Here is a 57,671-nt window from a genome sequence, read left to right as displayed (position 1 = left end):
TCGAGATAAAAGATTATTTTATCAGTGAAAAACTCGATGGTGTTCGTGCCTACTGGGACGGTCATCGCCTGATATCACGACAGGGTAACGTCTTTGTTGCGCCGAGCTGGTTTGTTAATAACTTTCCAAACCAACCGCTCGATGGTGAACTTTGGATTGCCAGACGACAGTTTGAGAAAGTATCAGGCATTGTACGCCAGCGTCGCCTCAACAATTCCAACTGGCGGCAAGTAAAGTTTATGGTGTTTGACTTGCCCCAATCGTCTGCGATATTTTCCAAGCGACTAAATAAAATTAATAAGCTTATTAAGCAAGCTGACTCGCCCTATTTAATGATGATAAAACAAATTCGGCTCAGTAATGAATCGCAGCTATTGCAACAGCTAGACCAAGTAATAGTTCAAGGCGGTGAAGGGTTGATGTTACATCGCGCGACATCCTTATATCAGGCCAAGCGTAGTAACGACTTAATGAAACTTAAACGCTTTGACGACGCAGAAGCGACCGTTTTAGCGCATTTTGCTGGCAAAGGTAAATATCGCAATATGTTAGGATCTTTATTGGTTGAAAATGAGCAAGGAATAACCTTTAAACTTGGCAGTGGTTTTAGCGATAGCCAACGTTCAGTTCCCCCCCCAATTGGCAGTATTATTACCTATAAATATTATGGGAAAACCAAAAATAATGTGCCAAGGTTTGCCAGTTTCATGCGAATAAGAGTAATTAAATAATCAATATACGATAACCAACAAACAACTGACAATAGAGTGGTTTTTAATCAGCGTAAAGCTTGCTTATTTACAAATCCAAACATAGAATAGCCGGCCTTTTGCTTAAAGCGAGCAACAGGTAACCAAGCTGTTTCACGGAATGAGAATCGCTCACCCCAAGGATAGGGCCAGCAAATCAGAGCGATATAAGTTTGGAGTTTCAAATGATACAAATAATAATCGACATCATTGGCATGTCAGGTACCGCCCTAGTAGTGGGTTCTTTCTTTTTGTTGCAGCTAGGCAAACTAGCCCCGACCGATCTCGGTTACAACATCATGAATTTAAGCGGTGCTATCCTATTATTAGTCAGCCTTTACTTTAATTTTAATCTTGCCAGTGTGGTGATTGAAATATTTTGGATTGGTGCCTCTTGCATTGGTTTATATAAATACCTCAAGCAACCTAAAACAGTGACAGCTTCTTAATAATCGCTACTTCATTGTCGGCAATTTATTTTTACTGCCTATCGTCGCTCTTTGCCATTGCCGCCATGGATGGCGGTACTTAGGAAATGTCTGGAACTAATTTCCTGCCATGGCACCGCGACATACCGTTCATCCTGAACATAAAAAAAGGTGCCATTGGCACCTTTCTTAAATTAAGTTAGCGATGATTACTCAATCAAACTAATTTTTATTTGTTCCGCTGCCATGCGTTTTTGACGTTTGTCACATGGGTTATCACAATCACAAGCTTTCTCGATACCGACGGCACCTAAGCCACCGCAACTGCCCGCAATAGTTTTATTTTGAAAAATATAACCGACCGACATTGCCACGATAACAATAAAAAAAGCCGCAAATGTAATAAAAAAGGTCATCATAATGAAATTACCTATGGTTTTAGCCGCTATGGTTTAGCCGCAGCTGAAACAAGAAATGGTTTAAAGGCGTCAGTATACACCTCCTTAAATCCGTTGTCCGTTTTGATAATCATAAAAACCGCCAAATTTTGATCTTGAGCAAAGCTCAATCCCGCTTGCGGTCCCATGATCATTATCGAAGTAGACAAGCCATCCGCCAACATACTTGAGGCTGCAATAACAGTTACCGAGACTAACTTGTGGTTAATTGGTTGACCACTATTGGGATCGATAATATGCGAAAAGCGTCGGCCATTCTCCTCATAATAATTACGATAATCGCCAGAGGTCGCCAAGCCATTATCTAGCGGCGAAATCAGTTGCTGCACCGCACGTTGCTCGGATACCGGCTTTTCAATCGCAATAATCCAGTCACGCTGTGAATTAGGCTGCCCTTTGGCTTTGATTTCACCACCAATTTCAACTAAGTAATTGGTAACGCCTTGAGCCTCGAGAAACTGCGCTATTTTATCAACCCCAAAACCTTTGGCTATGGTTGATAGATCAACGTATAAACCCGGTATATCCTTAATTAAGGCTGTGCCTTCGACCTTAAGATGGTCGATACCAACACGTTGCTTAATGCCAGCTATCATCTCAGATGAAGGAACAGTTTCAGGTTTCATTTGCGGACCAAAGCCCCACAAGTTAACCAAAGGGCCAACGGTAACATCGAGCAGCTTACCCGTTAAATAACTTAAACGAATAGCCTCAGCGACCACCAGTGCCGTATCAGGTGATACTGCAAAGGGCTCAGTTGAAGTTGATTGGTTAAATCGAGATAACTCGGAATCAGCACGGTAAGTCGACATTTGATTGTTGACTTGCTCAAGTAACTTATCAATTGCTTGCTGATAATCTGTTGCTGTCTGTTCGCTAGCTGCGGCCTTAGACAGATAACTAATGTGATAAGTTGTGCCCATAGTGCGGCCTTGTAACTTAACCATTGTTGAGTCTAGACCAGAGCTTGAACTTGGCGCTGTATTTGGATTACAGCCAGATAAAAAAATGGCCAGCGCACCAAGCGCCAGCCATTTAACATGTTTGATAAACATCAGGGATTAACCACCGAAATCATCAAGCAAGATATTTTCATCTTCAACACCAAGATCTTTCAACATGTTGATTACAGCCGATGTCATCATCGGAGGACCACACATGTAGTATTCACAATCTTCAGGTGCTTCATGATCTTTAAGGTAGTTTTCATACAATACGTTATGAATGAAACCGGTCATGCCAGTCCAGTTATCTTCTGGCTGAGGATCACTTAACGCGATATGCCATTGGAAGTTAGGATTGGCAGCAGCCAGACCATCGAAATCTTCTTGATAGAACATTTCGCGCATTGAACGAGAACCATACCAATAGCTGATCTTACGCTTAGACTTTAGACGCTTAAGCTGATCGAAAATATGTGAACGTAATGGCGCCATTCCAGCACCACCGCCAACAAATATCATTTCGGCATCTGTTTCTTTGGCAAAGAATTCACCAAATGGACCAGAAATCGTTACTTTGTCGCCTGCTTTAAGGCTCCAGATGTACGATGACATTATCCCCGCAGGCAGGCTCAAGTTATTTGGTGGTGGTGTCGCAATACGCACGTTAAGCATGATGATACCTTCCTCGTCAGGATAGTTCGCCATTGAGTATGCACGTAGCGTTTCGTCATCAACTTTTGATTCAACTTCAAAAAACTTAAAGCGTTCCCAGTCAGCACGGTATTCCGCTGGAATATCAAAATCGCTGTATTTAATATGATGCGCAGGCGCTTCAATTTGAATATAACCACCGGCTTTAAACGGTACTGACTCACCGTCAGGAATATTCAAAACTAGCTCTTTGATGAAGGTTGCTTTGTTGTCGTTAGAACGAACTTCACATTCCCACTTTTGAACCCCAAAGATTTCATCTTCAAGTACAATGTCCATGTCTTGCTTAACAGCAACCTGACAGGCCAAACGCTCACCCTGACGGGCTTGCTTCTTGTTAATATGACCTTCTTCTGTTGGTAGTAATTCACCACCGCCAGATTTAACATGAACTTTACACTGACCACAAGTACCGCCGCCGCCACAGGCTGAAGGAATAAAAATCCCTTTGGCCGCTAGCGTACCTAATAACTTATCGCCAGGCTTAGTAATAACGCCCTTAGCAGGATCGCCATTGATTGCTATGGTAACGTCACCGTCTGAAATCAGCTTAGATTTAGCGAATAAAATCACTAATACTAATGCCATAACAATCGCGGTGAACATCGTTACGCCAAGAATAATCTCTTGCATAAACTTTTCCTTTAAATTTGGTTAGGCAGTGAATTAAACCGCTGCCCAACCGAACTAATTATAATGAGATACCGCCAAATGACTGGAAACCCAACGCCATCAGACCAGCAGTGATAAAGGTAATACCTAAACCTTTAAGACCATCAGGAATATCTGCATATTTTAGTTTTTCGCGAACAGCAGCCATCAATACAATCGCCAATGTCCAACCCACACCAGAACCGATACCAAATACCACAGACTCACCGAAGTTATAGTTACGTTGCACCATAAATGCTACGCCACCAAAGATCGCACAGTTTACTGTGATAAGTGGTAGGAAAATCCCTAATGCGTTGTAAAGAACCGGCATATACTTATCTAGAATCATTTCAACAACTTGTACCAGTGCAGCAATAACACCAATGTAAGTGATGAAGCTCAAGAAGCTAAGATCAATGCCTTCGCCTAATGCGTTAGGCGCAAGTACTGCATGGTAAATAAGTTGGTTAGCAGGTACCGCAATCGCTAATACGAACGTTACCGCAACACCAAGACCAATCGCTGTGCTGATTTTTTTAGAAACAGCAAGGAAGGTACACATACCAAGGAAAAAGCTTAAAGCCATGTTTTCAACGAAAACGACTTTAATAAACAAACTAATATAATGTTCCATAATATTTCCTAGTCCTTCTCAACCTGTTCAGGCTTGTACTGGCGAATTGCCCAGATAATCAAACCGATAACAAAGAATGAACTAAATGGTAGAACTAACAAACCATTCGCCTGATACCAACCACCATCACGAAGCAATGGCATTATTTGAACATCAAATAATGAACCTTTACTTAGTAGCTCACGGAAAAAAGCAACAGCCATTAACATCGCGCCGTAACCAATACCGTTACCGATACCGTCAAGGAAGCTCATTAGTGGTGGCTCTTTCATTGCATAGGCTTCAGCACGACCCATCACGATACAGTTGGTAATGATTAATCCAACAAATACCGAGAGTTCTTTTGACATCTGATAAGCAAAGGCTTTTAAACATTGGTCAACTAGGATTACTAAACTAGCAATTACCGCCATTTGCACAATGATTCGAACCGCATTTGGAATTTGGTTACGGATCATTGAAATGAACAGACTAGAGAATGCGGTAACTAAGGTTACTGCAATCGTCATAATCAAGGCTTTTTGCATTGAACCTGTAACGGCTAGTGCAGAACAAATACCCAGTACTTGCAAACCAATTGGATTATTATCCAATATTGGTCCAAACAGTACCTTCTTCATTTCTTTCGTGTCAGCCATTATAGACCTCCATTTTTATGCTTAGCAATGAAAGGACCGAAGCCTTCTTCACCAAGCCAGAAGTTAAAGGTATTCTCTACGCCTTTACCCGTTAGGGTTGCGCCAGAAAGCGCGTCAACACCGTGGATATCGCCAGCTTTAGCGCCGCCTTTAACAATTTTAATTGCGATGTCACCATTGCTATTAAATAACTGTTTACCAGCCCATTGTTGTTTCCACTTAGGGTTTTCAACTTCACCACCTAAACCAGGAGTTTCACCTTGGTCATAGTAGATAACACTTTTAACAGTGTTTAGATCAGTTTCTAAGCCAACAAATGCATACATCATTGACCACAAACCACTGCCGCGCATTTCTAAAATAACGGTATCGGTTTGGCCAGCGTCATCTTTTACAAGATAAACAATAGTCTGGTTAGCACGACGGTTAATTTTAGCAACGTCATTTACAGGAGAGATGCTAGTATCGCTGCTTAAAGCATAGATACGCTGATCAAAAGTTTCAGTATTACCTTCAACAAATTCGCCAGTAGCAAAGTCTAATAACTTCGCTTCAACGAATTTAGTATAAGTAGCAACAATCTCTGTCTTACTCATTGAAGATTCAAGTAGACCCGATGCTTCTAATATTCTAGTTTGCTTATCCAGTGCTTTATTCTCGAGTTGCATTGGTCTAAGACCAACCGCAGCGCCAGCAACAATCACCGAACAAACCAGACAGGTCACTAATACAAAGATTAGCGTTCTGCCAAAAGAGTCTTTATTACCCATGACGAGCAGCCCTCCGCTTGATGTTTGACTGAACAACAAAGTAGTCAAATAACGGTGCAAATAAATTAGCAAATAAGATTGCTAGCATCATACCTTCTGGGAATGCCGGGTTAACGACACGGATCATCACAACCATCGCACCAATTAGTGCGCCAAAAGCCCAGCGGCCAGGGTTAGTGAATGAAGCAGATACAGGGTCAGTTGCCATGAAGATCATGCCAAAGGCAAAACCACCAGTCACTAAGTGCCAAGTCCAATCCATGTGCATCATTGGAGTAGACGTATCAGAAGCTATTGCGTTAAACAACAAGCTTGTTACAACCATACCAAAGAATACACCGAGGATAATGCGCCACGAAGCTATGCGTTGGTAGACGATAAACGCACCACCAATTAAGATTGCTAGGGTAGAAACTTCACCCATTGAACCTTGCATTTTGCCCATGAATGCGTCCATCCAAGTCATAGTACCTTCTAGTGCAACCATGCCTTCGTTAGCAACTAGGCTAAGTGCCGTTGCGCCAGAGAAACCATCGATTGCAGTCCAAACAGCATCACCAGAAATATCCGGTGCATAAGCGAAGAATAAGAACGCACGACCTGCTAATGCTGGGTTTAGGAAGTTCTTACCGGTACCACCAAATACTTCTTTGGCAATAACAACACCAAATGAAATACCGATAGCCACTTGCCATAAAGGAATAGTTGCAGGCAGGATTAATGCGAACAGCACTGAAGTAACGAAGAAACCTTCGTTAATTTCGTGACCACGCACCATCGCAAACAATACTTCCCAGAAACCACCAACGATAAATGCCGTTGCATAGATAGGCAGGAAGAACATTGCGCCATATAGGAACAAGGTGCCACAACCCGCGTCAGCGCCTAAAACACCGCCAAGCAGTGTAAACAAGCCTTCTTGCCAACCTTCGCCCATCGCCATACCAGCGATAACCGCGTCGTTAGCTTGCAGGCCAATGTTGTACATGCCCCAGAACATAGCTGGGAAAGTAGCAAGCCATACCATGATCATGATACGTTTTAGTTCTACCGCATCACGAACGTGAGTTTTACCGTGATTGACAAAACCAGTTGAGTAGAAAATAGTTGCTGCTGCTTCGTAAAGCGCATACCATTTTTCGTACTTACCGCCTTTCTCAAAGTTCGGCTCGATACTCTCGAGATAATTCTTTAAGCCCATCTGCTTAACCTTCCTTCTCAATAGTAGTCAGACTGTCACGCAGAATTTGACCGAAGTCATATTTGCCCGGACAGACGAAGGTACATAGTGCTAAATCTTCTTCATCTAGCTCTAAACAACCCAATGTTTGCGCACCGTCTAAATCACCGGCACATAGATCGCGCAACAACATTGTTGGTAGTAGATCTAAAGGCATAACGCGCTCATAACTGCCGATTGGCACCATCGCACGATCACTACCATTAGTCGCAGTGTTTAGATTAAGCAAACGATTCGGCGTTAAGTGAGAAATGTATGAACGGGTTACCGACACGACATCACGTCCTGCTTTCATCCAGCCCATGAATTCTTTTTCACGGCCTTCGCTTAGGACACTAACTTGGTTAGCATAACGACCAATAAAGGCAACATCACCAGCGGCAGTAGTCCCTTGCAGAACTGAACCAGAGATAACCCGGTTTTCACCGTCGATTAGCTCACCGTTAGTCAACTCATTAGTGTTGGCACCTAACAAGGTACGTACTAAACGTGGTTTAACAACGCCTGGACCTGCCAATGAAATTATCCGATCTGAGTAAATTTCACCGGTGGTGAATAATTTACCAAAGCCAATAACATCTTGATAACCTAACGACCACACTGTACGGCTTGCGCTGACAGGGTGTAGATAGTGAATATGAGTACCAACTAGGCCAGCCGGGTGAATACCTGCAAATTCATGCTGTTCAACCGAACTAACATTACTACTAGGAATATCAGCACCAGGCTTTTTACCGACAAAAACTTTACCTTCGGTTAAACGAGATAAGATCGTTAAACCATTGATAAAATCTTGCGACTGCTCTTTGATAATTACTGCAGGATCAGCTGCTAATGGATTGGTATCCATTGCTGAAACGAAAATCGCCGCAGGAGTACTATCAATCGCAGGTACTTTTGAGAAAGGACGCGTACGTAGGGCTGTCCATTGTCCTGATTGCACTAGAGTATCAACGACTGTACTGCGCTCTAATTGAGCCAATTCAGTTGCAGGATAGCTAGTAAAGGTTTCTTGCTGGGAACCTTCAACATCAATCACTAGAGACAAAAACGCTCTTTTTGCGCCACGGTTTATTTGGGATACAACACCACTAGCTGAAGCAGTAAACAAAACGCCAGGATTTTTCTTATCTTCGAAAATTACCTGACCTTTTTTGACAGTATCACCCACACGAACTTTCATCGTAGGGCGCATGCCAAAGAACTCTTCACCAAGGGTAGCGATCTGTTTGATGGACGGACCATCATGGATTACTTGCTGGGGAACTCCTGCAATAGGAAGGTCCAGACCTTTTTTTATTGTAATCATATTCACTTGCACTGGTTAGCGGAAAAGGGAATTAGCCGTTAGGCTCGACAGTTGCTTGCTATTTTATTAGTAACAAAATTAAAAATAAGCCAAACTTCCAAATAGGAAAATTTAAAACTTAATTACCATAGCGCTCAAAATTTTAGAATAAGCACGACTCTAAGGCTTGAAAAACCAAACCCAAGAAAAACACTTACTCTAACTAGCGCGAAAGTCTACCACTAACTCGCGCCAGACTAAACTGCAAATTAACAATTTCTAATGCAACTTTAGTGATATAAAACTGTTTTGAGTCGTTATTTTATAACTAACAGCTCGCTAGGCCGCTATTATTGGTGGAATTTATTTTTGTTATTATTTTAAAGAATTTGTTACGGATAACAAAACAAACCCCACCAAACAATAACGAGTCTTATTCACTTAATAAATCACCCTCGAACATTGAACATCTGATAATAATTATCAATAATGCACACAGTTTATTAATCTTGCCATTCCTAGCCAAAGAAACAACAATCATGAAAAATATTGCAATAGTAACAGGTGGCAGCAAAGGCATCGGCCTTGCCATTATTAAAAAATTTATCCGCCAAGGTTATGAAGTTTACAACCTAGATTTAACGATTGGCCCAGCCGGCTACTTCGTCCAGTGTGATGTCAGTAAAACTGAACAGGTAGTTACCGCAATTGAAACAATTGCGCAACAAGAAGGCCAAATAGATTGCTTAGTTTGCAATGCTGGCGTGCACTTTTCCGGTTCAATTGAACAAACGAGCGAAGCCGAACTTGACCGAATATTTTCAATCAATGTTAAAGGGGCTTATGCCGCGATAAAGGCAACTTTACCTAGCATGAAAGCCCAGCAACAAGGCGCTATTGTGATTGTAGCCTCAGATCAAGCGCTGGTCGCTAAAAGTAATTCTTTTGCTTACAACCTCAGTAAACACGCGCTCGCATCAATCGCAAAAACTACCGCGATTGATTACGCTAGTTTTAATATTCGCGCTAACGCAGTGTGTCCTGGCACCATAGAAACCCCGCTTTATCATCAAGCCATCAACAATTACTGCGAAAGATCAGGTGCTGATCATGCCCAAGTTCACCTTGAAGAAGCGGCATTACAGCCGTTAGGCCGCTTAGGTCAGCCTGAAGACGTCGCCCAGCTGGTGTATTTTTTAGCGAGTGATCAAGCAAGCTTTATTACCGGCAGTTTGCAGGTAATTGATGGTGGCTATACGGCGCAATAACGTTAATGAAAATAATCGACCCACATTTGCATTTTTTTGACCTAACCAAGGGCCAGTACCAGTGGTTAAAACCTGATGCTGCTCCATTTTGGCCTGACAAAGCCAAGATTGCGCGTAATTTTTCACTGGGAGACCTTCAGTTGCCGCCCGCTATCGAACTTGTCGGTTTTGTCCACATTGAAGCAGGCTTTAATAACCAGCAACCCTGGCAAGAAATTGCTTGGTTAGAGCACAGCAACGACTTGCCATTTAAAAGCATCGCTAGCGTTGATTTAACGGTTAGTCAGGATGATTTTAATCAAACCTTAAACCAACTTTGCCAATATTCATCAGTGGTTGGCGTGCGCCATATCCTCGACGATGAGGCCAGCGTTTTGCTAACTAACCAGCGGGTGTTAGCTAATTTAGCACAGCTTCTCTCATTCAATTTCTTATTTGAAGCCCAGCTGCAAGGCAGTGATAGCTCAGGCATGCTCGCGCTAACACAACTAGCTCGGCACTTGCCCAACTTGGCTATCGTGCTTAATCATGGCGGATTTTGTCCGAATGTTGGCCAACTGCGGCGGCAATGGCAACATAATATTAGTGAGCTGGCAGCTTGCCCTAATGTCTATGTAAAAGCGTCGGGCTGGGAAATGGTCAACCGGCAATATAATCAGCAAGATTTAATTAAGACAATAGCTTGGTTGCTAAATTGCTTTGACCAAACAAAAGTGATGTTAGCAAGCAACTTCCCATTGTGTTTATTAAGCGATAGTTACGCTAATTTATGGCAAAGTTACGCCGAACTTGAACTATCTGCGGCGATATTAGAACGCTTAATGCTGACTAATAGCTTGGCGGTTTATAGTTTTGAACTCGACTAATTGATTGATATAAGTCCTGGGCGTTACGATAAAATAAGCTTCCAACAAGAAACGGCAGATAAACCAGTTTATCTGCCGTTTGGGTAATTACTTAATTACAATCCGCGGTGAGCGCATCACAATTTCGTCATTCAATTCAATGCCGATGCCGGGAGCTTCAGACACTTCGAAAAAGCCATTTTTAGGCTGTGGATCTTGCAAACATAACTCACGGTTCCATGACTTGATCGCATAAGTATGGTGCTCGTGAATTAAAAAGTTCGGAATAGCTGTTTCTAAATGTAATGAAGCGGCTGTTGCCACGGGGCCACCACAAACGTGTGCTTGAATTTTAATATCGAAAATATCTGCATAATCACAGACTTTTTTGGTTTCAGTAAAACCGCCACACAAGCCAATATCTGGCTGTAGTACATCAATACTTTGATCTTCAAGGTATGGACGCACGCCCCAACGGTTATATAAACGCTCGCCACCGGCAATCGGTACTTTGACTTTGTCAGCGACTTTACGGTGCAACGAGTGGTTAAGGTAATTTACTGGTTCTTCATAATACATACAGTCGAATTCTTCGGCTATTTCACCCAATTGAATTGCCGTTGTCACGCCCGGTAAACTATGACATTCAAAGATGATATCCACTTCATCACCAACCGCTTCACGAATTGCTTGCATCCGGGCACGATAAAGCTTCATTTCACGACGAGAAATTATCTTGGTTCGATCGTAATAAGTATTACCGTCTTTGTCATACATGATCGGATCAACCTTAACCGCATCATAACCCTCTGCTACTGCTTTTAATGCGGCTTCCGCATATTGCTCGGGTTGCGACAATGCTTTGAACTCGCTGTCCCAGTCAAACTGTAATTGCGAAGCATAGGTGCGTAGTTTCGCGTTAACTTTACCACCAAGCAGTTGGTAAACAGGCACATTAAGCGCCTTGCCTTTGATATCCCACAACGCGGTATCAATTGCACTCATTGCAGCATAAACGACCGGTCCACCACCTAAGCCCCAAAAGCTTTCACGCAACATCCGCGCCCACAACATTTCCGTTTGAAATGGGTCATGACCAATCAAAAATGCTTCAGCCATTTCTTTAACCATATGGGCTGCCGCGCTATGACCTAAATCATAAGCAAGCCCCGCTTCGCCAACACCGCTAATGCCTTCATCGGTGTGAATACGAACAAACACCGGATTCCAGCCAGCGCGATCTGGACATTCGATATCAAAAACTTCTATCGAGGTGACTTTCATTGTAATTTCTCCATGTTTCCCCTAATTAATAAAACTAGGGTCTAATTTATATACTTTACGTAACATTGCTGGCCAAGCCAATTGGCCACCGGTTGAGCCGGTATGCACTACTTTGGCCTGAGCATAAATATTGTCTAAGATCGGTTGCGGCACCAATTTGGCTGCTTGCCCCGCTCCTTGAATCAAAAGTTGAATTTCGCAGGCGCGCTGCAAATCATACATCCGCATAAATGCATCGCCCACGGTTGGCCCAACGGTTAAACCGCCGTGATTAACCAATAACAAATGGTTATTGGTGCCTAAATCTGCCTGCAGTCGGGCGCGTTCTTCATCATTAACCGCCAAGCCTTCATATTCGTGATAACCCAATGAGGATAATGAAAACATTGAATACTGGCTATAAGGTAACAAACCTTGCGTTTGCGTTGCGACCGCAATGGTTTCTTTGGTATGCAGATGAATGACACAATGAGCATCATTACGTGCCTGATGTACCGCGCTATGGATCGTAAAACCAGCCGGGTTTATCTTAAAAGGCGTGTCGTCTAAAATGTTGCCCATTAAATCGACTTTAACCAGATTAGAGGCTGTTATTTCATCGAATGCCAGACCGAACGCATTAACCAAGTAATGATCGGTGCCCGGAACGCGGGCCGACAAATGGGTATAAATAAGATCATCCCACCCAAAGTAGCACACTAAACGATAACACGCCGCCAAGTCGATTCGGATCTGCCACTCGGACTCGCTGACCTTAGTTTTAAGGTCTAATTGTGGTAGCTGATGCACAGCAACCCCCTTATAAATAATAAAATGATATTGGCTTTTTCAGGTTAACTACAAAAATATCACAAACGGCTTGATTTTAAAGCGTAACAAAGCAGCAATCACTAAATAAATCGCTATATCACATAGCTAAACAGCGCAAGCAGCGACAGTTTGTTTTAAATTTATCCTGATTAAAAAAAGTAAATTGCTGTTGTAACAGTATAAAACTGATTTAGATCATTGAATGTCGGCTTTGTGAAATGCCTAACAACTGTCATTGATCAACATCAATATCCTAATGGTCAATGCCATTATGCTGGGGCTAACTCAAGTCAATTACCAAAGCAATTAACCAAGGACATCCGATGCGTTTCAATAAATCAATCGCCCCAATAGCGGCATCAGTATTATTAGCGACTGTTGCTAGTGCACCCGTTTTAGCCAACCAAGCCGGTGATATTATCGTTCGTGCTGGTATTACCAGCGTGGCACCAGACAATAATGATTCAACTATTTATGCCACCGCCGACAACCTCACAGTCCATTTAGATACCCAAGCCAATGGCGCGTCTGCAATCACAGCGTCGGTTGAAAACGATAGCCAACTTGGTTTGAACTTAGTTTATTTTTTCAGTGAAAAAATAGCCGTAGAATTACTTGCTGCAACACCATTTAGTCACGACATTAGTGTTAACACAGGTACTAGTCTAGGCACTATCAACTTAGGTAGCACCAAGCACCTTCCACCAACGGTTAGTGTGCTTTATTACCCAAATGAACCAACATCTAAATGGCAACCATATCTTGGTTTAGGGGTTAACTACACCGTATTTTTTGAGGAAGAATTTAATCCCGCACTGACCAGCGCGACATCTCCAGCCATTGCCGGATTAAACGGAGCTGATGCTACTGTTGGTGCTATCGAGCTAAGTGACTTAAAACTTAAAAATTCATGGGGTTTAAGTGCCCAAGTTGGCCTTGATTACCACCTTGATAATAACTGGTTAGTTAACGCCTCAGCGCGCTACATTGATATCGATACCACTGGCACATTTAGCGCTGTCGGCGGCGCGGTATCTGGCAAGGTTGATGTTGATATTGACCCGTGGGTTTACACCCTAAGCATTGGTTATATTTTCTAAACAAGGCACTAAAAATATTATTCGTGATAAAGCGCCTAATCGGCGCTTTTTTATTTCTGTTACGGCCATTAGGGCGTTACAATAGCGCTAACTTTTTTTAGGCCAGCAATTAGTCACCCAATGAATACATTATTTGAAGTTAATAGACTTGAGTTAACCCTTGAGCGCTTTCCATGCTCTAACGATGAAAACCTGCAAGCATGGGATAGTGCAGATCAATATATTCTCGAACATATTGAACAGCTTGAGTCGGCACCGACTAATATTCTTATTATCAATGATAGCTTTGGTGCGTTAGTCTGTGGCTTGGCTCAATACCAAATCACGGCTCAGTCCGACTCTTATATAGCCAAAGAGGCCTATCACTTTAACCTTGAGCGAAATAATCTCAGCCCGCAATATTCACATATTAGCGAATTAAATCAGGTTGATAGTGCCCCAGATGTCGTAGTGATAAAATTGCCGAAAAGCAATACCATGTTAACGGAGCAATTACGCCAACTGGCCAATATCATCGGCCCATCGACAGTTGTTATTGCCGCGGCTAAAGCCAAGGACATTCATAGTTCAACGCTAAATTTGTTTGAAAAACATCTTGGTGCAACAACGACCTCGTTAGCAAAAAAGAAAGCGCGTCTGATATTTTGTCAGCCTGATGCTACCAAGCTTAATCAAGGTCAAACGACTGAAGTAAAAACATGGTCTATTAGCGATCCTGAATTAACCATCAGTAACTTACCTGGGGTATTCGCGAATTCAGCGCTGGATATCGGCGCACGTTTACTACTCGATAATATCCCTCAAAATATCGGCACAGCAACGGTCATTGATCTCGGTTGTGGCAACGGTGTGTTAGGTTTAGCGGCAGCGGCGCTCAATCCACAAGCTGAGGTCATCTTTAGCGATGAGTCATTTATGGCTGTTGAAAGCTCACGTTTAAATGTTGAGCACAATATCGACAACCCACAGCGTTGTGATTTTATGTGGAATGATTGCTTAAGTGATGTCGAATTTGACTCAGCGGATTGGATTATTTGTAACCCACCGTTTCATCAGCAACAAACCATTACCGATCATATCGCTTGGCAAATGTTTAATGATGCCTACCGGGTCTTAAAGCGTGGTGGAAAATTAAGAATTGTAGGTAATCGACACCTTGGTTATCATATTAAATTACAGCGAATTTTCGATAATTGCACCACAGTTGCAGCCAACGGTAAATTCGTTATCTTAGAAGCGACCCGACTTTAACCTGACAAGGAAATAAATATGCAACGGCTGATTGTTCTTTCTCTAATACTTTTAGTGAGCGCTTGTGCGAAACCACCAACAACAATGGTGATAGCGCCAAGTTTCGCACCAACACAACAGCCGAGCAAAGACCGTGGACCGCTTGATTTGCAAGTTATCGATAACCGCGGCTATCGGCATGTATTGCATTTAACGGGCAGTAAAGAGCCACAAAACTTAATTAACGCCAGTCAACAGCCTCAAGCTTTGGTCAATGAGTCTTTTGAGCAACAGCTCAAACAGCAAGGCTTTTGGTTCTCGCCAACGGCGAATAACAATATCACCGTTAATATTGAACAGATGCTAATTTCTTTAACCCAGCATACTTTTAAATATACCAGCACCAGTAACATCGTACTCAATGTCGATATTAGCAATGGCCAGCAAACGTTAAATAAACAGTATAAAGCGTCAGGGCAATCTCACGGCCCTCTTACTGCAGATATAGCGGTACTGGAACGAATATTTAATCAACAACTTAGTAAGTTGATCCTTGAAATAACCAGTGATCCACAGGTACAGCAATATTTAACCAACTAATTTAGACTTAATATCAGCAGCGGATCAAACAGATCACGCTCTGGTGTTAATGACTTGCTTGGTAACAAAATATAGCCCTGTCTCCGACTCGCCTCGCCGTAACATTCGATGGCTGCGGTCATAAAATTAGAACTAAATCAAATTACTAATAAGCCATGACTTAACGAATGAATAACCGTGATTACGATCCTCTTATAGCTGCTGCTTTGTGTTACTTTTACGCCAATAAACAGCGAAATAATAATTTAAACCACAACTCTCGTGGCTAGGGCTATACTGTACACAATAGCGTCGTTGCTAGGATTGTTCAGATGGAAAAATACCAAAAAGTTGACTCAATGAAAATTAGCACTTAGGCGCTCGCAGCCAGCTATAACAATAGTCGACTTGAAAATGGTATCAATCATGCTCTAGTATTAATAGGAAAAGATAGGAGATATACCACCTTGAGTATTTATATCATGACGGCAGAGACTTTTATTCAACAAAAGGCAAAACCCTTGGTGTTTTATGTCAACCAATTATTGGCCCATGCGATCCCCTTTAGCGAAGTCAGACTAATGGTCTGGGATATCCTTGAAGAGTGGAATAAACTTGATATTGATGATTCAACGCCAAGTGATTATGAACTGGTATTTTGGAATGTGCTGTACTTATTACAGTGCTGGCCAGAAGAAGAAGAATACAGCCACGGTAATACTTTTATTGCTACCTTAAATAAATGCTGTAGTTTTTTAACTAATCCAAGCCAAGAGGTGCCTGCCGGCTGTTTCGGTGTCAGACCTTAGCTGTCACCTATATAAAACGAGATCGCCGACATCACAGTCTATATAGAATAATTATTCTCAGATCTTATAGACTATTAATCGGTGACTCGCTCACTTTTGTTTAGCTTCGTGCCATGGTGCGACTCGTATTAACATCAACATGCCAGGCACCGCCAACGCAACACACAAAAAGAAAAATCCAGTCCAGCCGATTTGTTCAACAATAAAGCCCGTAGTCGCATTAGCAAAAGTTCGTGGCAGCGCCGCCAAGGCGGTAAATAATGCAAACTGCGTAGCGGCAAATGTCGGATTTGTTTCTTTGGCGATAAAAGCAATAAATGCCGCGGTGCCCAGCCCAACGCCTAAATACTCAAAACCCATAGCAAAGGCGAGTGCATAAGTATTATGGCCAATTTCGGCTAAAGCGGCAAAGCCCAAAATACTGACAATCTGGACCACGCCAAATAACCACAACGCCCGATTAATACTGAGCTTTAACATAACTAAGCCACCGACAGCCAAGCCAATTGTCATCGCTATCAACGAGGCCGTTTTGGCGACAACCCCAATTTCGGTATTGGAAAAGCCCAAATCAATAAAAAATGGTGTTTGCAGCGCCGTCGCCATGCTATCACCGAGTTTATACAAGAACAGAAAGACTAAAATCTCTATTGCGCGGCGTTTACCACGCCGATTGATAAAATCTTGAAAGGGTAAAACAACGGCTTCGCGCATCGTTTTAGGCGCATTGTTCTCGCAACGGGCTTCGTCAATGTTCAAGGTCAACATTATGCCAACGAGCATAAAGGCTGCAACGATAATAAACACGCTTTGCCACTGCATGTAATCTGATAATACAAAAGCTAAAGAGCCCGGCACTAAACCAGATAAGCGATAAGCTTGGACATGTAACGAATTGCCCAAACCTAGTTCTTGCTCAGGTAATAGCTCACGCCGATAGGCGTCAAGCACCACATCTTGGCTGGCACTAAAAAATGCGACAGCGGCGGCTAAATAGGCCACGGACCAAATTGATATAACGGGATCAATAAAACCAAAACCAGCAACAGCAATTAATAAGGCTACCTGAGTTAGCAACATCCAACCGCGTCGTCGTCCTAAAAATGGTAACGAATAACGATCAATAAAAGGCGACCACAAGAACTTCCACACGTAAGGAATGCCAATTAAGGAGAACAGCCCTATCTCGGCTAAGCTCACCCCTTCAGAGCGCAACCAGCCCGGTACTAATTGGTATAAAATAAACAGCGGTAAGCCTGAAGTGAACCCGGTAAAAATACAGATTAACATCCGGCGGTTAAGGATCGCCTCTTTGACTGAAAGTGTGGCCATAAAATTACCTGAGATAAACTCAATCGAAAGTCGGGCTGCCAACGAGAACAGCCCCAAAAGACATTTAGCTGCTATTCGCTAAGTACTAGACAATAAGGCAGCGGCTAATACAGTGCGGCTTAATCTCTGAAGTTATCGAACTGAAACGGTTGCTCATGATCACTTGCACGGACCAAAGCCATTACGGCTTGTAAATCATCGCGTTTTTTACCGGTGATCCGAATTTTGTCACCTTGAATTGCCGCTTGAACTTTAATCTTGCTGCTTTTAATTTCTTTAACCAGCTTTTTAGCGATTAAGTCATCAAGCCCTTCCTTGAACTTAACGTTAGTTGTAAAGGTTTTACCCGTATGTTGCGGCTTTTCATCGACGTCCATTGCTTTGGTATCAACTTTTCGTTTCACCAGGTTGCTACGAAGAATGTCGAGCATTTGATTAATTTGAAAGTCATCTTCTGCTTTGAGTACGACTTGCTCGCCATTTAAGGCAAAGCTTGCTTCTTTACCTCTAAAGTCAAAACGGGTTGCTAATTCACGGGTTGAATTTTCAACCGCATTACGAACTTCAGTCAGTTCAATTTCAGAGACAATATCAAAAGAAGGCATATCTATAATTCCAAATAAAATTTGTTCGATATTAGCAAATTTTACCCTTGATACCAACGCCACCCTCTTAAATAACCTCAATTGACTGCTCACAAAGGCTATTACGTTAATTAATAATAACTTAAATCTTTAACAATTAAGTGGTCATGTTAAAGTTAAGCACAAAGTCCCTAACTTGTGATCCATTGGCGTATCCCGTCAAACTCTTGTTTATTCACCAGCGCTAAAATTGCGCGCACTTAGTTTCGAGAATGTAATCATGGCAACAAATTTTCCAGTTTCACGGCTAAAAAAAATCTTTAGTGTAATGTTTTTACTTGCATTAGTGTTTTGCAGTTATTTGTTTTTTAGTCAACAAGATGTGCCTACAGGTATCGCCCATAGCGATAAATATGGCCATATTTTGGTGTTTTTTGGCTTATCATTATTATTGTATAACTGCTCTGCTTTGAGTCGATGGTCTCAAATTGCGATATTAACCAGCTACGGAGTCGCGGTTGAAGTGATCCAAAGCTATATTCCTTATCGCTCTGGCGGTATCGATGACGTCGTTGCCGATGTCATTGGTATTTTACTCTTTCATGTGGGCGCATACTTAGTACAGCATAAGCTTCGGGGCACAAACAAGCATGATTAAGCATGTGACCATCATCGGCCATGGAGCTATCGGTTCGTTATGGGCTTACTATTTGAATAAGTCAGGGTTACAGGTCTCTGTGGTCGGGCGCTCAGCAAGCAGTGCAAAGATTTGTCTGAAGGTCGAATTGCCAAATTCAACACACGATGTAGTGACACTTGATTATTACCAACAACAATTGCCGCCACGCTATGACTTGGTGTTAGTGACAACCAAAGCTTATCAAGTGCCAGCAGCCCTCTCGCCGTTTTTAGCCCAACTGGCGACAACGCCAATCGTGTTATTACATAACGGCATGGGCAGTGTCGAACGCCTAGCTTTACCGCCAAGCCAGCCGATAATGTTAGCAACGACTAGTCATGGTGCCTTTAAGGCTGATCCAACCACATTATGTCATACCGGGTTAGGGGCAACCTTTATCGGCCGCTATCAAGGGATATCGACCGCGCAAACGCAAGCCATTGCAACATTGCTCGACCGGGCTTTGCCACATGTTAGCTATTGTCATGATATTAAGCGGGCGTTGTGGCAAAAATTAGCGATAAACTGCGCGATTAATCCGTTAACCGCGATTGAACAATGTCGCAATGGCAAACTAAGTGACGTGCGTTTTCAAGCAAGCATTGATCAGGTTTGTCATGAAGTTAGCCTGTTAACTGCCAAGCTAAATATTGACTTGGGCTATCAAGAAATTCGTCAATCGGTCAATGAAGTGATCGCCAAAACCGCGAACAACTTTTCGTCGATGCAGCAAGATATTGAGCATAATAGAGTCAGTGAGAACGATTACATTTCTGGCTATGTCGTAAGCCAAGGAAAAAGTTTAGGTATTGAAACACCTAAAAATAAAGCATTGTGGCAGGCGGTAAAACAATTAGAATTAAGCTCAGGATAGAGTTTATAGTTGGTTTTTATAGATAGTATTTATAGTTAGCTTTTATAATTAGTGTTTTTAGTTAGCGCTCACTTTCTCGTTGAGCGCTAACTAGAACGATGAAAATCTTATTTACGATAAACTTTAATGTTGCTAAAACCTTGATCGATTAAGAATAAAGCTTGTAGTTTGCTCATTACGCCGCGATCACAGTAAAACAGGTATTGCTTAGTTTGATCTAAATCGCCAAATTTAGTCGCAAGCTTATAAAACGGCAGGTGAATCACTTCAACACCATCAACCTGAAGCGGATTCATGTCTTCTTCGTCTGGCGAACGAATATCGAGTAAAATATCGTCGCTTGAAAAACCATTGACGGTTTCGACTTCAGCAACCGTTTCTTGGGTCTCGGTCGCAATATCTCGAATATCGATCATCACCGAATCTTCCAGTGCTTTTTCTAACACCGCGAAGTCAAACTTTTCTTCTTCCGCTTCGATTTTAGACATTACCGCTTTAACCGTCGGTTTATTAGAAATAACCCCACAGTATTCAGGCATCACTTCAGCAAATTGCTTAGTGCCAATTTTTGCCGAGATATCGATAATATCTTGCTTATCAAAAGCAACCAACGGACGCATAATTAACATATCAACCGTTTTGTCGATAATGCTTAAATTGGTCAGAGTTTGGCTCGATACCTGCCCTAAAGCCTCGCCAGTAACCAGTGCTTGTACTTTCATCCGCTTAGCGACACGTTCAGCAGCACGCATCATCATACGTTTAAGCACCACACCCATTTGGCTATTATCAACTTTCTCTAAAATTTCACCGACTACCCCTTCAAAAGGTACCGTGATAAATTTAACTTTGTGTGATGCACTAAAACGATCCCATAAGTAATATGAAACTTGTTTAACGCCAATTTCATGTGCCGCGCCGCCAAGATTAAAGAAACAGTAATGCGTTCGCGCGCCCTTTTTAATCATCATGTAGCTCGATACACCCGAGTCAAAACCACCAGACATCAGAGATAAAACATCTTCTTGGGCCGGCAGAGGGAAGCCGCCAAGGCCAGGAAAACGATTGGCAATGATATAAAGTTTATCGTTACGAATTTCAAGGTGAACCGTGTGGCCAGGTTTCGTTAATTTTACCCCGTTTGATGGGTAATTCTGATTTAAACCGCCACCAACATAACGCTCAACGTCACTAGAGGAAAAATCATGATTGCCAGCACGCTTAACTCGGACACAGAAAGTTTTCCCTTCAATGGCAGACGCTACAACAGGGGCAACGGTTTCATAGATATTGTGAACATCGGTGAATTCATGTTCAGTCACTTCGAGGATATGACCGATACCAGGAATACACTCCATCGCGTCAATTAATCGTGCGCGATTCTCAAACGAGTCATTTTTAGTGGTTACTTCAATTTTATCCCAATCTAAATAAACCGTTGCTGTCTCATCAAAACGACGTAATACATTACGCATATTCTGCTGCAACAACTTACAAAATCGCTTGCGGACCGATTTACTCTTAATCGTAATTTCAGGATAATATTTAATGATAAACTTCATGGTAACTCGCTCGAAAATAATTAAGCGCGTAGTATACCCAAAGCGATAAAGGATAAGAAGAGTCCGAGCTCAATTTGTGAACTCGGACACCCGTTGTAGTCTCTGGCAACCATTAGAGTTAATTACTCTGTGGGTTCGATTAAATCAAATGGTTTGGCCTCTTTGGCCTTGCCTTGCATGATTGAAATTTCTACCCGGCGATTACGACGTTGCGATTGCTTGTCCTTACCAGATCCTAATGGCACGGTATCAGCAAGTCCAACCACTTTAAGCCTGAGTGGGTTAAAGTTTTTAACTTTGACCAATTCATGCGCAACTGATACCGCACGCTGACTCGATAAATCCCAATTCGACTTATAAAGTTCAGAATAGATTTTTTCACTGTCGGTATGGCCAGACACGGTAATTTCACCGGGGATATCGGCGAGCAATTCACCTACCCGGATTACCACAGGCTTAAAGCGCGGCTGCAAATTAGACGAGCCCGAAGGAAATGAGCCTTTTTCTCTGATCCGAATAATAATTTGCTGACCCAGTGATTCAACCTCAATAGCACCGTCTTCGATCTCTTGTTCCAGTTTAGCCGCGATCTTTTTTAACTCTTCGTTGGTATTTTCTTGCGCGGCTTTCGCCTCAGCCTTAGATTCGCTTTCTGCCGCCGCTTTAGCACCACGCTGATCACCGCGTTGCAGCTCTTTACCACCGGAATTTTGATCTTCTCCCGCTTGAAAATCGAGCTCGCGCTGAGTAATTTCTGCTGTTTGTTGGTTTATGATCTCGATCGGCGTTGGATCTGGTCGCCCCGGTCGAAACTCTTGAGCAATCACACTGGTTCCTTTAGGTATGTCTTTGACTTCAATTTTATTTTGAACCCCAAAAGCATACTTCATTGAGCCAGCAATCTGTTTGAATTTAAGCACATCCATTTCAGACATCGCCAGCAACAACACGAAAAAGCACATTAGCAATGACATTAAGTCAGCAAAAGTCCCCATCCATGCAGGCAACCCTTCGGGTGGACAATCGGGACATTTAGGGCATTCTTCAGCCATTTAATTACACTCCCACATCATATGATAACCTTAACCGTTTTAACTTAATCGTCAGCAACTGGGCGTTTACCTTCGGCCAAATAGTTTTGCAACATGCCTTCGATAACACGCGGGTTTTGGCCATCTTGAATAGCTAACACCGAGTCTAATATTAACGTCTGATTAAGGGCTTCTTCGCCGGCACGCATTTCTAATTTTGCACTAACGGGCAATGCAAATAAATTAGCTAACATCGCACCATACATAGTCGTTAACAACGCAACCGCCATTGCCGGACCAATCGATTTAGGATCATCCATATTTTGCAACATCGCGACCAGTCCAACCAAGGTACCAATCATGCCCATCGCGGGGCCAACATCGCCTAATGACTTAAAAATACTGGCACCGAGTTTGTGACGGTCTAACGTTAAGTCGATATCTTTGCCTAAAGTCGCTCGCACGACATCTGCTTCATGGCCATCAACTAACATGTCGATGCCTTTTTGCATAAATGAACTCGGGATCTCTGCTTCTTCAAGCGCTAAAAAACCGCCTTTGCGGGCAGAATCTGCGAGTTCAACCGCTTTAGCGATTAAATCTTGCGGATCATCAAGCTTAAGCATAAAGGCTTTGCCAGCAATTTTACCCGCACCAACAAACTGCCCCATGCTGTACATCATCATTACCACGAACGGTGAACCACAAAATACAATCAAGACCGATGGCACATCGATAAACATCGAGATTGGTCCACCCTGAGTCATCGCCATTAAAATCATGCCGAAGGCACCGATCATACCTATGAGTGTTGCTAAATCCACAGCCAAACCCCTATGAGTTACTTATTAATTACAGTTAAATACTTACGATGTGAGATAAAGTTATCATCTTTAATCGTAAAAACATCTTTTATTATCGTCTTATCGGAATAATCTAACAATAGTTTAATTATTTTAATAAATTTTATCCGGATCGGTGATTTTATTGACCCGATAGTTTAACTGGGCTAAGGTTGCGCGAATTAGTAAAAATGAGAATCAAGATGACAGCCAATAAAAAAAAAGAACCCAGCTTTGAATCGACCCTTGGCAGCTTAGAAGCCATTGTTGAGCAATTAGAACAAGGCGATCTTGAATTAGATCAAGCTTTAGCTCAATTTGAGCAAGGCATAGGTTTGGCGCGTCTTGGTCAACAAAAACTGCAACAAGCTCAGCAAAAAGTAGATATTTTAATGGCCAACGGCAATGATGGTCAGCTGCAATCTTATCAGCAGCAGGATAACTAGTGGATTTATCCCAGTTATCATGCCATCAACAACGTGTTAATCAGTTTTTAACCAAGCAGCTTGCCCAACATAGCATTAACGATGCCAAATTACTTCAGGCCATGGAATATGGCTTATTGCTTGGTGGGAAACGGGTAAGGCCTTTTTTAGTTTATGCGACAGGTCAAATGCTTGGCGTTGAACTAGCACAACTTGATCATGCGGCCGGCAGTCTTGAAGCGATTCATGCCTATTCGTTAATTCACGACGATTTACCCGCGATGGATGATGACGCACTGCGCCGTGGCCAGCCAACTTGTCATATTCAATTTGACGAGGCAACGGCAATTTTAGCCGGAGATGCACTGCAATCATTTGCCTTTGACTTATTATGCCACGCAGAGCTTGAACCCCAGCAACAGATAAAATTGGTCAAAGTACTGGCTAACGCCAGTGGTTACCACGGAATGTGCGGCGGCCAGGCATTAGACATTGCGGCAACCAATAAACAAGTTTCATTAGCGCAATTAGAGCAAATACATCAACATAAAACGGGGGCATTATTGCAAGCGGCCGTTGAAATGGCGTGCGTTATCGCCAATGTCAGCCCGGCTGAACGGAGATTGTTGCAACAGTTTTCTAGTGCCATCGGCTTAGCCTTTCAAGTTCAAGATGATATTCTTGATGTCATTGGCGATACCAAAACGCTAGGTAAACCGCAAGGATCCGACATCGAGGCTAATAAAAGTACCTATCCAGCGTTACTCGGTCTTGAGCAAGCACAAGCCAAAGCACAACAATTAATTGATCAAGCGCTTCACGCATTAGACGCTTTGCCCTACAATAGCGACCTATTAAAGGATTTTTCGCGCTTTATTATCACGCGAAACCAATAACAATAAATCATAAGAGTTATATGAGCGTTAATATCTCACAATACCCATTACTTGCCTTAGCTAATACACCGGAAGAATTACGGCAGTTGCCTAGCGCTAACTTACCGCAATTGTGCGATCAGTTACGTGAATTCTTGCTAAATTCCGTCAGTCAATCGAGCGGTCACCTAGCATCAGGACTAGGTACTGTAGAGTTAACAGTGGCTTTACATTATGTCTATAATACGCCTTTTGATCGGGTTATTTGGGATGTGGGCCATCAGGCTTATCCGCATAAAATATTGACCAATCGGCGCGACAAAATGCACAGCATTCGTCAAAAAGACGGCCTGCATCCATTTCCAAATCGTAATGAAAGTGAGTACGACGCCTTTACGGTTGGTCATTCTGGCACCTCGATCAGTGCGGCATTAGGCATGGCCATTGCCGCCGACAAAGAACAAAAAAATCGTAAAGTAGTGGCTGTTATTGGTGACGGAGCGATCACTGGCGGCATGGCTTTTGAAGCAATGAACCATGCTGGTTCCCTCGACAAAGACATGTTAATTATCTTAAATGATAACGAAATGTCGATTTCTGAAAACGTTGGTGCATTAAACAATCATTTAGCAAAACTGCTGACTGGTACGCTTTACACCTCGATTCGTGAAGGCAGTAAGAAGTTACTCTCTGGCATGCCAACGATTAAAGAACTGGCTCGACGTTCTGAAGAACATATCAAAGGCATGGTAGTTCCTGGGACCTTGTTTGAAGAGTTTGGTTTTAACTACATTGGTCCAATCGATGGCCATGATGTTAATGGCATCATTAATACTTTAAGCAATATGCGAAACCTTAAGGGACCGCAGATTCTTCATGTCATGACTAAAAAAGGCAAGGGTTATCACCCGGCCGAGCAAGATCCAATTGGTTATCATGGCGTGCCTAAATTTGATCCGAAAACCACCTCTTTACCATCTACCAAAGGCGCGACTACGTTCTCTGAAATTTTTGGTCAATGGTTATGCGACACTGCCGCAATTGATCAACAATTAATGGCGATTACCCCAGCGATGCGTGAAGGTTCGGGCATGGTTGAGTTTTCACAGCAGTATCCCAAACAATATTTCGATGCCGCAATTGCCGAACAACACGCGGTAACTTTAGCCGCTGGCATGGCATGTGACGGCTTAAAACCTGTCGTTGCGATTTATTCAACCTTTTTGCAACGCGGTTATGATCAATTAATTCACGATGTCGCCATACCCAAGCTTAATGTGTTGTTTGCGATTGATCGCGGTGGTTTAGTCGGTGCTGATGGCGAGACTCATCAAGGAGCGTTTGATTTAAGCTTCCTCAATTGCATTCCCAACATGGTAATTATGGCACCGTCAGACGAAAACGAATGTCGTCAAATGTTAACCACTGGCTATCAGTACTCTGGCCCTGCTACAGTGCGTTATCCACGTGGTGCTGGTTGTGGCGCAGCGATAAGCACACAGATGCAGCCATTAGAGATTGGCAAGGCGCAAACTAAGCGCCAAGCCACTAAAGCGCAAGATGGCAATAAAGTGGCCATATTAAGCTTTGGTACCCTGTTGCCACAAGCACTGGAAGCCGCAGAGAAATTAGACGCTACCGTGATTGATATGCGCTTTATAAAGCCTTTAGATCAGCAAATGGTAAGTCAGATAGCCGCCAGTCACGATATTCTGGTCACCTTAGAAGAAAATGCGATTATCGGTGGTGCAGGCAGCACTGTGAGTCAGTATTTAATGAATAAGCGGGTCACTGTGCCGGTACTTAATATTGGTTTGCCTGATAGTTTCGTTAGCCAAGGCACCCAACAACAACAGCAACAAGCACTGGGTTTAGACAGTGTCGGTATTTTGGGTCAGATCAACGACTTTATTGCCCTAGCGCCTTAATATCCTGAGTACCGGTTAACTAAAACGCCTTTAGCCATTGCTTGTTTTGACCAAAAAAAAGCCCTGATAATTAATATCAGGGCTTTTTTGTTACCAGTATATTTAACTTAGATTAAGTCACTGGTGTTTGCTGCTCTTCGCTATCCGCTTGTGCTTGTGCTGCTTCTATTTCAGCACGCTCTGCTTTACTGATATAACGCGGTTTATTATTATGCTGTAATTTAGCATTCATCTTTTTTATTTTTTTGTTCAAGATAGCATTCATCTTTCTTTTTCGGTTCATGAGATCACCTGGCTAAAAATTATTGGCGCAATTGTAGCGACTGCACCAACAAACGCAAATCAAATTCGCTTTTATGTGACAGCTAACGAGTAACGCTTACTCGCTGCTGCCACTAGTGACAACCACTAACTTAGTGATAAATAAACATCTGACATTGTAATGTCCTGCTCAACAAAAAGCCCGCCACCGCATTCAATATGCGGTGACGGGCCTTGCTCAACGCTAAGAGATATTAGCCGTGAGTAATGATCAGTTGAACTAAGGTAAGCGAATACCTTCTTTACTCAACAGGATCTGGCCTGACTTATACAGCGCGCCAATCGATTGCTTAAACTTCTTTTTGCTGACGCCAAACAAACGAGTAATGATTTCTGGAGAGCTTTTATCGCTAACATGACTAACACCATTATTTTGCTTTAAGAAAATAATAATTTTAGTGCCTAGCTCATCGTTTTTAGTGTAACCCGGCTTTTCTAACAACAAATCTATCTTGCCATCTTCACGCACACGATTGATGTAACCTGACATTTTTTGGCCAATGCGCAACTCTTTAAACACTTCATTACGGTATAATACACCCCAATGTAGCGAATTGATTGCCGCTTTGTAACCAATATCGGTATGGTCACAAATCACTAAATTAACCTTCTGTTGCTCTTCATAGTGACTAGGTTCACGATCAAGACGCTTATCAAGTTTCGATGACGCAACAATGCGGCCACTAACGTCGATATAAATTAGCACCAAATATTTATTGCCCTCGAGCATCGGGATCGCTTGCTCAGAAAAAGGCACTAATAAATCTTTTTGAAGTCCCCAATCTAAAAAAGCACCAACGGGCGTTAAAGCCACCACTTTTAAGCTAGTGATTTCACCGACCTGAGCCAGTGGCGTTGCCGTTGTAGCAATAAGACGGTCGTCTGAGTCTTTATACAAAAACGCGTCCACGACATCGCCAACAGCATGTAACTGTTCAGTTGAATTGTGAGGCAATAATATTTCACCCAAGTCGCCGCCATCAAGGTAATAACCAAAATCAACGTCTTTAACAACTTCTAATCGGTTGAACTTACCCAGTTCAACTAAACCTCTTACACGTGTCATCTTAAGCGTTCCCAAATTGCTGAGTTAAATAATTATTAATGTCTGATGATTCATATAACCACTTAATATCACCATTTTCAGACTCAATTCTTAAACAAGGTACTTTATGACGGCCACCAAGGTTCGTTAAATCAACCTTATCTTGTCCTTCAACTTTCGCGTCGCGCAGTTCAACGTTAAGCGACAATCGCTTCATTTGGCGTCTAACTTTGACACAAAACGGACAAGCGGCAAATTGATACAACTTCAATTTAACGGTCTGCTGATCAACCTGCTGCTGCTGCTCAACAGCGCGCTTTACGCCACGAGGCGTAAAAATAAAATTTAATAACAAAATGATCCGACCGACAATCCAGCGAACAATAACCATGGTAAACCTCACAATCTAAAATTTGCGCGATCCTACCATAAATTTGACCCAAGCTCAGGAAAAGTTATAACCTTTGTTGAACCTGTTGCTGGATTTGTGATGCAAGTTTAACCGTTAATTTATAGAGTGAGTTTACTGCGGCACCGTAACCATCATTGGCTTGATCTTGTTGCCAGTTAAAATCCTGTTGGCTTACTAGCTTATCTTGCTGAAATAGTTGGTATTTACCAGTGAAAACAGCCGTACCTCGCTCGGTCGGATAAAACTGTTCAACGAATAACTTGAGGCGAAAGCAGCGCTTAAGACAACGGGTCACTAAATGTGACTGCGCCCTAAAATCTTGTTGTGATTGGTTTAGGTGATTTACCAGCGTCCTAGCAATCGCTTGATCTAACGGCTCTGCCCACAATTGATATTTTGTGACATATAATTGCCCAGACTGGCGCTCGAGCAGTAAATTAGGTCGCTTAAGATAATCAACTAAGGTTACCGGCTCAATAATCAGCGTCGCGCTGGTCAGTTCAACCTGTTGCGTTATTGGTGGCGGTGACAACTGATAGAAAGTCAGCGCTGGCTTAACAGAACTACAACCAGCACTAAGCAGCGTTAACAAGCTAATCAGTAGAAATTTAATCTTCATTATTTCGTCCTTTGGGCTCAGGATCTGCATCAGCTTGGGCTTCAAAAATTAAGGCATTGGGTTGGTTGCTCAGCGCTTTAACCAGCGGCGCAACTTCTCGTAAAAACAGCTGTAATTGCTCCATTGTTTGCCCCATTTCACTATAGATTGGTGAGTCTTCACTGTAGCCTTCAAGCACGGTACTCAGCTGTTTAAGTGTGTTATTAACTGTTTCGGGTAATGCTTGGGTTTGCTCACTAGCCAATAAGGTTTTTAACGCTTTAATAGTACGCTCCAGTTCAATCATGGTGACATTAGTACTACTGAGCATGGTATTGATTTTATCAATCGTGACATCAATAGGTAATTGCTCAAATTTATCTAAAATTGCAAAAACTTTTTGCTCAATTTGGGCCAACGAACCTGAAATACTAGGGATAACAGACTGTGAGTCATATTGACCAATAACAGACTCTTTATCGACCGGATAAAAATCAAAATCAACAAATAAACTGCCCATGATCAGGCTCGCCGTTTTTAAGCTTGCTTTTAAGCCCTGCTCTATCCAAAGGTCAACTTGCCCTGACATTGCCTCAACTGATTTACTGTCGTTTGCTAAACCGATACGGGCTGGTTCAAGCCGAATTAATACCGGAATACGTCGCTCGGTATTATCAATCGCACTTTGCTGATTAAGCGCCAAAGAAACTCGCACCACAGTACCAATCCTGATCCCGCGATATTCTACCGGGGCGCCTGCGCTTAGACCGCGCACAGAATCTTCAAACAACAGCATAAATTCTTTAAAGTGATATTTACGTTGTTCATAAACACTGCTTTTATCAGGATACAGATAAAAGACTTTGCCAGCCTCAACCGATTGGCCTAAGGGTAAATCGTCCGGCACATCAAAGGTTACGCCGCCACTAATTAATGACTCAAGCGAACTTAAATTAACTTTAACACCTGAGGTCGACGCCTCAACACTAACGCCACTGCTATTCCAGAAATAGGTATTTTGAGTCACCAAACTGCTATAAGGCGCGCGAATAAACACCTGATAATTAACAATGCGTTTTTCAATATCAAAGTCTGACTGTTCAATTCTTCCAACCTCAAAACCGCGATAAGTGACTGGGTCACCAACGGATAATGATTTCCCTTTAACGCCTTCGAGCGCGACTCTAATGCCCGGCACCCCCAGCGGAGTCACAGGCTCTTGCGCCAACCCTGCATAATGCTCGGTATATTCAGTACCGGTGCCTGGGACAAACTCAATATATGAACCCGACATCAAGGTGCTTAATCCAGATATACCGCCACTACCTATACGTGGTTTAACCACCCAGAACAATGACTGATTATTAAGTAACGATTGGGATTGCGGATTTAATCTTGCCTCAACCACGACCCCGTCGCGGTTTGCGTTTAAACGAACCGATGTCACCACGCCCATATCGACATTAAGGGTTTTTACCCGAGTTTTACCTGCTTCTAATCCTTCGGCATCAGCAAATTCAATCGTCACTAAGGGTCCGCGATTAAAATGGTTATCGGCGACCATCCAAATACCAATTGCCAAGGCAATAAGTGGGATCAGCCACACTTTTGAAATACGATAGTGATCCGATATTTTCGCTTGTACTTGAGGTTGTGACGAAGGCGCTGCCATTAAAGATCCTTGTTGTGTTGCTGTGGTAAATTTTTCGATGTTACGAGTCGATCCCATAATAATCTGGGATCAAACATTTCTGCAGCAACAATGGTTAAAATGACCATCATCGCAAAGGTGGCCGCCGCAATACCTGGTTGCACGTTTAATAAGGTGCCGAGCTGAATAAGTGCCACCAGCACCGCTACCACAAAAACATCAACCATCGACCAACGACCAATAAATTCAGTGATTCGGTACAGCACAGATAACTCTTTCGCACTCATAGGTGAGCCAAATTTTGTGCAATAGCATAACCAAAATAAAATAATAAATTTAACGATAGGCACTAACACACTGGCTACAAATACCACCACAGCAATAGGATAAGAGCCCATTTCCCATAATACAATAATTCCACCAATAATGGTCGTAGCTTCCACCACGCCAAGCTGCTCAGAGGTCATAATAGGAAAGATGTTAGCCGGAATATAAAACAATAAAGCGGTAATTAAAAAAGCGAGCGTTTTTTGAATGCTATGTGGTGTTCTTAAATTAAGTGCCCCGTGGCAGCGTGGGCAGTGACCAAGCTGATAAGGTGATAACTTTCCACAACTGTGACAATTTGCCAAGCCAATAGCCGCAGCGGAGCCTGGTGAGTATGAATTCACTGAGTCTGTTTTATCATTCATCATGTTTTTTCACCAGATCTAACCAATGCCAAAACTGATATTTATCAATATAAGTAAGTACTTTAGCATAACAAAGACAAAATAATAAATAGGACCAAAATGATAGGCCCAGACCAATTTCCGCGATGGTAATTAGCTTAATTAAACTGACGAGTACCCCGACAAAAAATACTTCAGCCATCGCCCAAGGTAATAACCCAAAAATTAAACGTACTAACGACGATGAAAAAATTCGACTGCCGACTAAACGTAGCGATAATAAATAACAAATAATAACGCTCAGTATAAGCGCTGGAAATAACACAATAAAAAAGAAAACCACCAAGGCTAATAATTTATAATAACCCACATAAAGCTCAGTCGCTGCTTGCCACAATGAAATTTCCATCATATTGCCACTAAGAGAAAAACTCATAAAAGGGAAATAATTAGCGAGCAACAATAAAATCAAGCCAGTCAATGAATAAGACAATAAATGGCCTATCGCATTGTCTTTAACCTGAAATAACTGATGTCCACACCTCGGACATAGCGCGCACTGACCCGGAACGAGTTCGGGCGTTGGCAGCACCAAATCACACAAGCCGCAGGCGATTGGTTTATTCAAGATAACGTTCTCGTAAAAATCATCGATGATATTAGTAATAGTAACAACTTATCAGCGGCAATAACATGAAAGCATCAAATGCTCGCTCGCCAGCACATCAATAATTACTTATAACCAGTCAAATGACTAAAAAACCTGCGAACAAACAAATAATCATTAAAAATATGGCATAAATTAAAATTATTTATTGACAATCCAGTAGGAAACTGGCAATTATTAATTCAAGAGAAACGATACGGAGACAGGTTTTATTATTCTTTTACATTCACAAAGAGAGATAAAATTATATGTATAAAATCAACATTAGTGGTCAACATGTTAATGTTTCTGATGAAATGAAAGATTATGTCACAGAAGCAATTCAAGGTTTAGAACGTTTTAGCGATCGCATTACCAGTGTCAATGTCAATTTCACTACTGAAAAACACGATACCCATCTGATTGTCGCCGAAGCGCAAATTCATATTCCCGGCAGCGATATTTTTGCCACCGCAACCGCTGACCGTCATATTAAAAATGCAATGACGAGCCTGATTAGCAAGCTTGAAAATCAGTTAAGAAAGCATAAAAGTAAAACGCTCGACAAGAGTCATACCGCAGATAAAGTGTCAGCTGAAACGACTCAGGAACGTGAACTGCAAGATGAGTTTAACGCCCTCGCCGATCGTGGCGCAATAGAAGTTTAATTTCTGTGACTGGGATTGGTTACTTAATCAATCCCGTAAATCACAGTTGAATCATAGTAAACAGATAGCTAAAGCATCGTTAGCACATACCTACATTATACCTAAGTTATACCTCAGCCATCATCACGCCAACGAACTTATTTTTCACTGCTGAAAATACTAATCCAAAACTAATTCAAAACTAATTCAAAACTAATTCAAACCACCAATAACGGCCAGTTGATACTGCATCATCAGTTGATTCACTTTTAAGCCGCTACGCGAGCCGATAAACTTAAGACCATTGTCACTGTGTTGCGCCAAAATTAAGTATTCATTATTAATACTAAACTGCTGCTGTAACGGGTCATGACGCCAAGCCATCGAATGAAGCCAAAGTTTACTGCATTCTTCAACCCAATCCCCTTCGACATATGGATTTGAATGACCTTTTATATCTTCTAAACGTTTAAACACCAAACTGGCCCAAGTGCAAGTTTCGCCCTGACATAAGTCATCATAAAAAGTAAATAACCGGCCACGAAAAACATAATTCGCTTCAAACATCGCCGCGACAAACTCGCCATCTTGTTGTAGCTCATTTAACGGCTTAGTATTACTTGAACAAAACTGCGCTGCTACCGCAAATGGCGACATCACCAAGCCAATAACAATCCATTGTCTTATTTTCATTGTATCTCTGCACTGTACGATTAAGAATCAAGATTATAATACTAATGCCCCTTTAGTCCTACGCCATTGTTAACAATATTCCCCCCACAACCATTGTCAACAATCCACTCTAATACTAAAATCGTAGGGAATACCAGTAACAACCTATAATTCAATGCCATACGGTGATAACGATAGGTGGTGGTTGTTTTTTAATACATTAAATACAGTAACATTGTTGACAACGAATCACTTATAAGCGTAAATTACTCATAACTTGTACAACAATTGCTAACTAAAAATAATGACTATCGCGACGCTTAAGACCAAAAATAAAGTCAGCCAAACCTTGGCCGAACTCGTATTAACAAAAATTCAAACCGCGATCATCAAAGGTGAGATCCCCCACGGCACCAAAATTAACGAACAAGAACTTGCCGCGACCTATGGCATTAGTAGAGGTCCATTACGCGAAGCGATTAGCCGACTGGAGTCGCAAAAGTTAATTGAACGGATCCCGCATGTCGGTGCTCGGGTTGTATCTCTTGATATCAATGAGTTAGTCGACTTATTTAAAGTGCGCGAGGTGCTAGAAGGCATGGCAGCGCGTCTTGCTGCTGAGCATATGAGCGCTGACGAAATTAATGAATTAGTGAAACTGCTTGAGCAGCATGAACAATCAGAACAATTGCAACAAGGGGAAAGTTATTATCAGCATGAAGGCGATTTAGATTTCCACTATCTAATTATTATGGGCAGCCGCAACAAAACCTTAATTAATACGTTAACAGTGGACCTATATCATATTATTCGGATGTACCGCTTTCAATGTAGCGCTGAAACAACTCGCCCGCGAAAAGCCTTTAGTGAACACCGGCGTATTATTGAGGCCATCCAAGCGCGTGATGGCGAATTAGCCGAACTATTAATGAAACGTCATGTCAGTGGCGCCCGAATAAATACCGAACAACGCTTAACTGCCATGTGCAGTCTCAGCTCTTAACCGCTAACCAATTTTGAGGATTATTTATGACGACCCAGCGATCACCTGGCGCTAAGTTTCGCCAAGCATTAGTAGCAAACCAACCACTACAAATTGTCGGTGCCATTAATGCCTATAGTGCGATGATGGCCAAGCAAATTGGTCATCAGGCAATTTATTTATCTGGCGGCGGCGTCGCTAATGCATCTTATGGCTTGCCAGATTTAGGTATGACTTCGCTTAACGATGTTTTGGTTGATGTTCAGCGCATAACCGCGGCCTGTGACTTACCACTGCTGGTCGATATAGATACGGGTTGGGGCGGCGCTTTTAATATTGCGAAAACAATCCGCGATATGGAAAAAGCAGGAGCCGCTGCGGTGCACATGGAAGATCAAGTTGCACAAAAGCGCTGTGGCCACCGGCCAAATAAAGAAATTGTTTCAACCGCGGAAATGGTCGACCGAATAAAAGCGGCTGTCGATGCCCGGATCGATCCAGACTTTTTTATCATGGCGCGAACTGACTCTTTTGCGCAAGAAGGATTAGAAGCAGCGATTGAGCGCGCAAAAGCCTATGTCGCCGCGGGCGCTGACGGTATTTTTGCCGAAGCGGTAAAAACTCAAGAACATTACCGCGCCTTCGCCGAAGCGCTAGACGTGCCAATTTTAGCCAACATCACCGAGTTTGGTCAAACTGAACTGTGGAACAAAGAGCAGTTAGGGCAATGGGGCTGTGCAATGGTGCTGTATCCATTATCTGCATTTCGGGCGATGAACAAAGCCGCTGAAAATGTCTATCAAAATATCTTACAAGATGGCGACCAAAAAGCAGTGGTCGACACCATGCAGACTCGGATGGATTTGTACGATTACTTGGGTTATCACGAATATGAACAAAAGCTAGATACATTGTTTTCACAAGGTAAAAATTTATAAGCAGTAAAGATTATCGCTCGGGCACATGATCTAAACCGAGCTTTTTTATAAAAATAATAGCAAAAATATAAAATGAGGAATTAGTCATGGCAGAGCAAAAAATTGGTGGCGCAGGTTTACGCGGACAAAGCGCAGGAGAAACATCACTATGTACCGTCGGAAAATCAGGCTCAGGGTTAACCTATTGTGGTTATGATGTTAGTGATTTAGCCGATAATGCAACGTTTGAAGAAGTCGCTTACCTATTATTTAACGGCGAATTACCCAATATTGAACAGCTTGCAACTTATAAAGCTCAGCTAAAAAGCATGCGTGATTTACCCCAAGCACTCAAAGAGGTGCTGCAACGCATTCCAAAAGACGCCCACCCGATGGATGTAATGCGCACAGGATGCTCGTTTTTGGGTAATCTAGAGCCAGAGCAAGACTTTAGCCAGCAACAATCTTCGTCAAACCGTTTGTTAGCCGCATTCCCGGCCATTATGTGTTATTGGTACAAGTTTTCTCACGACGGTATTGAGATCAACTGTAACACTGATCAAGATTCATTAGGTGGCCACTTTCTCTATCTGCTAAATGGTACGCAACCAAGTGAAATGCATTGCCGCGTAATGGATGTTTCATTAATTTTATATGCCGAGCATGAATTTAATGCCTCAACCTTTACTGCGCGTGTTTGTGCCTCGACTTTATCCGATATGTTCTCATGTATTACTGGCGCTATAGGTACCCTGCGTGGCCCATTGCATGGCGGCGCGAACGAAGCAGCAATGGATATGATCCAAAGTTTTTCTTCACCAGCGGATGCCAAAGTTCAAATGGCTGGCATGTTAGCGCGTAAAGAAAAAATAATGGGCTTTGGTCATGCAATCTACCGCACCTCAGATCCGCGTAATGTCATTATCAAGAAATGGTCACAAAAACTTGCCGCAGAAAATGGCGATACGTCGTTATATGACATATCAGTGGCCTGTGAAGAATTTATGTGGGACACCAAGAAACTGTTCTGTAACGCTGACTTTTTCCATGCATCAACCTACAACTACATGGGCATTCCAACCAAGTTATTTACGCCAATTTTCGTTTGCTCACGCCTAACAGGTTGGGCTGCACACGTGATGGAACAGCGCTCAAACAACCGTATTATCCGCCCAAGCGCCGATTACACAGGTAGCGAGCCACGTACAGTGACGCCAATTAGCGAACGCTAATTTTTACTCGTTACATCATGTGACATTAAACTGGTTGGGTTAGTTGAGGAAAGCAGACTGTTGCTGGCATGGATGCCAGCTCAAGCCTCCATGGATGGATTCACGGCGTGTCTAGCGTCCTTAACTGACTCAAGCCAACGCGCAGAATTCACGGACCCCATTATGAATATCAATTACCGTAAACCGCTAGCGGGCACCACGCTAGACTATTTTGATACACGCGCTGCGATTGAAGACATTCAAGCAGGCAGCTACGCAAAGCTTCCTTATACCTCTCGAGTATTAGCCGAACAACTGGTTCGACGCTGTGACCCCGAGATGTTAACCCCCTATTTAAAACAGCTTATTGAGCGTAAACAAGACTTAGACTTCCCTTGGTATCCTGCAAGGGTTGTCTGTCATGACATCTTAGGTCAAACCGCTTTAGTTGATCTGGCAGGACTGCGTGATGCGATTAGCGAACAAGGCGGCGATCCAGCCAAAGTGAACCCCGTGGTACCCACCCAACTTATTATCGATCACAGCCTAGCTGTCGAGCACGGCGGCGACGATAGTGATGCCTTTGCCAAAAATCGCGCGATTGAAGAACGCCGTAACGAAGACCGGTTCCACTTTATTAATTGGTGTCAAAAAGCATTCGACAACATCGATGTGATCCCGGCTGGCAACGGCATAATGCATCAAATAAACCTTGAAAAAATGTCACCGGTTATTCAAGCGCGCGACGGCATTGCCTTTCCCGATACCTGTGTGGGTACTGATTCACATACACCACACGTTGACGCCCTTGGCGTTATCGCCTTAGGTGTTGGCGGCCTTGAAGCCGAGACAGTGATGTTGGGACGGCCTTCAATGATGCGTTTACCAAATATCGTGGGCGTTAAGTTAACGGGCAAGCGCCAACCGGGTATTACCGCTACCGATCTGGTCTTAGCCATTACTGAATTTTTGCGTAATGCCAAAGTAGTTTCAGCCTATCTCGAGTTCTTTGGTGAAGGTGTTACCAACCTAACTATTGGTGATCGTGCAACCATCTCGAATATGACACCAGAATACGGCGCCAGTGCAGGCATGTTCTATATCGACCGCCAAACGATAGACTACCTAACAATCACCGGTCGTGAGCCAGCACAAATAGCCCTGGTTGAAAACTACGCCAAAGTAACGGGCTTATGGGCAGATAGCCTGACCGAGGTTGAGTATGAGCGAGTACTCACCTTTGATTTATCATCAGTTGGTCGTAACATGGCCGGGCCGTCAAACCCACATCGCCGCTTGCCAACATCAGATTTAGCCAAACGTGGCATTGCCAAACAATGGACCGAGGTTGAGGGCGAAATGCCCGATGGCGCCGTCATTATCGCGGCGATCACCAGTTGTACTAATACCTCAAATCCACGCAATGTCGTCGCAGCAGGTTTGGTAGCGCGTAATGCCAACAAGCTTGGTTTAGTGCGCAAAGCTTGGGTTAAATCGTCATTCGCTCCGGGTTCTAAAGTGGCACAACTCTACCTTGAAGACTCAAAATTATTGCCAGAGTTAGAGCAACTTGGTTTTGGTATCGTTGGTTTTGCATGTACCACCTGTAATGGCATGAGCGGCGCGCTCGATCCGAAAATTCAACAAGAAATTATCGATCGCGATCTTTATTCAACCGCCGTATTATCGGGCAACCGTAATTTCGATGGCCGTATTCATCCCCATGCTAAACAAGCATTCCTTGCTTCACCGCCGCTAGTGGTGGCTTATGCTATTGCCGGCACCATCCGCTTTGACATTGAAAAGGATGTCTTAGGCCAAGATCAACATGGCAACGACATTACCCTAAAAGATATTTGGCCAAGTGATGAAGAAATAGATGCTATCGTCGCAGCCAGTGTTAAGCCTGAACAATTTAAGGCAATTTATGAGCCGATGTTTAACGTTAAAGTTGAAATGGGCGAGCAAATTAATCCGCTATATAATTGGCGTGAGAAGAGCACTTACATTCGTCGCCCTCCCTATTGGGAAGGCGCGTTAGCCGGTGAGCGTACCATGAAAGGTATGCGGCCGCTGGCTGTGTTAGGTGACAATATTACCACCGATCATTTATCGCCATCAAACGCGATTCAGCTCGCCAGTGCTGCAGGCGCTTATCTGGATAAAATGGGCTTGCCTGAAGTCGATTTTAACTCTTACGCAACCCATCGTGGCGACCATTTAACCACGCAACGAGCGACGTTCGCTAACCCGAAACTGCTTAACGAAATGTGTCGTGACGATCAGGGCGAAATAAAACAAGGTTCACTTGCGCGCATAGAGCCCGAAGGTAAAGAGTCACGTATGTGGGAAGCGATTGAAACCTACATGGCGCGCAAGCAGCCACTAATTATCGTTGCAGGTGCCGATTACGGTCAAGGTTCATCTCGTGACTGGGCGGCAAAAGGCGTTCGCTTAGCCGGAGTTGAAGTGATTTTGGCCGAAGGTTTTGAGCGTATTCACCGCACAAACTTGGTTGGCATGGGCGTTTTACCGCTTGAGTTTATTAATGGTGATACGCGTAAAACCTACCACATCGATGGCAGTGAAACCTTTGATGTGATTGGCACACCAGCACCTGGTAATCAGCTAATGGTAATGATGACTCGCGCCAATGGCGAAACTGTTGAAATTAGCGCTAAATGTCGTCTTGATACCGCTGAAGAGATTTCAGTTTACGGCGCAGGCGGTGTTTTGCAGCGCTTCGCCCAAGATTTTTTGGAATCTAACGCATAGATCATCATCTCATTTAGATGCGCTATTAATAGTGTGTCTAAATTAGCTTGAACTTAGTTATTGATAATAAAACTACGCTCAAACTGTATAAAAGGATTAATAGATGGCTCATCTACCACAGATTAAAATCCCAGCGACTTACATGCGTGGCGGGACCAGTAAAGGTGTATTCTTTAATTTAACCGACCTGCCACCAGCGGCACAGGTCGCAGGTGCGGCCCGTGATGCTATATTGCTGCGGGTGATCGGCAGCCCCGATCCCTATGGTAAACAAACCGATGGCATGGGCGGCGCAACCTCAAGTACCAGTAAAACCGTTATTTTATCCAACAGCTCAGTGCCCGATCATGATGTTGATTATTTATTTGGCCAAGTCGCTATTGATCGTGCCTTTGTTGATTGGAGCGGTAACTGTGGCAATTTAAGCGCGGCCGTTGGCTCTTTTGCGATTAATAGCGGCTTAGTCGATGCCAAGCGCATACCTCACAACGGTGTATGCACGGTCAGAATTTGGCAGGCTAACATTCGCAAAACGATTATCGCCCACGTACCAATAAGCAACGGTGAAGTGCAAGAAACCGGTGACTTTGAACTCGATGGGGTAACGTTTCCGGCCGCTGAAATTCCGGTTGAATTTATCGATCCCGCTGATGGTGATGGCGCTATGTTCCCAACGGGGAATTTAGTTGATGATCTTGAAGTTCCGGGTATTGGCAGCTTTAAAGCCACCTTAATTAATGCCGGCATTCCGACAATTTTCCTAAATGCGGCCGACCTTGGTTATAGCGGGGCAGAATTACAAGAAGCGATCAATAGCGATGCAGCAGCTCTCGGCAAATTTGAAACTATTCGTGCTGTTGGCGCGGTTAAAATGGGCCTAATTAAAGATATTAGTGAAGCGGCTAACCGTCAGCACACCCCGAAAGTAGCCTTTGTTAGCGCCCCAATCGATTATGTTTCGTCTAGTGGTAAAGCTATTTCGGCCAGTGATTTTGATTTAAACGTGCGGGCATTATCAATGGGCAAACTACATCATGCCATGATGGGCACCGCTGCGGTCGCTATTGGCACTGCAGCAGCAATTCCCGGTACGCTGGTTAACTTAGCTGCCGGTGGCGGTTCATACAACAGCATTAACTTTGGTCATCCGTCTGGTACCTTAACAGTTGGTGCACAGGCGAGCGAAGTAAATGGTCAATGGGTGGTTAATAAAGCAATAATGAGTCGCAGCGCCCGAATATTAATGGAAGGCTGGGTGAGGATTCCGGCTGATTCATTTTAAGATCTTGCAGTAATATTTGGCATGCTAACCTGAATACCGGTTAGCTAATCATTTCTCATGTGAAGGGCATGCTCGCCCTTTCACTGGGTGATTCATGGTTAAACAGCTTAATATTCAACCCGATTACGACCGTTGTTTTTAGCCAAATAAAGCTTCTCATCAACAATCTTGTACGCTTGCTCAAACGAGGTGTACCCTTGCATTGATACCACCCCAAAACTACAGGTAAAGGCAGGGATCCCGACTAACTCAGCTGTTGTAAGCTCAATGGTTTCACGCAATTTTTCGGCGGTTATGTTGGCCTTTTCGATATTAGTTTCAACGATTAATATGAACTCTTCCCCGCCCCATCGAATAAACACATCTTCCTCTCGTATTACCTCTTTAACAATATCAATTAAGGCAACTAATGAGTGATCTCCAACACCATGGCCATGAACATCGTTGATCTTCTTAAAATTATCAATATCAAACATGATAATCGATAATTCTTTTTGTTGAATTACCATGTGACTGAGTTTATGACTAATTACCGAGTCGAAATAATGACGGTTATATATATTCGTTAATTTGTCAAAGTGGGCTTTTTTCTCAAGATTGGTATTAGCATCTTTTAATGAGGCAATTTCTGACAAATCGATATCGACACAAAACATTTCAGGATTATCGGTACCTTCACCGAGCATAATGTGTGAAGAATACACGTGAATTGATGTTTGATCTTGCCGTTTTAAGACCAACTCGCCTGCAGGTATTATCACGCCGTGAGTAAACCAGTCACTGATCGCCTTAATAACCCCCTCATGCATCGGCGCAGGGATAATCAAGTCTTCAAGTTTGTTACCAATAGCTTCGTAATATGAATAGCCATACATTATTTCGCTGGCTTTATTCCAGTAAACCAATTCACGATTTTTGTTATAACCTTGTATAGCAACCGAGGGCACGCCATTAATCAGATCAATAAAGTTGCGTTGTTCCCCCATGCTCGCAATAGTATGGCTTTTTCCATATCTTATCATGTCAAAGGTAGAATCTATTTTAGCTTGATTCTCAGGAGTTAAGATGTCGCAATTGAGTAAGTGCAAAATGTGATTACATTCAGCAATATGAATTTCTAAATTTTGCTTTAGTAATAACAACTCATTTTCAGTCATTTGTTCATTAGTCCTTTATCAATACTGCGGCTAAGTTTAGCAGCTCTAACATTAATGAAGAGTTAATCTTTAAAATTGTTAATAATCGCCCGCACTAATAATAGTGCGGGCGATTATTAAAAGAGAACAAACAAGACTCAGGGATGTAATTACGAGACTGCAGCTGGACTCGGTTTAAGTTTAAATTTAGGTTTCGACGCTTTTGGCACTAACGTTTCTAATACGCCATCTAGCTGCTCCGACGCTTCAGCGATTACATATTCAACGATATCTTCAGTCAAATTAAGCGCCGCCCAAGCAGATTCATTACGGCTAGTACGGTACGCTAACATTTGGCTATCAGCAGCAATTAAACCGCCAAAGTATTCTCGAGAAATTTCATTCGCCAAATAGACGACCGAAGCCTCCGTTTTATAATGGACGGATTGATTCGGTAAATGGTGATGCTCAATGCAATCTTGCAACCAGGCAGGTAATTGCCAATGTCGGCACAAAGCAGCCCCAAGTTCTTGGTGATCAAAACCAAGAATCTTTTTCTCAGCGACGACCACTTCTATTCGATGCTTTTTAACTAATTCAAGAACTTGAACTGCTTTTTGCGGCTTAACATCAAAGTATATAAGTTGACCAACGTCATGCAACAAGCCAGCAATAAAAAAACGTTCCGAATTAGCCAAGTAAGCATGCAGGGCAAGTCGACGTGCGACTAATCCGGTAAAAATGTTATGGTACCAAAAAACATCCATATCAACCTGACCATGAGCCAATTGCTCCATCGCCTTTACCACCGATGTCGTTAATATAAGGTCTTTAAAACCTTGCTGACCAATGATCGAAATAGCATGGTCTAGCCGCTCAATAGTTCGAGGCATATTATAATAAGCGCTATTGACTAAACGTAACACGCTTATTGCCATGGCAGGATCGCAAGCAACTACGTCGGCTAACGCTTTAGAGTCGGTACGTTTTTGTTCTAATAAGTCACAGCATTTATGGTAAGCCTGAGGTAATGCAGGCAAACTCGTTAAATCAAGAATAAGGTTATTAAAGTCCATTTTGCCAATGAGGCTCCGGCTAAGATAATTGTCGTATATTGTTAAAAATCAAAGATGATAATAAAAATCATCAGATCTATTGTCAATCATAATAAAGCCTAACGAGCTAATTTATTAGATTAAATTAGCTTAAAAGCTCAAAACGAACCAAAAAGCTATAATTTGGTTACCGTAGCACGAGATTATAAAAAAAAATCAAGTACACAGGTCAAGGCGTGTTATTAAGGACCTACCAATTGGTCTAACTGGTAGGCGCACCACTGTGAAATTTAAAATCATCATCAGCACTAACAATAAGCTGCGCTTCTATCTGGCCAAAATACGCAATGCGCGCGCTAATATCTTTACCGGCAATTTTGGTGGCCAGGGTTAAATAATCTTGATAATGACGAGCTTCCGAGCGTAAGAGCGAGACATAAAATTTATTTAAGTCGTCGGCCAAATAAGGCGCGATTTTAGCAAAACGTTCACACGAACGTGCTTCGATATAAGCGCCGATAATTAATTTATCGATTAACGCATCCGGTTCATATGATGTGACATGTCCCATCATACCTTTAGCATAGCGCCCAGCCTTAATACTTTTAAACTCAAGACCACGCCCTTCCATAATTTGTAACACCTGATAATAGTGATGTAGTTCTTCTTTGATTAACAGCACCATTTTATCGACAAAGTCTTGCCCATAAGCGCAGTCGTCACGCGCAGTAATGGTTTTTGCCATGTGTGATTGGCTCGACAATTGAGCCATCGTCCCTTGTTTTCGATAGACGTAGTCTTCATAAGGCTTAAACCATAACGCTAATGCTGCACTGCTTTCTTTGTCCACTGCATATTTTCGCAATAGAAACATTGCTGTTTGGCCCGCTTTCAGCTCGCACATTAAGTGATCCAACAATAAAATCGGTAAACTTTCAGGTTGTTTTGCCCGCTCTAGCCAACTGTCTGGGGTTTCACATTGCAAGAATTTTAGAATAGGTTCTAATAGCTGTTGGTTTGGCATGACAATCTCAAATAATTAACGATAAAAATCACTGCGATCCTAGCACGAAACCCCCAAAGCTCATTAGTTCTATACTCAAAATCATTACCGATGGCATGGCATAGACCATTTGATTATAAAAAGTCGTAAATAACAGGTGCAAACGTGGCCATTTTTAAGTTTAATAACCGTCTAGACATCTAATAGGGTTTGATTGAATGAAACACGACACGAAAATTGTTAGCGTAGGCCGCAAAAAAGAATGGACCAATGGCGCGGTCAATCCACCGGTACAACGTGCCTCGACTATAGTGTTCGACACGGTCGCCGAAATGAAACATGCAATTGCCAATCGATCCGATAAAACCCTATTTTATGGCCGTCGCGGCACCACCACCAGCTTTGCATTTAGCGAAGCGATGAGTGAAATAGAAGGCGGAGCTGGCTGTGCCTTGTATCCGTGTGGTACGGCGGCAATTACTGGTGCGCTGCTGTCATTTTTAAAAACTGGCGATCATCTATTAATGGTCGACACAGCTTACGAGCCAACCCGAGATTTTTGTAATAAGATCTTAACTAACATGGGTATTGAAACCACTTATTACGATCCAATGATTGGGGCCGGCATTAAAGATCTCATTAAAGCCAATACCCGGGTGTTATTTTTAGAATCACCAGGTTCTAACACCATGGAAGTACAAGACGTGCCAACCTTGTCAGCTATTGCACATCAATCAGATATTATTGTAATGCTCGATAATACTTGGGGCGCCGGGGTTAACTTCAAGCCCTTTGATTATGGCGTTGATATTTCGATTCAAGCTGCAACCAAATATATTGTCGGCCATTCCGATGCAATGATTGGCACCGCGGTCGCCAGCGAGAAGTATTGGCCACAACTGCGCGAACACAGCTATTTATTGGGCCAATGCGTATCTCCTGATGACGCCTACCTTGCTTTACGCGGCCTAAGAACGCTAAGCGTTCGGTTAAAGCAACACCAAGCAAGCGCGCTAAAAGTCGCCCAATGGTTAAGTGAGCAACCCGAAGTCGATAAAATACTCCATCCTGCGTTTAGCGACTGTCCTGGCCATCAATTCTTTAAGCGCGACTTTAACGGCTCTAATGGTTTGTTTTCTTTTGTGCTTAACCGCGGCAATGAAGCAGCGATAACTGAACTGCTTGATGGGATGAGCCATTTTAAAATGGGCTTTTCGTGGGGCGGATTCGAGAGTTTAATTCTCAAGGTTAATGGCCTTGAACGCTTACGTACTGCCACTACTTGGCAAGCAGCGGGCCCTGTTATTCGACTGCATATTGGACTTGAGGATGTCGATGACTTAATTAGCGACTTGCGCCAAGGACTCGACCGTTTAAATACTAAATTAGCGCAATAATAACGCCCTCTGCCGGTGCTATTATTGCGCCGGCTCAGCCAACACTATCTCGCCATATACCCACGCAAGCACTTTAAAAAAATTGAACTTTTGCCATAATATAACGAACTATGTGACTTTATCGTGGTCTTTGTTGTGCCAAATCTTCCTAAATTATTGTGCAACAACATGTTAAGCTCCTAATAACATAAGCATTGGAGAAATATCTTGAAAAAATGGACTGTTCCCGTAGTGATCGCACTGCTTGCTGGTTGTAATCAAAGCCCCACTTCACCGTTAACCTCAAGCCTGAAAAACACGGTTAAGCACGCTGATACTCGCCTGATTGAAGTGGTAAAAAACGATCCTAATAAAACCGTTATTCCTTACCAAAAATACGTGCTAGCCAATGGTTTAACCGTCATTTTACATCAAGATAATTCCGATCCTTTAGTCCAGGTTGATGTTACCTATCACGTTGGTTCAGCCCGAGAAACTATTGGTAAATCAGGTTTTGCCCACTTTTTTGAACACATGATGTTCCAAGGTTCTGATAATGTTGGTGACGAACAGCACTTTAAACTCATTACCGAAGCGGGCGGCACCTTAAATGGTTCAACCAACCGCGACCGAACCAATTATTATCAAACTATCCCAGCCAATCAACTTGAAAAAATACTGTGGTTAGAATCCGACCGGATGGGATTTTTTATTGATAGCGTCACTCAGAAAAAATTTGAAGTACAACGCGAAACGGTTAAAAACGAACGTGGTCAACGGGTTGACAACCGACCTTACGGCCGAGTGTCAGAACAAATCGCAAGCGCGTTATACCCTTTAAACCACCCTTACTCTTGGCCCGTAATAGGTTTCATCAATGATTTAAACCGGGTTAATGTTAATGACTTAAAAGACTTTTTTCTAAAATGGTATGGCCCAAACAACGCCACAATTACAATCGGTGGCAATATTGACCCGAGCCAGACCTTAAAACTAGTCGAAAAATACTTTGGTTCAATTCCTGCTGCGCCAGCAGTAAACCCACCCGAGAAAGTTGCAGTTACCCTTGATCAAGATCGCTACATTTCGTTGCAGGATCACATTGAATTGCCGATGATTTCGATGACCATGCCTACCGTTTATGTTCGGCACGAAGACGAAGCACCATTAGATGTTTTAGCTGAGATCCTCGGTGGTGGTAAAACCTCTATCCTGTATAAAAATTTGGTTAAATCTCAATTCTCAGTATTTGCTGGGGTATCGCATCCCTGTGCAGAGCTTGCGTGTACTTTTAATTTTAAAGCATTTCTAAATCCAAAGTCGGGTAAAACCTTAAGCGATCTCGAACAAATAATGCGCGCTTCGCTCGACGAGTTTGAGCAACGCGGGGTTCAAGCAGACGATTTACAAAAAGTACGGGCCAAGATGCAAGCAAGTTTTATTTTTGGCTTGCAAAGTGTTGCAGGTAAAGTCAGTCAACTAGCCGCTAACCAGACGTTTTCTGATAATCCAAATTATATCGAACAAGACCTTAACCGTTATAACTCGGTCACCAAACAAGATGTATTGCAAGTATTTAATCGTTATATCAAAAATAAAGCCGCGGTCATTATGAGTGTCGTACCGATGGGCCAACCTGATGCGGTAGCAGCTAAAGATAACTTCATCCCTCCAGCACGAGATTTAAGTAACCTAGCATCAGTTGCGCCCGAGCAGCTAAAATTACGCCGGGCTAGCGATACTTTTGACCGAACAGTAATGCCTAGCGCCGGTCGCAGTGTCGGAATTTCTTTACCAACAATGTGGCAACAACAGCTAGAGAATGGCATTGAAGTATTGGCGACTCAAAGCTTAGAAACGCCAACCACCTCAATGTTAATAAAGATCCCTGCGGGCCATTATTATGAAGAAAAAGAGCAAGCAGGTACCGCTTCATTGTTAGCCGCAATGTTAAATCAATCAACCTTGCTTAGATCGAACGAAGCCATGAGCAATGCCCTACAAAAACTCGGCAGCTCGGTTAGTTTTTCAGCGTCCAATCAATACCTGTTGGTTAACATTAATACTTTAAGTGCTCACCTTGACGCGACTTTAACCTTAGTCAAAGAAAAGTTGCTGCAGCCTGCTTTTCTCGAAAGTGAATTTAACCGAATTAAAAATAATGCGGTTCAAGGCATTATCAATAGTAAAAGAGATGCTAGTTATCTCGCCTCGAGCGCTTTTGGTCAATTGCTGCATGCCGACGATATCTCTGCCACACCAATCGGTGGCACTCAAAAAAGTTTGAATGCGTTAACCCTAGCGCAGGTAAAGTCTTTTTATCAGCAATTGGTTAAGCCCAATGGTAGCCACATCATCGCCGTATCAAGCATATCTCATCAGGCACTAAGCGACAGTTTAAATACATTTAATAATTGGACAGGTCAAGCAACTGAACTAACGCTGGACCTAGCATTATCAACAACCAAAACTGGGGTGATTTATTTAGTCAATAAACAAGGCGCAGCTCAATCGACCATTCGCATTGGCAAGCGCGCGATTATTCGTGATATTACTGGCGAATATTACAAATCGTATTTAATGAATTTTACCCTAGGGGGTGCGTTTAATAGTCGCATAAACTTAAATCTGCGCGAAGACAAAGGATATAGTTACGGGGCGAGCTCTTATTTTAACGGCAATAAATACACCGGGGCCTTCGTTATTGGCACCGAAGTTCGCCGCGATGTTACCGACAAAGCAATCGTTGAAATTGCCAAAGAGGTTAAACTCTATGCCGATAAAGGAATTACGCCTGAGGAGCTCGCCTTTATGCGCAGTGCAATTAACCAACGTGATGCCCTGCGATACGAGACTCCGCGCGCTAAGCTGAGCTTTTTAGCCCAAATGTTAGAATACAACTTAAGCCCAACATTTGTTAAACAGCGTTCAGACATAGTTTCAACCATTAGCGCCGATGAAATTAATGCCTTAGCGAAAAAGCATCTCGCTTTTGAACAAATGTTTATGGTGGTAGTGGGTGATGCCGTCACCTTAAAACCACAGCTCGAAGCATTGGGTTATCAAGTAGTCGATTTCTCGATTTAAAGACTAAAACTGTTGACGGGCTGGCTGTTATTAGCGCTTTGCTCGTCAATAGATCACACTGATAGTCGCGACAAAGAGCTTACTCGCAGCTAAATTTAATTTATAATCAAATCTATGCCCCGTCACCTAACTTAAACAATATGACAGCTCACTCTGGTTTTTTACTGACTCAACAAGCCATCGATATCAATGGCAAGTCGCAAATATTACTGTGGCTGATTACCGATCACGGTCCGGTTAAGCTGATTATCAATGACCAATCACCGCTGTTTTTTATTAGTAATGAGCAATTGGATCTGGCTGTCGAGTTATTAAACCGTCATCGAATTAATCACCACAATAAATCTCTGGCGTTAACCCGATTTGATTTCAGCCCGGTTTCTGGACTCTATTTTAGCAATATAAAAGATGCCCGCTCGGCAAAAAGCGTGTTGCGCCAAGCCGGTCTGATTATTTATGAAAGCGATATCAGCCTTGATCAGCGGTACTTAATGGAGCGGTTTATTTGTGGCGGCATCGAGTTTAATGCCACGGCACAACCAAATATTGGTTACACCCAATATCACAACGTCAAGCTACGACCCAGCGATTACCAGCCACAATTATCGGTACTGTCGATTGATATCGAATGCTCCCAACATGGCGAACTTTACAGTATTGGTTTTCACCAGCGTAATTTTTCGCGGGTAATAATGATTGGCCCCCCGCAAGACGGCCCCTCCTATATCCAGTGGGTAAAGGATGAAAGCGAACTATTAGAGCAATTAGAAATTACCATCGCTGAGACAGATCCTGATATTATCATTGGCTGGAATGTGATTAATTTTGATTTTAGATTGCTGATTAAGCGCGCCCAATACAATGGCATGAAATTACGACTGGGCCGTGGTCAAGCTTTTGCCCACTGGCGTGATTCACACAACGATAATAACGGCTACATTACCATTGCCGGACGTCTCGTTATCGATGGCATTGATGCCTTAAAAACCGCGACTTATCATTTTGCCAGCTTTAGCCTCGACTTTGTTGGTCATAGTTTACTTGGCCGTGGCAAACACACCGATGATGTCCATAATCGAATGGCTGAAATAAATCACAATTTCAAGCATGACAAACCGGCACTCGCGGCCTATAACCTGGAAGACTGTCGCCTCGTTAGCGATATATTTGAGCACACCCAATTACTTGAGTTTTTAATCTTTAGAACCAAACTAACTGGTTTGCCACTCAACCGTGTGGGAGGCTCGGTCGCCGCTTTTACTAATTTATATTTACCTAAATTACATCGTGCTGGTTTTATTGCCCCGAACCTCCCACCCGACGGCGGTTTAGCTAGCCCCGGTGGTTATGTAATGGATTCACAACCGGGTTTATATCACAATGTTTTGGTACTCGATTTCAAAAGCCTTTATCCATCGATTATCCGGACCTTTAAAATAGATCCGATGGGGCTTATCGAAGGGTTAGCAGCGCCAGAGCATGCTATTGACGGTTTTAAGCAGGCAAAATTTTCACGCGATAAACATTTTTTACCCCAAATCATCACCAACTTATGGCAACAGCGTGATCAGGCCAAGCAACAAAAAGATCATCCTAAGTCGCAAGCCATAAAAATTATCATGAACTCATTTTATGGCGTGCTCGGTTCTGGCGGTTGCTGTTTTTACGATACCCGACTGGCCAGTTCAATCACGATGCGAGGTCATCAAATCATTCAGCAAACAGCTCAGTGGATTGAAGAAAAGTTTGATGTAATTTATGGTGATACCGATTCAGTATTTGTGTTTATTGGCCCACAATATAATGCCAAACAGGCCAACAAAATAGGTCAGCAATTAGCCGATGACGTTAATCAACGTTGGCAGCAACTTATTGCTCAAGAGCATCAACTAGATTGCCATTTGGAACTGCAATATGAAACGCTGTTTGCGCGATTTTTAATGCCAAAGATCCGCGGCAGCGAAACTGGCAGTAAAAAACGTTACGCCGGTTTGTTAAATAATAATGGTAAGCCTGAGTTGATTTTTAAAGGCTTGGAAAGTGTGCGCAGCGATTGGACAATATTAGCGCAAGATTTTCAGCAACAACTTTACCAACTGGTGTTTGATGATCAAGATCCACGGCCTTTGGTATTAGAAACTTTAGAAAAAACCCAAACAGGTCAATACGATCACAAATTGGTTTATAGTAAGCGGCTTAGGCGAAAACTATCACATTACGTCAAAAATGTTCCTCCTCAAGTTAAAGCCGCGCGCATAGCCGATGAGCAAAATGCCAAGCTAGGCCGTACTTTGCAATATCAAAATCATGGCACTATTAATTATGTCATCACGATTAATGGCCCCGAACCTGTCGAATACACCACAAGCCCAATTGACTATCAGCATTATATTGATAAACAATTATTACCAATAGCCGATGGCATACTACCCTTTGTTGAACTGTCATTTGAACAAATCACGGCTACTCAGCTCGGCTTATTTTAAGCGTTAGGCATATTTTAATGCGGATATTAGCAATATCCGCATTCGGCTAAATGGTACGAAAACATCAACTAAACTCAAGATATTCGTGTCAAATCGCGCACCATTTTTGTCATGATTTCATCCAATAAATAACACAATGAATTAAATCTATATTAAATAGTTTCTTCACTAAATTATGTACTAATATTTTAGTCAAGAAACTATTCATGCCAAGGGATCTTAATGGCTTGTTTGTCACCATAAGGAATATGAAATATGACCGAAAAATTTTTTCTCTATTTAGCACTATTGACTAAACAATAGCCATGAGCACACCCGATAACAAGTCGCTATCACAAGAAGTTGCTCACGGCACTAAATGGTACATGGCGATGCGCTGGAGCATTAAAAGCTTAGGCTTCATTAGTTCAGCCGTATTGGCCCGCCTGTTAGTGCCGGAAGATTTTGGGTTGGTCGCTACCGTAATGGTCGTACTTGGGTTTGTCTCTTTATTATTTGAATTTGGTGTCAACTGGGCTTTAATTCAAAATAATAAAGCCAGTGATGAGCACTTTAATACCGCTTGGACCATCAGAATAATTCAAGCCATTATTATCGCAGCGCTAATCGCTGTTTTTGCTCCACAGATAGCCCAAGCCTATGGTGATACCAGAATAGAAGAGATCTGTTTAATCATTGCGTTAGCTACGTTTATTCAAGGCTTTGAAAATATAGGAACCGTCAAGTTCCAAAAAGAAATGAATTTTTCCAAAGACTTTTCATACAATGTAACGCCAAAAATTATTGCCACGATTATCACGATAGGACTGGCGTTTTACTATCAGTCTTATTATGCACTGGTGGTTGCAAGCTTGCTCAATAGCCTTATAAAAGTCGTTATTAGCTATAGCATAATTGATTATCGCCCACGACTTACCTTAACTAAGTTTTCCGATATATGGGGCTTTTCGCAATGGATTTTAATCAGAAATATCGCTAATTACATTTCAACTCAAGGCGATATAATTGTATTGTCAGCGCTAGCAACACCGACCAACATCGGCTATTACAAATGGAGCAGCGAGCTCTCCTTTATTGCAATATCTGAAGTACAGCTCCCCTTTTCCCGAGCTTTATTACCCGGATTAGCAAAAATAAAAGACAATCATCAACAACTCATTGCAGCTTACCTAAAAGCCCTATCTTTTATGGCCATAATTTCAGTTCCTGTTGCGCTGGGGTTTGGCGCAGTATCCCATGAACTTATTCCATTGTTTTTAGGTGGTGATAAGTGGTTGCCGGTGGTGCCGTTAGTTGAAGCATTAGTCTTTTTTGCTATGTGCACCGCGCTCTATGGGATTTCAGGTAATTTATTGACCATTAACGGTAATGTAAAATACACCGCCTATATATTCTGGTGCCAAGCCATCATCACAATATTAAGCCTCTACCCTGCTTATTCAGCATTTGGCTTGCTAGGCATCGCCTACACGCGAGCGCTTATTGGCGTGATAATGTTCTTTTTGGTCTCGATCCTAGTGACCCGACTTTGTGATGTTAGCTTTAAGCAGATAATCAATGCCATTTGGCGACCTGTCTTCTCTGGCCTGTTAATGTATGCAATCGTTATCAATATATCCGATATTTTTAACCTGAGCACTGGTTTATTACTGTTGTTTAAATTGGCGCTCGGCGTTAGCTTGTATAGTTTATTTATTTTAGCGCTCTGGGGTCTTAGCCGTGATAAGCATGCGATTGAAACCAGTTTAATTGAATCAACACGGCGCTATGTTGCCAATATCAGAGTGCGTAAGCAAGTTTAATCAGGCACCGGATTGATGCTGATCTTCTTCATGCCTCAATTAAGGGTGATGTGTAAACATCGGGGAAATATAATTAGGTAGGATCAATGTAGACATTACTAAGCCGCCTTGCGGCGGCTTATAAAATAACCACGGTTAACGTTATTTCTCTTGTGCCATTAGCTCAGCAGGTTCAGCACCATTGCTGGCAAAATATTCACGCGTTAGCTTAAATACTACCGGACTTAATAAGCCCAGTGCAATTAAGTTAGGTATCGCCATTAAAGCATTCATCGTATCGGCCAGTAGCCAAATAAACTCCAGTGAACCGGCAGCGCCAATTGGCACAACCAAAACCCAACAGATACGAAATGGCATAATAGCTTTGACCCCAAATAGATACTGTACACATTTCTCACCGTATAAGCTCCAACCTAAAATAGTGGTGAAAGCAAATACTGATAACGCAACAGCAACAATGTAATTACCACCGGGGATCGCACTAGCAAAGGCGTTCGATGTTAACTCAGCGCCAGTAGCACCTGACGTCCATTCACCGGTAACAATAATCGCAAGACCAGTAATAGAACAAACAATCAAGGTATCGATGAATGTACCTAGCATCGCGACCAAACCTTGAGCAACTGGGTTTTTAGTTTGCGCAGCCGCATGAGCAATTGGCGCACTGCCTAAACCGGCTTCGTTAGAGAACACCCCACGTGCCACACCGAAACGAATAGCAGCCCAAACAGCAGCGCCAGCAAAACCACCTTCTGCGGCAGTTTCAGTAAACGCACTATTGATGATTAACGCAAATGCTGCTGGTATTTCAGAGATATTAATAATTAAGACAATCGCACCGGCCGCAATATAAAAAGTAGCCATTAGCGGTACTAATTTACCCGCGACATCACCAATGCGCTTAATACCGCCCATTAATACCAAACCAACCAGAACCATCATTACGATCCCTGTGACTAGGGGATCGACACCAAAGGTTGATTCAATCGCATTAGCGACTGAGTTTGCTTGTACAGTATTACCAATACCAAAACCAGCAATCGCGCCAAAGACTGCAAAAGCAGTGCCTAACCATGCCCATTTGCTGCCCAAACCATTTTTGATGTAATACATCGGCCCGCCGACGTGATTGCCATTAGCATCCACTTCTCGGTACCTTACCGCCAGTACCGCTTCGGCAAATTTAGTTGCCATGCCCAGCAAGGCTGTACACCACATCCAAAATAAAGCACCAGGGCCGCCAAGGAAAATAGCCGTAGCAACCCCTGCGATATTACCGGTGCCTATCGTCGCTGACAGAGAGGTCATTAATGCATTAAACGGGCTTATTTCACCAGCCTTTTGCTTATCCTTATCAGGAATTCGTCCTTGCCACAGTAACTTAAAACCGGTGCCAAGCTTTAAAATTGGCATTAAACGTAAGCCAAGGGTTAAAAATAAACCGATACCCAGTATCATCACCAGCATCGGTACTCCCCAAACGATACTATTAATACTCGATATTATATTTGTTAGAAATTCCATACAGTCCTCATTACATTATTATATTTTATTTGAGTTCGGCCTTAACCGAAGAACCATTAATGACGCACACCGAAAACAAACGCCCAATGTTAGCCAAATATTTCCGATAGGAAACAAAATAAGCAAAAACAGTACAAATTTCAACCTTAATTTTCAATAAGAATTTACTGGCATCATAAGAAACAGCTTTAAGCCTTAAATAACAGTCAGTTATAGGAAATCGATTTAAGCATTTAAATTCAACCAAGTCAGTAGCAATAAGTCGTACTAAGAATAAAGTTAGCGCTAAATAAAGATAATTCTGCTGATTAATAGCTGTTGCATTATGAGAGTGATCTATTTTTTGCAGGGACAGTGAACACTTTTTTAGCGTAATTGACAGCCGAACAAGTTGCGTTATCAATCAATGGTATGACAATGAACAGCGTATAAATTGAGTTTTCTTAAGCCTGCACAGCTTAAGAACGCTAGCTAGATAGCCATTACTTAACAAAGAGATACAACAACCGAAAAAAGAAAGAGAGGAGTAATTCAGGCCAATAGAGCGCAGCATGAGGCAGCACTCATAATATTGTTCTTGGCTAATTTTTAGAAGTAACCCATAACGTATGGGCGTCTTGCTCGCTTACTGAAACAATCAAATGCCCCATCGTCGCGTCATAATAAACACTGTCACCCTGACACAAATTAACTGGCTCGTAAAACTCAGTCAGAAACTGGACCTCGCCTTCTAATACCAATAAGAACTCTTCGCCTTGATGACGGATCCATTCGCCAAAGTCATCAAATGAGCGGGCGTGTATTCGGCTTTTGTAAGGCATCATTTTTTTATTACTAAATTGTGCAGCCAGTAATTCATGCTCATAAGTTGGAGTAAGATGAGGGGTGCCAGCGTCGTTTTTGGTAATGTCTTTGCGGCCAGTAGCCTGAACCTGCTTAGGTTTAGTAAAGAGTTGCGGCAGCTCGATATCTAAACCATTAGCCAGCTTTTGCATCACCGAAAAAGTTGGTGAAATCTGTTCATTTTCAATTTTAGAAATAGTCGAGCGCGCCAGACCGGTGCGTTTGCTCGCTTCTTCAAGGGTCAATTTATTGGTCGTTCTAATAGCTTTAACATGTTTGCCGATACTAATTTGCTCAACAGGCCGAACCTCTTGCTTACTATTTTCCACCGTCATCGACGGATAAGTATCGGTACTAGGCTGTTCACTCATTTATTCGTTTCCATCAAGCAATTCAATTACTTTAGATTGTTACACATCCAACGAAAGCAAAGAAGCCGTATGTCACTAAACCATTAACATAACGACAGCGCAACAGCAACCAACTAGCAATAAGTTTCCTATTGGAAACTTTTGGTTGATCAAGGAAACCAAGACTGGTATGTTTAAACGATGTTAAATAGACACGGCTTAAGTATTGGCCGACATTCAACATCAAACGAGTACCTAATATTTAAATATTTTAGGTATTAATATTCAAGACCGTGACTGTTTGATAATGCCACAGTTGAAGGTTTGATAATAATGCCAACGGGATAACCAGCGGTGTAAGCACAATAAAAGCGGTTTAGTGGCCCCGAGCAAGGATAATAATAATGAAAAGCACATATACATCGTATGAATTAGAGCACTTTTTTTCGTCGAGCCTAGCGGTAACAGACGGTGCGGTCCAAGCGGCGATCGAATTAGAAAATACTCGCCAAGAGCGTCAAATAGAACTCATTGCTTCTGAAAATATTGTCTCCAAAGCGGTGATGGAAACTCAGGGGACCGTATTAACCAATAAATATGCCGAAGGTTATCCTGGCCGTCGCTATTACGGTGGTTGTGAATACGTTGATCTGGTTGAAGAGCTCGCAATTGAACGTGCTAAGCAACTGTTTGATGCTCAATTTGTTAATGTTCAGCCACACTCAGGTGCCCAGGCCAATGGCGCGGTTATGCTGGCGTTACTGCAACCAGGAGACACTATTCTTGGTATGTCACTTGATGCTGGCGGCCACCTAACGCACGGTGCACGCCCAGCACAATCAGGAAAGTGGTTTAACGCAATTCAATACGGGGTTAAAAAAGACGACCTGCGCGTAGATTATGATCAAGTATTAACCTTGGCGAAAGAGCATCAACCTAAAATAATTATCGCCGGTGGTTCTGCTATTCCGCGCCAAATAGACTTTGCTAAATTTAGAGCGATTGCTGATGAAGTCGGCGCTTTATTGATGGTCGACATGGCGCACATTGCCGGTTTAGTGGCGACAGGCCATCACCAAAACCCGTTACCTTATGCTGATATTGTTACTACGACGACCCATAAAACATTGCGCGGCCCTCGTGGCGGTATGATCCTGACCAATAACCCTGATATTGCGAAAAAGATTAATTCAGCTGTATTCCCAGGATTGCAAGGCGGTCCATTAATGCACGTTATTGCGGCCAAAGCAGTAGCCTTGGGCGAAGCGATGGAGCCAGAGTTCCACGGTTACATCAAGCAAGTACTAAGTAATGCTCGAGTATTAGCTGAAACGTTGCAGCAACGTGGTTGTGATATCGTAACCGGCGGCACCGACACCCATTTAATGCTGGTTGACCTACGCCCTAAAGGACTTAAAGGCAACCGCGCCGAAGAGAGCCTAGAACGCGCAGGCATTACTTGTAACAAAAATGGTATTCCGTTCGACAGTGAAAAGCCAATGGTAACCTCGGGTATCCGCTTGGGTACACCAGCCGGAACCAGCCGTGGTTTTGGCCACTCAGAATTTGAAAAAATTGGTCAATGGATTGGTGATGTGCTCGATGGTCTGGTGAATAATCCTGATGATAATAGCGCTGTTGAGCAGCAAGTACTTGAGCAAGTTATGCAGCTTTGTCAAAAGTTCCCACTGTATAAGTAACAACCATCGATAGCCTGTTATTGGCGGCGGATATAAGCGCGAACTTATATCCGCCGTAATAGATCTGAGGTTATGTCATCAATTCGATAAATACTGAGTCAAAAACTTCACCACTACCTTAGCAATAATCGGCTGTGCAGCTCGATTAGGGTGAATACCATCCGCTTGCATTAACGTTTTATCTAACACCACATCCTTAATAAAAAATGGCATCAAGTCACTTTGCGTTTGCTTGGCTACCGTAGGGAAAATGTCTCGAAATAACGACAAATAACGCCGCCCTAAATTCGGTGGAATATCGATTTGAGTTAAAATAACCTTAATTTTCTGAGCTTGAGCTAATTTAATCATTTGTCGCAAGTTGTCACGGATAGTGCGGATCGGGTAACCCCGTAGTCCATCGTTACCGCCTAATTCAATCCACAAAATGTCGATTTTATGCGTCGCCAAGAGCTGCGATAAACGCACCCGACCACCGGCCGTTGTTTCACCACTCACACTGAAATTGATTAAATTAATATCTTGATTGTCATTATCTAATTGCTGTTGCGCCAGCATCACCCAGCCTTCGCTCGCTTGCATTCCATAGCTAGCACTGAGACTATCACCTAAGAGTAAAATATTGTTGGCATGCGCCGGTAATGCCAACCAAAAACACAACAACAGTTTAGTTAGGGTATGACAGATGATGGAACGAACTACAAGCAGCATGCAAGCACCCACTCGCGCCATTGCCGAGCAACAAAATATCATTATAGTGAACAACCTTAGTAAGCAAGTTAGGGTCAATAATGCCCCATTAGAAATACTCAAGTCTATCTCATTTACGGTAAAACGGGGGGAATCAATCGCCATCGTTGGCACCTCAGGTTGCGGCAAGTCGACCTTATTAAGTTTGCTCGCAGGTT

54 protein-coding genes (2 of these 54 running past the window's edge) are annotated in these 57,671 nt (G+C 42.7%); 25 read left to right on the top strand and 29 right to left on the bottom strand.

The features are described 5' to 3' along the window. Both HRU23_04000 and HRU23_03995 read left to right on the top strand, forming a co-directional pair. Window positions 1-731 carry the 3' portion of a DNA ligase gene (locus tag HRU23_04000; GenBank protein ID NRA53282.1) on the top strand. 118 nt of this gene lie to the left of the window's left edge, so the window shows 731 of its 849 coding nt (coding positions 119-849); its start codon lies beyond the left edge, outside the window; the stop codon is at window positions 729-731. Between the two features lie 203 nt (window positions 732-934). Continuing rightward, entirely contained in the window at window positions 935-1,198 is a 264-nt protein-coding gene (locus HRU23_03995) for a hypothetical protein (protein NRA53281.1), read from the top strand. A gap of 188 nt (window positions 1,199-1,386) precedes the next feature. On the opposite strand, the gene nqrM is transcribed toward HRU23_03995, so the two are convergent. The 8 genes from nqrM to HRU23_03955 are packed head-to-tail and all read right to left on the bottom strand — an operon-like array spanning window position 1,387 to window position 8,535. Further along, window positions 1,387-1,596: a (Na+)-NQR maturation NqrM gene (nqrM, locus tag HRU23_03990; protein NRA53280.1), complete on the bottom strand. Its 210-nt coding sequence runs from the start codon at window positions 1,594-1,596 to the stop codon at window positions 1,387-1,389. 26 nt (window positions 1,597-1,622) lie between these two features. Beyond that, window positions 1,623-2,690, bottom strand: a complete 1,068-nt coding sequence (locus HRU23_03985) for an FAD:protein FMN transferase (GenBank protein NRA53279.1) — start codon at window positions 2,688-2,690, stop codon at window positions 1,623-1,625. Between the two features lie 6 nt (window positions 2,691-2,696). Next, window positions 2,697-3,923, bottom strand: coding sequence for an NADH:ubiquinone reductase (Na(+)-transporting) subunit F (gene nqrF, locus HRU23_03980; protein NRA53278.1), 1,227 nt, complete (start codon window positions 3,921-3,923; stop codon window positions 2,697-2,699). A 58-nt stretch (window positions 3,924-3,981) separates the two neighbouring features. Further along, the gene (gene nqrE / locus HRU23_03975; protein ID NRA53277.1) at window positions 3,982-4,578 is read right to left on the bottom strand and encodes an NADH:ubiquinone reductase (Na(+)-transporting) subunit E; all 597 of its coding nucleotides are present in this window, start codon (window positions 4,576-4,578) and stop codon (window positions 3,982-3,984) included. A gap of 8 nt (window positions 4,579-4,586) precedes the next feature. Next, window positions 4,587-5,216, bottom strand: a complete 630-nt coding sequence (locus HRU23_03970) for an NADH:ubiquinone reductase (Na(+)-transporting) subunit D (GenBank protein ID NRA53276.1) — start codon at window positions 5,214-5,216, stop codon at window positions 4,587-4,589. Beyond that, window positions 5,216-5,986 carry a Na(+)-translocating NADH-quinone reductase subunit C gene (locus HRU23_03965; GenBank protein NRA53275.1) on the bottom strand — a complete coding sequence of 257 codons (771 nt, stop codon included), beginning with the start codon at window positions 5,984-5,986 and terminating at the stop codon, window positions 5,216-5,218. Before HRU23_03965 ends, HRU23_03970 begins: the two co-directional genes overlap by 1 nt. After that, complete coding sequence (locus tag HRU23_03960; GenBank protein ID NRA53274.1) at window positions 5,979-7,187, bottom strand: NADH:ubiquinone reductase (Na(+)-transporting) subunit B; 1,209 nt, start codon at window positions 7,185-7,187, stop codon at window positions 5,979-5,981. Before HRU23_03960 ends, HRU23_03965 begins: the two co-directional genes overlap by 8 nt. A gap of 4 nt (window positions 7,188-7,191) precedes the next feature. After that, on the bottom strand, window positions 7,192-8,535 hold the full coding sequence (locus HRU23_03955; GenBank protein ID NRA53273.1) for a Na(+)-translocating NADH-quinone reductase subunit A: 1,344 nt from the start codon (window positions 8,533-8,535) through the stop codon (window positions 7,192-7,194). A gap of 518 nt (window positions 8,536-9,053) precedes the next feature. Here HRU23_03955 and HRU23_03950 point away from each other — a divergent pair. Together HRU23_03950 and HRU23_03945 are read left to right on the top strand one after the other, a co-directional pair. Beyond that, window positions 9,054-9,782, top strand: a complete 729-nt coding sequence (locus HRU23_03950) for an SDR family oxidoreductase (GenBank protein NRA53272.1) — start codon at window positions 9,054-9,056, stop codon at window positions 9,780-9,782. Window positions 9,783-9,787: 5 nt separating this feature from the next. Then, window positions 9,788-10,648 (top strand): amidohydrolase family protein, encoded by an 861-nt coding sequence (locus HRU23_03945; protein NRA53271.1) that lies wholly within the window; start codon window positions 9,788-9,790, stop codon window positions 10,646-10,648. Window positions 10,649-10,735: 87 nt separating this feature from the next. On the opposite strand, the gene HRU23_03940 is transcribed toward HRU23_03945, so the two are convergent. Then, the gene (locus HRU23_03940; protein NRA53270.1) at window positions 10,736-11,911 is read right to left on the bottom strand and encodes a mandelate racemase/muconate lactonizing enzyme family protein; all 1,176 of its coding nucleotides are present in this window, start codon (window positions 11,909-11,911) and stop codon (window positions 10,736-10,738) included. Window positions 11,912-11,932: 21 nt separating this feature from the next. Next, window positions 11,933-12,700: a class II aldolase/adducin family protein gene (locus HRU23_03935; protein NRA53269.1), complete on the bottom strand. Its 768-nt coding sequence runs from the start codon at window positions 12,698-12,700 to the stop codon at window positions 11,933-11,935. Window positions 12,701-13,044: 344 nt separating this feature from the next. On the opposite strand from HRU23_03935, the gene HRU23_03930 reads away from it, so the two are divergent. The 4 genes from HRU23_03930 (at window position 13,045) to HRU23_03915 (ending at window position 16,439) form a co-directional block, all read left to right on the top strand. Next, window positions 13,045-13,821 (top strand): outer membrane beta-barrel protein, encoded by a 777-nt coding sequence (locus tag HRU23_03930; protein ID NRA53268.1) that lies wholly within the window; start codon window positions 13,045-13,047, stop codon window positions 13,819-13,821. Window positions 13,822-13,941: 120 nt separating this feature from the next. Then, the gene (locus HRU23_03925; GenBank protein NRA53267.1) at window positions 13,942-15,072 is read left to right on the top strand and encodes a methyltransferase; all 1,131 of its coding nucleotides are present in this window, start codon (window positions 13,942-13,944) and stop codon (window positions 15,070-15,072) included. Between the two features lie 18 nt (window positions 15,073-15,090). Beyond that, a complete protein-coding gene (locus HRU23_03920) occupies window positions 15,091-15,651 on the top strand; it encodes a hypothetical protein (protein NRA53266.1) in 561 nt (186 codons plus the stop codon). Between the two features lie 446 nt (window positions 15,652-16,097). After that, window positions 16,098-16,439, top strand: a complete 342-nt coding sequence (locus tag HRU23_03915) for a hypothetical protein (protein ID NRA53265.1) — start codon at window positions 16,098-16,100, stop codon at window positions 16,437-16,439. Between the two features lie 90 nt (window positions 16,440-16,529). On the opposite strand, the gene HRU23_03910 is transcribed toward HRU23_03915, so the two are convergent. Together HRU23_03910 and HRU23_03905 are read right to left on the bottom strand one after the other, a co-directional pair. Then, window positions 16,530-17,771: an AmpG family muropeptide MFS transporter gene (locus HRU23_03910; protein ID NRA53264.1), complete on the bottom strand. Its 1,242-nt coding sequence runs from the start codon at window positions 17,769-17,771 to the stop codon at window positions 16,530-16,532. A 119-nt stretch (window positions 17,772-17,890) separates the two neighbouring features. Beyond that, the gene (locus HRU23_03905) at window positions 17,891-18,376 is read right to left on the bottom strand and encodes a YajQ family cyclic di-GMP-binding protein (protein NRA53263.1); all 486 of its coding nucleotides are present in this window, start codon (window positions 18,374-18,376) and stop codon (window positions 17,891-17,893) included. Between the two features lie 259 nt (window positions 18,377-18,635). Between HRU23_03905 and vanZ the strand changes: the two genes are divergently transcribed. Both vanZ and HRU23_03895 read left to right on the top strand, forming a co-directional pair. Beyond that, on the top strand, window positions 18,636-19,013 hold the full coding sequence (gene vanZ, locus HRU23_03900; protein ID NRA53262.1) for a VanZ family protein: 378 nt from the start codon (window positions 18,636-18,638) through the stop codon (window positions 19,011-19,013). After that, on the top strand, window positions 19,006-19,908 hold the full coding sequence (locus tag HRU23_03895) for a 2-dehydropantoate 2-reductase (protein NRA53261.1): 903 nt from the start codon (window positions 19,006-19,008) through the stop codon (window positions 19,906-19,908). Before vanZ ends, HRU23_03895 begins: the two co-directional genes overlap by 8 nt. Before the next feature lie 107 nt (window positions 19,909-20,015). Here HRU23_03895 and thiI read toward each other — a convergent pair whose 3' ends face one another. The 3 genes from thiI to pomA form a co-directional block, all read right to left on the bottom strand. After that, the gene (gene thiI, locus HRU23_03890) at window positions 20,016-21,470 is read right to left on the bottom strand and encodes a tRNA 4-thiouridine(8) synthase ThiI (protein NRA53260.1); all 1,455 of its coding nucleotides are present in this window, start codon (window positions 21,468-21,470) and stop codon (window positions 20,016-20,018) included. Between the two features lie 122 nt (window positions 21,471-21,592). Continuing rightward, window positions 21,593-22,522, bottom strand: coding sequence for a flagellar motor protein MotB (locus tag HRU23_03885; GenBank protein ID NRA53259.1), 930 nt, complete (start codon window positions 22,520-22,522; stop codon window positions 21,593-21,595). Window positions 22,523-22,566: 44 nt separating this feature from the next. Beyond that, window positions 22,567-23,325, bottom strand: coding sequence for a flagellar motor protein PomA (pomA, locus tag HRU23_03880; protein NRA53258.1), 759 nt, complete (start codon window positions 23,323-23,325; stop codon window positions 22,567-22,569). A gap of 221 nt (window positions 23,326-23,546) precedes the next feature. On the opposite strand from pomA, the gene HRU23_03875 reads away from it, so the two are divergent. The 3 genes from HRU23_03875 to dxs are packed head-to-tail and all read left to right on the top strand — an operon-like array spanning window position 23,547 to window position 26,571. After that, on the top strand, window positions 23,547-23,789 hold the full coding sequence (locus HRU23_03875; GenBank protein ID NRA53257.1) for an exodeoxyribonuclease VII small subunit: 243 nt from the start codon (window positions 23,547-23,549) through the stop codon (window positions 23,787-23,789). Beyond that, the gene (gene ispA / locus HRU23_03870) at window positions 23,789-24,664 is read left to right on the top strand and encodes a (2E,6E)-farnesyl diphosphate synthase (protein ID NRA53256.1); all 876 of its coding nucleotides are present in this window, start codon (window positions 23,789-23,791) and stop codon (window positions 24,662-24,664) included. The genes HRU23_03875 and ispA overlap by 1 nt, the downstream gene beginning before the upstream one ends. 20 nt (window positions 24,665-24,684) lie before the next feature. Further along, complete coding sequence (gene dxs, locus HRU23_03865; protein NRA53255.1) at window positions 24,685-26,571, top strand: 1-deoxy-D-xylulose-5-phosphate synthase; 1,887 nt, start codon at window positions 24,685-24,687, stop codon at window positions 26,569-26,571. Between the two features lie 112 nt (window positions 26,572-26,683). On the opposite strand, the gene HRU23_03860 is transcribed toward dxs, so the two are convergent. From HRU23_03860 to HRU23_03830, 7 genes are all read right to left on the bottom strand, one after another. Then, entirely contained in the window at window positions 26,684-26,854 is a 171-nt protein-coding gene (locus HRU23_03860) for a DUF2986 domain-containing protein (protein ID NRA53254.1), read from the bottom strand. 258 nt (window positions 26,855-27,112) lie between these two features. Next, window positions 27,113-27,958 (bottom strand): GntR family transcriptional regulator, encoded by an 846-nt coding sequence (locus HRU23_03855; GenBank protein ID NRA53253.1) that lies wholly within the window; start codon window positions 27,956-27,958, stop codon window positions 27,113-27,115. A 1-nt stretch (window position 27,959) separates the two neighbouring features. Next, a complete protein-coding gene (locus HRU23_03850) occupies window positions 27,960-28,328 on the bottom strand; it encodes a glutathione S-transferase N-terminal domain-containing protein (GenBank protein ID NRA53252.1) in 369 nt (122 codons plus the stop codon). Window positions 28,329-28,392: 64 nt separating this feature from the next. Then, complete coding sequence (locus HRU23_03845; GenBank protein NRA53251.1) at window positions 28,393-28,968, bottom strand: membrane integrity-associated transporter subunit PqiC; 576 nt, start codon at window positions 28,966-28,968, stop codon at window positions 28,393-28,395. After that, entirely contained in the window at window positions 28,958-30,619 is a 1,662-nt protein-coding gene (gene pqiB / locus HRU23_03840; protein ID NRA53250.1) for an intermembrane transport protein PqiB, read from the bottom strand. Before pqiB ends, HRU23_03845 begins: the two co-directional genes overlap by 11 nt. Continuing rightward, a complete protein-coding gene (locus tag HRU23_03835; protein NRA53249.1) occupies window positions 30,619-31,290 on the bottom strand; it encodes a paraquat-inducible protein A in 672 nt (223 codons plus the stop codon). The genes pqiB and HRU23_03835 overlap by 1 nt, the downstream gene beginning before the upstream one ends. After that, window positions 31,283-31,897, bottom strand: a complete 615-nt coding sequence (locus HRU23_03830) for a paraquat-inducible protein A (GenBank protein NRA53248.1) — start codon at window positions 31,895-31,897, stop codon at window positions 31,283-31,285. The genes HRU23_03835 and HRU23_03830 overlap by 8 nt, the downstream gene beginning before the upstream one ends. Window positions 31,898-32,184: 287 nt before the next feature. Here HRU23_03830 and raiA point away from each other — a divergent pair, with 287 nt between their 5' ends. Further along, on the top strand, window positions 32,185-32,583 hold the full coding sequence (gene raiA, locus HRU23_03825; GenBank protein NRA53247.1) for a ribosome-associated translation inhibitor RaiA: 399 nt from the start codon (window positions 32,185-32,187) through the stop codon (window positions 32,581-32,583). Window positions 32,584-32,775: 192 nt separating this feature from the next. Here raiA and HRU23_03820 read toward each other — a convergent pair whose 3' ends face one another. Further along, window positions 32,776-33,255, bottom strand: a complete 480-nt coding sequence (locus tag HRU23_03820; GenBank protein ID NRA53246.1) for a hypothetical protein — start codon at window positions 33,253-33,255, stop codon at window positions 32,776-32,778. A 283-nt stretch (window positions 33,256-33,538) separates the two neighbouring features. Between HRU23_03820 and HRU23_03815 the strand changes: the two genes are divergently transcribed. From HRU23_03815 to prpF, 5 genes are all read left to right on the top strand, one after another. Continuing rightward, window positions 33,539-34,237 (top strand): GntR family transcriptional regulator, encoded by a 699-nt coding sequence (locus HRU23_03815; GenBank protein NRA53245.1) that lies wholly within the window; start codon window positions 33,539-33,541, stop codon window positions 34,235-34,237. 26 nt (window positions 34,238-34,263) lie between these two features. Then, the gene (prpB, locus tag HRU23_03810; protein NRA53244.1) at window positions 34,264-35,154 is read left to right on the top strand and encodes a methylisocitrate lyase; all 891 of its coding nucleotides are present in this window, start codon (window positions 34,264-34,266) and stop codon (window positions 35,152-35,154) included. Between the two features lie 86 nt (window positions 35,155-35,240). Then, on the top strand, window positions 35,241-36,365 hold the full coding sequence (gene prpC, locus HRU23_03805; GenBank protein ID NRA53243.1) for a 2-methylcitrate synthase: 1,125 nt from the start codon (window positions 35,241-35,243) through the stop codon (window positions 36,363-36,365). Between the two features lie 162 nt (window positions 36,366-36,527). Beyond that, window positions 36,528-39,119 (top strand): Fe/S-dependent 2-methylisocitrate dehydratase AcnD, encoded by a 2,592-nt coding sequence (acnD, locus tag HRU23_03800; protein ID NRA53242.1) that lies wholly within the window; start codon window positions 36,528-36,530, stop codon window positions 39,117-39,119. A gap of 103 nt (window positions 39,120-39,222) precedes the next feature. Next, window positions 39,223-40,401 carry a 2-methylaconitate cis-trans isomerase PrpF gene (gene prpF / locus HRU23_03795; protein ID NRA53241.1) on the top strand — a complete coding sequence of 393 codons (1,179 nt, stop codon included), beginning with the start codon at window positions 39,223-39,225 and terminating at the stop codon, window positions 40,399-40,401. Window positions 40,402-40,508: 107 nt separating this feature from the next. Here the strand turns inward: prpF and HRU23_03790 are convergent, their stop codons facing one another. From HRU23_03790 to HRU23_03780, 3 genes are all read right to left on the bottom strand, one after another. Next, window positions 40,509-41,558: a diguanylate cyclase gene (locus HRU23_03790; GenBank protein NRA53240.1), complete on the bottom strand. Its 1,050-nt coding sequence runs from the start codon at window positions 41,556-41,558 to the stop codon at window positions 40,509-40,511. A gap of 149 nt (window positions 41,559-41,707) precedes the next feature. Next, complete coding sequence (locus HRU23_03785; protein ID NRA53239.1) at window positions 41,708-42,613, bottom strand: HDOD domain-containing protein; 906 nt, start codon at window positions 42,611-42,613, stop codon at window positions 41,708-41,710. Between the two features lie 241 nt (window positions 42,614-42,854). Next, on the bottom strand, window positions 42,855-43,616 hold the full coding sequence (locus tag HRU23_03780; protein NRA53238.1) for a tRNA-(ms[2]io[6]A)-hydroxylase: 762 nt from the start codon (window positions 43,614-43,616) through the stop codon (window positions 42,855-42,857). 197 nt (window positions 43,617-43,813) lie between these two features. Between HRU23_03780 and HRU23_03775 the strand changes: the two genes are divergently transcribed. From HRU23_03775 to HRU23_03760, 4 genes are all read left to right on the top strand, one after another. Beyond that, the gene (locus HRU23_03775) at window positions 43,814-44,992 is read left to right on the top strand and encodes a cystathionine beta-lyase (protein NRA53237.1); all 1,179 of its coding nucleotides are present in this window, start codon (window positions 43,814-43,816) and stop codon (window positions 44,990-44,992) included. A gap of 207 nt (window positions 44,993-45,199) precedes the next feature. Next, entirely contained in the window at window positions 45,200-48,058 is a 2,859-nt protein-coding gene (locus tag HRU23_03770) for an insulinase family protein (GenBank protein NRA53236.1), read from the top strand. 140 nt (window positions 48,059-48,198) lie between these two features. Next, window positions 48,199-50,544: a DNA polymerase II gene (locus tag HRU23_03765; protein ID NRA53235.1), complete on the top strand. Its 2,346-nt coding sequence runs from the start codon at window positions 48,199-48,201 to the stop codon at window positions 50,542-50,544. Window positions 50,545-50,849: 305 nt separating this feature from the next. Further along, the gene (locus tag HRU23_03760) at window positions 50,850-52,346 is read left to right on the top strand and encodes a lipopolysaccharide biosynthesis protein (protein ID NRA53234.1); all 1,497 of its coding nucleotides are present in this window, start codon (window positions 50,850-50,852) and stop codon (window positions 52,344-52,346) included. A gap of 141 nt (window positions 52,347-52,487) precedes the next feature. Here HRU23_03760 and HRU23_03755 read toward each other — a convergent pair whose 3' ends face one another. Both HRU23_03755 and HRU23_03750 read right to left on the bottom strand, forming a co-directional pair. Continuing rightward, on the bottom strand, window positions 52,488-53,870 hold the full coding sequence (locus HRU23_03755) for a sodium:alanine symporter family protein (protein ID NRA53233.1): 1,383 nt from the start codon (window positions 53,868-53,870) through the stop codon (window positions 52,488-52,490). A 581-nt stretch (window positions 53,871-54,451) separates the two neighbouring features. Beyond that, the gene (locus tag HRU23_03750) at window positions 54,452-55,084 is read right to left on the bottom strand and encodes a helix-turn-helix transcriptional regulator (GenBank protein NRA53232.1); all 633 of its coding nucleotides are present in this window, start codon (window positions 55,082-55,084) and stop codon (window positions 54,452-54,454) included. A 383-nt stretch (window positions 55,085-55,467) separates the two neighbouring features. Between HRU23_03750 and HRU23_03745 the strand changes: the two genes are divergently transcribed. Continuing rightward, window positions 55,468-56,763: a serine hydroxymethyltransferase gene (locus HRU23_03745; GenBank protein ID NRA53231.1), complete on the top strand. Its 1,296-nt coding sequence runs from the start codon at window positions 55,468-55,470 to the stop codon at window positions 56,761-56,763. 78 nt (window positions 56,764-56,841) lie between these two features. Here the strand turns inward: HRU23_03745 and HRU23_03740 are convergent, their stop codons facing one another. Then, the gene (locus HRU23_03740) at window positions 56,842-57,474 is read right to left on the bottom strand and encodes an arylesterase (GenBank protein ID NRA53230.1); all 633 of its coding nucleotides are present in this window, start codon (window positions 57,472-57,474) and stop codon (window positions 56,842-56,844) included. On the opposite strand from HRU23_03740, the gene HRU23_03735 reads away from it, so the two are divergent. Beyond that, on the top strand, window positions 57,449-57,671 hold the beginning of the coding sequence (locus HRU23_03735) for an ABC transporter ATP-binding protein (protein ID NRA53229.1). It continues 527 nt past the right edge of the window; only the first 223 of its 750 coding nucleotides appear in the window; it begins with the start codon at window positions 57,449-57,451; its stop codon lies off the right edge, out of view. The two genes, HRU23_03740 and HRU23_03735, sit on opposite strands and share 26 nt — an antisense overlap.

This window comes from Gammaproteobacteria bacterium (genome assembly GCA_013214945.1).
GTDB lineage: Bacteria > Pseudomonadota > Gammaproteobacteria > Enterobacterales > Psychrobiaceae > Psychrobium.
This window is presented reverse-complemented; position numbering and strand designations above follow the sequence as displayed.

What these genes read in the sequence shown, in the direction of transcription:
- HRU23_03995 (NRA53281.1), top strand. Translation starts at nt 935, where the DNA reads ATGATACAAATAATAATCGACATCATTGGCATGTCAGGTACCGCCCTA.
- nqrM (NRA53280.1), bottom strand. Translation starts at nt 1,596, where the DNA reads ATGATGACCTTTTTTATTACATTTGCGGCTTTTTTTATTGTTATCGTG.
- HRU23_03985 (NRA53279.1), bottom strand. Translation starts at nt 2,690, where the DNA reads ATGTTTATCAAACATGTTAAATGGCTGGCGCTTGGTGCGCTGGCCATT.
- nqrF (NRA53278.1), bottom strand. Translation starts at nt 3,923, where the DNA reads ATGCAAGAGATTATTCTTGGCGTAACGATGTTCACCGCGATTGTTATG.
- nqrE (NRA53277.1), bottom strand. Translation starts at nt 4,578, where the DNA reads ATGGAACATTATATTAGTTTGTTTATTAAAGTCGTTTTCGTTGAAAAC.
- HRU23_03970 (NRA53276.1), bottom strand. Translation starts at nt 5,216, where the DNA reads ATGGCTGACACGAAAGAAATGAAGAAGGTACTGTTTGGACCAATATTG.
- HRU23_03965 (NRA53275.1), bottom strand. Translation starts at nt 5,986, where the DNA reads ATGGGTAATAAAGACTCTTTTGGCAGAACGCTAATCTTTGTATTAGTG.
- HRU23_03960 (NRA53274.1), bottom strand. Translation starts at nt 7,187, where the DNA reads ATGGGCTTAAAGAATTATCTCGAGAGTATCGAGCCGAACTTTGAGAAA.
- HRU23_03955 (NRA53273.1), bottom strand. Translation starts at nt 8,535, where the DNA reads ATGATTACAATAAAAAAAGGTCTGGACCTTCCTATTGCAGGAGTTCCC.
- HRU23_03950 (NRA53272.1), top strand. Translation starts at nt 9,054, where the DNA reads ATGAAAAATATTGCAATAGTAACAGGTGGCAGCAAAGGCATCGGCCTT.
- HRU23_03945 (NRA53271.1), top strand. Translation starts at nt 9,788, where the DNA reads ATGAAAATAATCGACCCACATTTGCATTTTTTTGACCTAACCAAGGGC.
- HRU23_03940 (NRA53270.1), bottom strand. Translation starts at nt 11,911, where the DNA reads ATGAAAGTCACCTCGATAGAAGTTTTTGATATCGAATGTCCAGATCGC.
- HRU23_03930 (NRA53268.1), top strand. Translation starts at nt 13,045, where the DNA reads ATGCGTTTCAATAAATCAATCGCCCCAATAGCGGCATCAGTATTATTA.
- HRU23_03925 (NRA53267.1), top strand. Translation starts at nt 13,942, where the DNA reads ATGAATACATTATTTGAAGTTAATAGACTTGAGTTAACCCTTGAGCGC.
- HRU23_03920 (NRA53266.1), top strand. Translation starts at nt 15,091, where the DNA reads ATGCAACGGCTGATTGTTCTTTCTCTAATACTTTTAGTGAGCGCTTGT.
- HRU23_03910 (NRA53264.1), bottom strand. Translation starts at nt 17,771, where the DNA reads ATGGCCACACTTTCAGTCAAAGAGGCGATCCTTAACCGCCGGATGTTA.
- HRU23_03905 (NRA53263.1), bottom strand. Translation starts at nt 18,376, where the DNA reads ATGCCTTCTTTTGATATTGTCTCTGAAATTGAACTGACTGAAGTTCGT.
- vanZ (NRA53262.1), top strand. Translation starts at nt 18,636, where the DNA reads ATGGCAACAAATTTTCCAGTTTCACGGCTAAAAAAAATCTTTAGTGTA.
- HRU23_03895 (NRA53261.1), top strand. Translation starts at nt 19,006, where the DNA reads ATGATTAAGCATGTGACCATCATCGGCCATGGAGCTATCGGTTCGTTA.
- thiI (NRA53260.1), bottom strand. Translation starts at nt 21,470, where the DNA reads ATGAAGTTTATCATTAAATATTATCCTGAAATTACGATTAAGAGTAAA.
- HRU23_03885 (NRA53259.1), bottom strand. Translation starts at nt 22,522, where the DNA reads ATGGCTGAAGAATGCCCTAAATGTCCCGATTGTCCACCCGAAGGGTTG.
- HRU23_03875 (NRA53257.1), top strand. Translation starts at nt 23,547, where the DNA reads ATGACAGCCAATAAAAAAAAAGAACCCAGCTTTGAATCGACCCTTGGC.
- dxs (NRA53255.1), top strand. Translation starts at nt 24,685, where the DNA reads ATGAGCGTTAATATCTCACAATACCCATTACTTGCCTTAGCTAATACA.
- HRU23_03860 (NRA53254.1), bottom strand. Translation starts at nt 26,854, where the DNA reads ATGAACCGAAAAAGAAAGATGAATGCTATCTTGAACAAAAAAATAAAA.
- HRU23_03855 (NRA53253.1), bottom strand. Translation starts at nt 27,958, where the DNA reads ATGACACGTGTAAGAGGTTTAGTTGAACTGGGTAAGTTCAACCGATTA.
- HRU23_03850 (NRA53252.1), bottom strand. Translation starts at nt 28,328, where the DNA reads ATGGTTATTGTTCGCTGGATTGTCGGTCGGATCATTTTGTTATTAAAT.
- HRU23_03845 (NRA53251.1), bottom strand. Translation starts at nt 28,968, where the DNA reads ATGAAGATTAAATTTCTACTGATTAGCTTGTTAACGCTGCTTAGTGCT.
- pqiB (NRA53250.1), bottom strand. Translation starts at nt 30,619, where the DNA reads ATGGCAGCGCCTTCGTCACAACCTCAAGTACAAGCGAAAATATCGGAT.
- HRU23_03835 (NRA53249.1), bottom strand. Translation starts at nt 31,290, where the DNA reads ATGAATGATAAAACAGACTCAGTGAATTCATACTCACCAGGCTCCGCT.
- raiA (NRA53247.1), top strand. Translation starts at nt 32,185, where the DNA reads ATGTATAAAATCAACATTAGTGGTCAACATGTTAATGTTTCTGATGAA.
- HRU23_03820 (NRA53246.1), bottom strand. Translation starts at nt 33,255, where the DNA reads ATGAAAATAAGACAATGGATTGTTATTGGCTTGGTGATGTCGCCATTT.
- HRU23_03815 (NRA53245.1), top strand. Translation starts at nt 33,539, where the DNA reads ATGACTATCGCGACGCTTAAGACCAAAAATAAAGTCAGCCAAACCTTG.
- prpB (NRA53244.1), top strand. Translation starts at nt 34,264, where the DNA reads ATGACGACCCAGCGATCACCTGGCGCTAAGTTTCGCCAAGCATTAGTA.
- prpC (NRA53243.1), top strand. Translation starts at nt 35,241, where the DNA reads ATGGCAGAGCAAAAAATTGGTGGCGCAGGTTTACGCGGACAAAGCGCA.
- acnD (NRA53242.1), top strand. Translation starts at nt 36,528, where the DNA reads ATGAATATCAATTACCGTAAACCGCTAGCGGGCACCACGCTAGACTAT.
- prpF (NRA53241.1), top strand. Translation starts at nt 39,223, where the DNA reads ATGGCTCATCTACCACAGATTAAAATCCCAGCGACTTACATGCGTGGC.
- HRU23_03790 (NRA53240.1), bottom strand. Translation starts at nt 41,558, where the DNA reads ATGACTGAAAATGAGTTGTTATTACTAAAGCAAAATTTAGAAATTCAT.
- HRU23_03785 (NRA53239.1), bottom strand. Translation starts at nt 42,613, where the DNA reads ATGGACTTTAATAACCTTATTCTTGATTTAACGAGTTTGCCTGCATTA.
- HRU23_03780 (NRA53238.1), bottom strand. Translation starts at nt 43,616, where the DNA reads ATGCCAAACCAACAGCTATTAGAACCTATTCTAAAATTCTTGCAATGT.
- HRU23_03775 (NRA53237.1), top strand. Translation starts at nt 43,814, where the DNA reads ATGAAACACGACACGAAAATTGTTAGCGTAGGCCGCAAAAAAGAATGG.
- HRU23_03765 (NRA53235.1), top strand. Translation starts at nt 48,199, where the DNA reads ATGACAGCTCACTCTGGTTTTTTACTGACTCAACAAGCCATCGATATC.
- HRU23_03760 (NRA53234.1), top strand. Translation starts at nt 50,850, where the DNA reads ATGAGCACACCCGATAACAAGTCGCTATCACAAGAAGTTGCTCACGGC.
- HRU23_03755 (NRA53233.1), bottom strand. Translation starts at nt 53,870, where the DNA reads ATGGAATTTCTAACAAATATAATATCGAGTATTAATAGTATCGTTTGG.
- HRU23_03750 (NRA53232.1), bottom strand. Translation starts at nt 55,084, where the DNA reads ATGAGTGAACAGCCTAGTACCGATACTTATCCGTCGATGACGGTGGAA.
- HRU23_03745 (NRA53231.1), top strand. Translation starts at nt 55,468, where the DNA reads ATGAAAAGCACATATACATCGTATGAATTAGAGCACTTTTTTTCGTCG.
- HRU23_03740 (NRA53230.1), bottom strand. Translation starts at nt 57,474, where the DNA reads ATGCTGCTTGTAGTTCGTTCCATCATCTGTCATACCCTAACTAAACTG.